This window comes from Kitasatospora indigofera (assembly GCF_014655955.1).
In the GTDB taxonomy this organism is placed as follows: Bacteria; Actinomycetota; Actinomycetes; order Streptomycetales; family Streptomycetaceae; genus Kitasatospora; species Kitasatospora indigofera.
The window spans coordinates 79,160-136,531 of the sequence record NZ_BNBO01000016.1; the positions used below are offsets into that span (position 1 = coordinate 79,160).

The window sequence follows — 57,372 nt, forward strand, 5'->3', positions numbered from 1 at the left end:
CGTGGTGACGCCGGTGGCACCCGCCACGGCCAGCTGGGACTCCCGCAGTTCCAGCGAGCGCCGCCAGGCCGGGGCCGCACCGAGGTCGGTGTGGGTGAAGGTGTGCAGGCCGATCTGGTGGCCCTCGGTGACGATCCGGCGGGCCAGGTCGGGATGGGCCGCGACCTGGGTGCCGACGGTGAAGAAGGTCGCGTGGACGTCGTTGCGGCGCAGCACGTCGAGGATCTCCGGCGTCCAGACCGGGTCGGGCCCGTCGTCGAAGGTCAGGGCGATCGTGCGTTCGGCCGGGCGGGCCGAGCGGGTCGCGACGGCGTCGATCACCGGCCCGCCGGAGGCGATCTGCGCCGGCACCGCGGCGGCCGGGCCCCGCGCGCGCGGGACGCCGTCGGCCCTGCGGTCGAACATGTGCCGGCTGTACCCCTGCAGCAGGAGCGCGGCGGAGAGCATGAGGACGAGCGTGCTGAGCAGCAGCCAGTGGGTGCGCAGCGGGACGTTCCGGACGGAGCTGTGCCGGCCGCGGGGCTTGCGGCGACGGTTCTTGGACACGGGTGGTGGTTCCTGCCTGCAACGGTCTCGGTCGGTCAGGGCTTGGTGGGTTTGCCGCTCCGACCGGGGGCGGAGGTCGGTTTGCCGTGGCCGGCGGCGCCGGTCGGGAGTGAGTCGCTGTTCCCGGGCGCGGTGGTGGCGGGCGCGGGGCTCGCGCCGGCCGGGGCGGTTTCGGGGCCGGTGGCCGCGGGGGCGGGCACCGGCCTGCCGGCGGGCGCGGCGGCCTTGCCCGGGGCCGGCCCGGCACTCGCCCGCGCCTCGGCGGTGGGGGACACCGTCGTGGGGGCGGCGGGGGGCGTACTCACGGGCGGGTGGGGTGCCTGGGCCGAGGGCAGGAAGGGGGACTGCACGGTGGGGCCGCCGAGCAGGGTGCTGACCAGCAGGATCACGTAGCCCACGGCGGGGACGACCAGCAGCCGCCCGAATCGGCGGACCCGGCGCTGCCGGCGTCCCGAGGCGTCCACGAAGACCGGGGCGGGCTCGGCGCCGCCCCTGCGGCCGCGACGCGGCCGGCCGGGGGCGACATCGTCCACGAGGGGCATCGTCACCGTGTCCTCGTGCCCGGCATGGAGTCGGTGCTGTGGCATTGCGGGTGGCCTCTGCGGGTAGCGGGGTGTCGGAACGGACGGGTGGCCTGATCGGCCGGTGCCCGTCCCATGTCCTTCAGCGCCGCGAGCGCCACGGCCGTCACTCCGGTGGCGAAAGATCCCGGCCGGGGCCGTGACGGTTCGCTCCCCGGGGCCTGTCGCCGGCTCGTCCTGTCGATGTCGTGGTGGGAGGGCGTCCCGACCGCGCGCCCTCTCGTGGCGGCCGCCTGCCCCGCGTCCACCGGCCGGCGCCCCACGGGGTGGCGTGACCCCACGGGGCCGCGACGAACGGAAGGCCGGCCGCCGTCGGAGGACGGCGGCCGGCCTGGGCCGGTCTCCCCGGGGGGAGGCGGTTCGTGCGGTCAGACGGTGCTGCGCTGCCACTGCTGGTTGGTGCCGGTGTTGCAGGTCCACTGCTCCAGCGCGGTGCCGTCGGCGGTCGACTGGTTGGTGACGTCCAGGCACTTGCCGCTGTGCCGGGCGAGGAGCTTGACGTACGTGGTGCCGGTGACCTTCTGGACCTTCCACTGCTGCGAGGTCGCGCCGTTGCAGGTGTTCTGGACGGCGGCCGCGCCGTCGGCGGTCGACGCGCCGGCGACGTCGAGGCACTTGCCGCTGTGCCGCGCCATGATCTGGACGTAGCCGGTGCCGAGGTCCTTGAACCAGAAGTTCTGGTTGGCCCCGGCGCCGCAGCCCCACTGGATGAGCGGCGAGGACTGGGCGAAGTCGTAGTTCGCGACGTCGGCGCACTTGCCGCTGTTGCGGGCGGCGAACCGCTCCCACGGCCCGCCCACGCCCGCCACCGTACCGGCGGCGGTGTCGACCGTGACCTGCGGGGAGTAGTCCATGGTCAGGGTGGTGGAGGTCGGGAACTTGAGGGACGACCAGACGTACTGGGAGTCGTTCACCGTGCCGCCCATGGAGTTGCCCCACCGGTCGCCCATGTACAGGTAGCTCGTGCCGGCCGTGCCCTGCACCGGCAGGACGTAGGCGGTCTGGCTGCGGTAGGTGGTGGGGTCGCCGGCGTCCTGGAGACCGCTCCAGGAGCCCGTCAGGCTGGTCGCGGTCTGGTACTGCTGCTGGTTGGGGGCCCAGCCGGTGGCGCTGGAGGTGAGCAGGAAGTAGACGCCGCCCCGCTTGAACAGGGCGGGGGCCTCGCGCCACTGCCCGTTGGACGGGCTCGCGATCAGGGACTCCGCCGAGAGGTAGTCGGCGCTCAGGCGGTAGATGTGCAGGTCGGCGTTGCCGCTGGAGGAGGAGACCAGGTAGGCCGTGCCGTCGTCGTCCTTGTACAGCGTCATGTCGCGCGAGTCGTAGCCGAGCGGGCGGAAGCTGCCCTGGTAGCTGTAGTCGCCGTCGACGGTGCTGGAGGTGGCGACCGCCACCCGGCCCTCGCTGTAGTCGGTGCTGCTGCCCTCCTTGTGCATCCACATCACGAACTGGTTGGTGCTGCTGTTGAAGATCACCTTCGGCCGCTCGATGTTGGCGCCGGCCGCGAGTTCGGCGCCACTGGCCACGGTCAGCACGTGGTTGCGGAACTCCCAGGTCTTCAGGTCGGTCGAGCGGTAAGCCGAGACGTAGTGGAAGGTGTTGTCGGCGTTCCGGTCCTCGCCGAACCAGTAGTAGTACTGGCCGACCTTGATGACGCCGCCGCCGTGGGCCTGCACCGGACTGCCGGTGGTGTCGCTGAACTGCGTCCCGTTGGTGACGGTCACCGGGGCGGCGTGCGCGGCGCCGGCGCCTCCGACGAGGCTGAGGGAGAGGGCGAGGGCGGCGGTGAGGAGGAGGGAGGATCTCTTGTGCGGCATGGGTCCGAATACCTTTGCTCTGTCGTGCCGGCCCGAGGACCCCACGGCATGGCAGCGCGAACACGCCAGGCATGGGGGTGTGAGGTCCTCGGGCCGCGTGAAGTCCGGACCGGCGTCCCCGGCGGCCCCGTGGCGAGCGGGGCCGTGGAGTGGGCGGTCCTTCACGTGCACCTGGTGGGTGGGTGGGGGTGAGCCGGGCCGACGTGGGGCGATTGCGCCGGCCTCGCCCTGCTGGGGCGGCGACTGCGGGTGCGCGCTCGGGTGGCGAGGGCGCGCCGGCATGACGGCGGGATCGGAGTCTGCCCGGTCTCCGCCTGCTCCTTCCCGTGGAGTCGGCGGAACTCGGTGGCTGCTTGGGGCACCGTCGGCGATGAGCCATGTTGGCGCAAACAAGCGGCCGAGTCAGAGTGTCGGAGCGGAGCCCGGGCCTGTCAAGGGTTTCGGCGCGGCCGTGGCGGTCCGGACGCGAACGGTCCGCCGGGGCGGGCGCGGCCCCGGGGACACGATGACGATTCCGCCGGCCGGGTCGCCGGCCTGCGGCGGAGCGGCCGGCGGCTGTTGTTCGCTGACGCCCTGTCGGCGAGGCCGGCGCGAGCGGCCCGCGGGCGGTCAGTCCGCTCCGCCCGGGCCGACCAGCCGGCCGCCCTCCAGCACGGCGGTCCGGCCGGCGATCGTGTCGGCGGCCGCCAGGTCGTGGGTGATCAGCAGCACGGCCAGGTCCGCCTCCCGGAGCCGGCGGGCCAGCGCGTCGAGAACCCGGCCGCGGGTGGGGCCGTCCAGGCCGGAGGTGATCTCGTCGCAGACCAGGACCTTCGGCCGGACCACCATCGCCCGTGCCAGAGCGGCGCGTTGCAGCTCCCCGCCGGACAGTGCGGCGGGCCGGCGGCCGGCCGTCGCGGCGGGCAGTCCGAGCTCGGCCAGGACGCGGGAGGCCGCCGCGTCCGCCTCGGCCCGGCCCAGCCCGCGCAGTCGGCGGGCCGCCCGCGCCACCTGGGCGGCGACCGGCCGGTGTTCGTCGAAGGAGGCCCGGGCGTCCTGGAACACGTACTGAACGGCGGCGAGTTGCGGCCGGGTCCGGGAGCGGAGGCTGCGCGGCAGCGGCTCTCCGTCGAGCAGTACGCGCCCCCGGTAGGTGCTGTGCAGGCCGGCCAGGCAGCGGCCGAGCGTGGTCTTGCCGCTGCCCGACCGGCCCACCAGGGCCAGGCACTCGCCCGCGCCCACCCCGAGGCCGGCCGCGTGCAGCACGGTGGGGCCGTCCCGATGCCGGGCCGTGAGCTGCTCGACGGTCAGGACGTCGGCGGTCAGCAGGCCGGCGGGCGCGGTGCCGGTGGGCGCGGTGCCGGTGGTCAGGACGCCGGCGGGCGCGGTGCCGGACGGCGGCCGGACGGCGGCCGGAGGGGGTACGGGCAGCCCAGGGGGCCGGTCGCCCCCCGCCTGCCCGAGCACCTGGCCGGCCGGGCCGGACTCCACCACCCGCCCGGCCCGCAGCACCACCACCTCGTCGGCGAGTGCACGCACCACGTCGAGGTCGTGACTGAGCAGGAGCAGCCCGACGCCCTGCCGGACGACGGCGGCCAGCCGCTCGACGACGCGGGCCTTGGTCAGCGGGTCCAGCCCGGTGGTCGGCTCGTCCGCCACGATCACCCGCGCTCCGAGCAGCAGGGCCTGGGCGAGGACGACGCGCTGCTGCTGCCCGCCGGACAACTGGTGCGGGAAGCGCCGCAGGACGGCCTCCGGCTCCGGGAGTTGAGCGGCCCGCAGGGCCGCCCGGACCTCGCTCCGGCCCTGCCCCGACCGGCGCGCGAGGTCGCCCAGCAGCGCGCCGGCCCGGCGGGCCGGGTTGAGCACGGACGCGGGGTGCTGCGGGACGTGGCCGAGAGGACCGCCGGGGACGCGGACGCTGCCCGACACCCGCGCGCCCTCCGGGTACTCGCCCAGCAGCGCGAGGCCGGTGGTGGTCTTCCCGCTCCCGGAGGCACCGAGCAGGGCCGTCACCCGGCCCGGGTGGACCCGCAGGCTCACCCCGTCCACCAGGACGCGGCCGCCGGCCTCGATCCGCAGGCCGTCCACCGCCACGATCGGGTTCATCGGCTCGTCCCTTCCTTCCCACGGTGCTGGAGTGCGGCGTCGAACAGCAGGTTGGCGCCCATCGAGAGCCCGGCGATCAGCGCCGCGGGGACGACCACCGCCCACGGCTGGAGGTCCAGGCCGGGCCGGTTGCGGTCCACCATCACGGCCCAGTCGGCGGCGTCCGGCGCCACCCCGACCCCGAGGAAGGCCGCGGTGGAGACCAGGTACAGCGCGCCGACCAGCCGGGTGCCCAGGTCGGCCGCGAAGGTCCGGCGCATCGAGCGGGCCGTGTAGCCGAGGGCGATCCGCGGCCAGGACTCGCCGGACATCCGCATCGCCTCGACCGCCGGGCGCGCGGCGATCTCGACGGCGGCCGCGTGGACCACCCGCGCCGCGTCCGGCACCGCCGCGACCGCCACCAGCACGGTGAGCCCGGGCAGACCCGGGCTCAGCGCCGAGGCGACCAGCATCACCAGGACGAGCGAGGGCACCGCGAGCAGCACGTCCAGCGGCCGCATCAGCAGCTCCTCCAGCCAGCCGCGCCGGGTCAGCGCGGCGGCGAGCGCGAGCGGCAGGGCCACCGCGTGGGCGAGCGCCGTCGCGGCGAGCGACACCAGGACCACCGACCGGCCGCCGAGCAGGACCTGCCGCCAGACGTCCCGGCCGGTGAAGTCGGTACCGAGCCGGTGGCCGTCGGAGAGCGTGAAGGACACCGCCCGGGGCCCGGGCGGCGGAGCCACCTGCGGACCGAGCAGCGCCAGCAGCAGCGGCACCGCGACCAGTGCCGCGCCGAGCAGGTAGCGGTGCCGGCCCGCGCTGCCCCGGCCCGCGCTGCCCCCGCTCACGCCGCTCCGGATCACGCGACCCCATCTCGGACCCCGCATCCCGCGACCTTGCATCCCGCGACCTTGCATCCCGCGACCTTGCATCCCGCGACCTTGCATCCCGCGACCCCGCCTCACGCGGCCACCGCCGACCTGGGTGCGAAGCGGCGCGCCAGCAGATCGGCGCCGAGGTTCAGCACCACGGTGAGCAGGCCGAAGACCACGGCCAGCCCCTGGACCACCGGGACGTCCCGGGCGGCGACCGCGTCCAGCAGCACCGTGCCGAGACCCGGGACGACGAACAGCGTCTCGGTGACGATCACCCCGCACAGCAGCCAGTCGCAGGTCCGGGCCAGCTGCTGGGCGGCCGGGGCCAGCGCGTTCGGCAGCGCGTGCGTCCAGTGGACCCGGGCGGCGGGGACGCCGTACCGGCGGGCCTGGGCCACGTACGGCGAGCCCAGCGCCTCGATCATGCCGGCCCGGACCAGGCGGCTGATCGAGCAGACCGGGCGGGCGAGCAGCACCAGGACCGGCAGCACGAGGACGGCCGGGTCGCGCCAGGCCCCGCCGACGGCGGTCGGTGGCAGCCAGCCGAGGCGCAGCGCGAACACCGAGGTGAGCAGCACCCCGAGGGCGAACTCCGGCACCGCGTACACCGCCAGCGTGGCCGAGCTGATCAGCCGGTCCAGCGGGCCGCCCTCGCGCCGGGCTGCCAGCACACCGAGCGCGACGGAGACCGGCACCAGCAGGGCGAGGGTGCTCGCGGCGAGCAGCAGGGTCGGCCCGAACCCGTCGGCCAGGTACGAGCCCACCGGGCGTCCGGTGACCAGCGAGCTGCCGAGGTCGCCGTGCAGCAGCCCGAACGCCCACTCCAGGAACCGCTCGCCGGCCGGCCGGTCGAGCCGCATGGCGGCCCGGATCGCGGCGATCCGCTGCGGATCGGGACTGTCCCCGGCCAGCGCCACGGCCGCGTCCCCGGGCAGGGCCTCGGTGAGCAGGAACACCAGCGCGGGCACCGCCGCCGCCTGCACCGCCCCGAGGAGCAGCCGGCGGCCGGCCCAGGAGCGCAGCGGCGTCACGCCAGCCAGACCTTGTCGAAGCGGGCCCAGTCGAGGGTGTTCGCCGGCGCCTCCTTCGCCACCCCGCGGACCCCGGGGGCGGTCGCGACGATCCAGTCGGCGAAGCCCCAGACCAGGAAGCCGCCCTCGTCGTGCAGCCGGCGCTGCATCCGCCCGTGGAGCGCGTTCCGGGCGGCCGGGTCGGCGGTGGACTGCGCCTGCGCGTACAGGTCGTCGAAGTCGGGCTGCCGCCAGTGCGTCGCGTTGGTCGTGGACGTGCTGAGCAGGCGCTGTGCGATGTGCGACGCGATCGGCATCGCGCCCGAGCGGTAGGAGGCGAGGACGCCGCCGTCCAGGATGTCCTTCCAGTAGGTGTCCTTGTTGCCGGCCCTGACCTCGACGGTCACCCCGGCCCTGGCGGCCTGCTCCTTGAAGATGCCGGCGGCCTCCAGGAAGCCCGCCGCGACCGGCGAGGTGTCGAGGGTGACCCTGAGGCCCTCCGCCCCGGCCTCGCGGAGCAGCGCCCTGGCCCGCTCCAGGTCCTGGGTCCGTTGGGGCAGGTCGGCGGCGTAGTACCGCGCGCCCTTGCCGAACAGGTCGTTGCCGATCTCGCCCGCGCCGGAGAGCGCGCCGTCCACCAGCTCCTTGCGGTCGGCGATCAGGAAGAACGCCTGGCGCACCCGCCGGTCGTCGAAGGGGGCCCGGTCGGTCTTCATCACGAAGCCCTGCATGGCGCTGTTGCGCAGCCGGATGATCTCGATCCTGCCGCCGCCCTCGTGGGCGCGGGCGGTGGCGGGGTTCAACTCGTGGGCGTAGTCGGCCTGTCCGCCGAGCAGGGCGTTGACCCGGGCCGACTCCTCGTCGGCGGTCAGGATCTCCAGCTCGTCCAGGTGCGGGGCGCCCTCCCAGTGGTCCGGGTTGCGCCTGAGCCGCAGCGAGGTGCCGGGCCTGAAGGAGACGAAGGTGAACGGCCCGGTGCCCACCGGCGTGGTGAAGTCCTCGGTGCCGTCCGGCACGATGTACGCGCCGAACGAGGCCAGCACGTCGGGGAATTCGGCGTGGGGGCGCTTCAGGCGGAACTCGACGGTGTCCGGGGCGAGGGCCCGGCTGGCGGCGAGGTCGATCGGCTCCAGCGAGGCCTTGGCGCGGAAGGCGCGGGCGGGGTCGGCTATCCGGCGGTAGCTGTGGAGCACGTCGCGGGCGGTGACCGGCAGACCGTTGTGGAAGGCCGCCTCGCGGAGCTTGACCGTCCAGGTGTCCAGCGTCTCGTTGGGCGTCCAGCTCTCGGCCAGGCGGGGGACGGCGGCGAGGTCGGCGCCGGCGTCGGCGAGCTTGTCGAACAGGGCCTTCGCGCGGGCGGCGTCGACGAACAGGTTGCTGAGGTGCGGGTCGAGGGTCTCGTTGGTCCCGCCGCCGGCGAAGACCGCGCGGAGTCTGCCGCCGCTCCGCGGGGTGGCGGGGCCGGCCGGGCCGCCCGGTTCCGTCGTGGGGCCGGCCGGCTCCGTGCCGGAGCCGCAGCCGGCGGCGGTGACGGCGAGCGCGGTGGCGCCGCCGGCCAGGAGGAAGTGCCGGCGGCCGAGGTCGGGCCCGAGGAGGTGCTTCATGTGAGGCTCGTTTCAGGGGTGTCGGTGCGTCGGGCGACCAGGTGCAACCGGTCGGAGTCGGCCGTGCCGGCCGGCCGGGCGCCTTCGGTCCAGGGCGGTTCGGTGCGCGGGCCGGGGCGGTCGTAGAGGGCGAGCACCTCGAAGCCGTGGGCGGCGAGGAGGCGGCGCAGCTCCTGCGGGAACAACAGCCGCCACGCGGAGTTCTGCTCGGTGGGCGGGGAGCCGTCGTCGCTGGTCCAGACGCGGGTCCGGCGCAGGAGCTGGGCGCCGTGGTCGATCCACAGCGTGGTGCGGGAGGTGCGGGTGACGCCGTCGTGGGTGACGGTGTCGGTGCGCGGGGCGTCCAGCAGGTCGTGGCGGCCGAGGAAGTAGGCGCCGTTGCGCATCTCGGCGACCAGCAGGCCGCCGGGGGCGAGGTGCCGGCGGCAGGAGCCGAGGAAGGCGTCGAGGTCGTCGTTGGTGTGGCAGTGGAGCAGGGCGCTGTCCAGGCAGAGCGCGGCGTCGAAGGTGCGGCCGAGGTCGAAGCCGCGCATGTCGGCGTGCAGGTAGGCGGGCCCGGGATGCCGGCTGCGGGCGTGCGCCAGCATCGCGGCGGAGGTGTCGATGCCGACGACCCGCCGGCCGGCGGCGTGCAGCCAGGCGGCGTCCCGGCCGGTGCCGCAGCCGATGTCGAGCACGCGCCGCCCGGCGGCGTACCGGCCGAGGACGGACTCGGTCCAGCGGGCGGCGAGGTGTCCGGGGTCGGGGAAGCGCAGCTCGTACAGCTCGGGGTGGTCGGTGAGCAGGTTCCGGCCGGTCATCGGGCCTCGGCCCTTCGCCGGGCGGGCCCGAGGGCGGCGGGCCCGGGCAGCAGCCTTCGCCGGCGGACGGCGGTGACGGCCGCCGCCGAGCCCAGGCCGATCGCGCAGCACAGGGCCCACGGCGCCCGGTCGGAGGCGTCCATGGCCGCGCCGACGGCCGCGTTGCCGGCCGCGGCGGCGAGGCCGGAGATCAGGTAGAACAGCCCGAAGTACGTGCCGGTGAGCCGTTCGCGGCCGAACGCCGGGATCAGCTCCAGGACGAAGGGCTGGGCCGCCATCACGCCCAGGTTCAGCAGCAGGACGGCCAGCAGCAGCGGGGCCGGGCCGGGCAGCAGCAGCGGCGGCAGGAAGGCCAGGCCCATCACGGCCAGCCCGCCGGCGATCCAGCGGGCCCGGTCGCCGCGCGGCTCCAGCAGCCTGGTGATGCGCAGTTGCAGGGCGAGGCTGGCGGCGGTGCCGGTGAGGAGGAGCAGGCTCACCGAGCCGTCCAGGCCGGTGGCGCGGCGGGCGGCGGCGGGCAGCAGCAGGTAGAGCTGGGTCTCCAGGGCGTACAGGCCCACCATGGCGAGGGCGAAGGCCAGGAACCGCCGGTCGGCGAGCACCTCGCGCCAGTCGCCCAGCACCCGGGTGGTCGGTGCCGGCGCCGGGCGGGCCGGCAGGGCGACCGCCTGGGCCACGGTCAGCAGCGCGAAGATGCCCGCCGCGGTGAGCGCGGCCAGCCGGAAGTCGGCCAGCAGCAGCAGGGTGCCGAGCACCGGTCCGAGCAGTGCGCCGGCGGCGGCGAACACGTTGAACAGCGCGAACGCCTCAGCCCGCCGCTCGCCGGACTCCTGTGCGAGGTAGGTCCGGACGGCCGGGTTGAACAGCGCCCCGGCGAGCCCGCTGAGCACCGAGGCGGCCAGCAGGACGGATATGCCGTCGCCGAGGGCGAACAGCGCGAAGCCGGCGGTCCGCAGCCCGCAGCCGGCGATGATCACGCCGCGGGGGCCGAGCCGGTCGGCCGCCGAGCCGCCGAGGAGGAACAGCCCCTGCTGGCTGAGGTTGCGGACCCCGAGCACCAGGCCGACGGCCACCGCCGGGAGGCCGAGGTCCTGCCCGAGGTGGCCGGCCAGGTAGGGGATCAGCAGGTAGAAGCCGGTGTTGACGCCGAGCTGGTTGACCAGCAGCAGCCGTACCGGCAGCGGGAAGGAGCGCACCGCGCGCAGGGTCCTCATGCCGGTGCCCCCGCGGGGGTGACGCCCAGCCCCGGACGGGAGGTGGTCCGGACCCGGCCGTCGGTGCCGCCGATGCCCTGCCACGGGTCGTGGGCGAGCAGCAGATGCCCGTCCAGGTCGACCCAGCGGGCGTGGTCGACCAGGTGCACGGCGGGTGCGATGCCCAGCGAACTGGCCGTCAGGCAGCCCAGCATCACCTCGGTGCCGCTGCCGCGCAGCGCCTCGCAGATCCGCAGTGCGGCGCCGGCCCCGCCGCACTTGGCGAGCTTGATGTTGACGCCGTGCACGTGACCGGCCAGCCGGACCGCGTCCTCGAAGCCGACCGCGTCCTCGTCGGCGATCACCGGCAGCGGTGACCGTCCGGCGATCGCCGCCAGCAGGTCGGGGCGGCCCGGGGCGACGGGCTGTTCCACGGCCTCCACCCCGAGGTCGGCGAACTCGCGGAGCAGGGCGGGGGTCTCCTCGGGTGTCCAGGCGCCGTTGGGGTCGAGCAGCAGGCGTGCACCGGGTGCGGCGGCGCGTACGGCCCCGACCCGGGCGAGGTCCTCGCGGCGGTCGGCCGACCCGGCCTTGACCTTGAGGAGGGCGAACCCGTCGGCGGCGAGCCGGGCGGCCGTGGCGGCCGCCCGGCGGGGGTCGGTGATGCCGATCGTGCGGGCGGTGGCGGCGGCCGGCGGCGTAAGCGCGCCGAGCATCCGGTGCACCGGCGTCCCGCTCCGCAGGCCCGCCAGGTCCAGCAGGGCGGACTCCGCGGCCGCCCGCACGCCGGGCGCCAGGACGGCGAACTCGGCAGCGCCGCGGCGCAGTCCGGCGAGGGCGGGTTCGGGGCCGGGGTACCGGGCGAGCGACGGGCCGAGACGGGCGAGCTGACGGTGGATGAGGTCGGCCGGCAGTTCGAGGTAGGTGCTGGCGACCACTTCGCCGTGGCCGGCCAGCCCCTCGTGCCGGACGGTGACCTGTACGGCGTCCCGGGCGGCCAGCACCGAGCGGGAGATCCGCAGCGGCTCGGCCAGCCGCAGCCGGACGGTGTGTGCTTCGAGCTTCACGGCCGTGCCTCCAGGGGGTCGGTCACGGTGCGGCAGCGGGCCCAGCCGCCGACCTCGACGGCGCCCGGGTGGGGGATCTCGACGGGACGGGTGGCGGCGTGGGCGGCGACCAGCCCGTGGGCGGCGCAGAAGGCGTCGTCGTAGATCGTGCCGAGGTAGCGGTGCGGGCCGTCGGGGAACACCGTGGCCACCACCGCGCCGGGCCGCGCCCGGGCGGCCCAGGCGGCGACCAGGGCCACCGCGCCGGTGCTCCAACCACCGCTGACGAAACCGCCCTTGGCGAGCCGGCGGCAGGCGTCGACCGCCTCGGCCGGGCCCACCCAGTGCACCTCGTCGAAGGCGTGGTGGGCGACGTTGCGCGGGTGGATGCTGCTGCCGAGGCCGCGCATCAGCCGGGCGCGGGCGGGCTGCCCGAAGATCGCCGAACCGACCGAGTCGACGCCGATCACCCGCAGTGCGGGCCAGCGCCGGCGCAGCGGCCCGGCCAGCCCGGCGCTGTGGCCGCCGGTGCCGACACTGCACACCAGGACGTCCAGGTGGTCGAGCTCGGTGATCAGCTCCTGGGCCATCGCGTGGTAACCGGCGGCGTTGTCGGGGTTGTTGTACTGGTCGGGCCAGTACGCGCCCGGCAGCCGGTCGAGCACCTCGCGCAGGCGCGCCAGCCGGGCCGCCTGCCAGCCGCCCTCCGTCGCGGGGCGGCCGACGAGCTCCAGCTCGGCTCCGTACGCCCGGAGCAACTGTCGCATGGACGGCTCCAGTTCGGCGTCCCCGATCAGGACGACCGGGTGGCCGAGCGCCTGCCCGGCGAAGGCCAGGCCCACCCCGAGGGTGCCCGAGGTGGACTCCACCACGGTGGCGCCGGGCCGCAGTTCACCCCTGGCGTGGGCGCCGCGCAGCATCGCCACGGCGGAGCGGGCCTTCATCCCGCCCGCGCCGAGGCATTCGAGCTTCGCCCAGAAGCCCGGGTGCGGGTGGGGGAGCGGGGTGCGGATCCGCGCCAGCGGGGTGCGGCCGAGCAGCGGCAGCAGGTCGGGGTTGGCCGGGTGGACGGCGGGCAGCAGCACGGGCGCGGTCATCGCGCACCACCGTGCTGCCGGGCGCCGCCGAGGTCACCGCGCCGGTGGGCGACGCCCGGGTCACCCTGTCCGCGGGCGGCGCCCGGGTCACCCTGTCCGTGGGCGGCGCCGGGGCCGCCGTACCGGTGGACGACGCCCGGGCCGCCGTCCAGCCAGAAGAACGGGTACGGCTCGGCGCTGACCGCACTGACGCCGGCGCCGAGGAACTGCGGCAGGACGGCGCTGCCGGTCTGCGCGAACATCACCAGCGGCTTGCCCGTCTCACGGGCGTGCGCGAGCAGGGGTTCGAAGCTGCCGTTGCCGAGCGTCATGCCGGACACCAACAGGGCGTCACAGCGGTCGAGTTGCGTGAGCGCGTCGGTACGGACGGGCTCACCCCACTCGGTGCTGCCGCCCTTGAGGTCGCACGGCAGGTAGCCGACGCCGCGCTCCCGCAGCCGCTCCAGCAGGGAGTTGACCACTCCGACCACCAGCACGCGGTGCACCGGGCCCGGTGGCAGCAGGTCCACCACGGCCCGGGCCCGGGCACGGGACTTGTCCAGCGAGCTCCCGGCGGGCAGGCGGTGCGCGCGGGCGCCGTTGGCGGCGGTGTGGGGGCGGGCGTGCATGAGGAAGGCGTCGAGGGCGGCGATCCGCACCGGGCGCAGCGGGTGGTCCAGCAGGTCGTGGACGGTCGCGCCGACGCAGTCGTCCAGGGCGGCGGCGGGCAGTTCGCCCGGTTCGACGGCGCAGGACCCGACGGCCCCTGCCAGGCGCAGGCTGAGCACCTCGTTCCGGTAGCCGCGGGCCCGGCCGGGGTGCCGGACGGCCTGGGTGGTGGTGAAGGCGACGGCGATGCGGTGCTCGGCCGGGTCGGGGCCGTAGCCGCCGGAGCGGGCGCGCCGGACCAGCGCGTCGAGGGTCAGCACGGCTGGTCCGCCCGCTCGTCGTGGAAGCGGGGGGTGAGACGGGCGAGCAGCCGCTCGGCCGCCCGGCGGGCGCCGTCGCCGTCGGTGTCGGTGGTCATCACATGGCCGAGGTACTCGTTGTTGCTGACCGCCCGCCGCACCTCCCGGCCGGGCCCGGCGAGGGTGAGCTCCACGACGGACGGATCGGTGCGGACGGTGTCCGAGCCGTCGATCCGGGCGAGCCGGCCGTCCCGTTCGGGCAGCAGGAAGGCGATGGCGGCGCTGGCGGCACCGGTGGGGGCGGCGGTGAGGTCCGGGCGCCGCCCGAGGGCGACGTCCACGCAGGCGGCGGCGAGGTCGGTGCCGGTGACCCGGCGCACCAGCTCGGTGATCCGGTTGCCGGCCGGGCGGGGGTTGACCTCGACCACCCGGGGGCCGGCCGGGGTCAGCATGATCTCGGTGTGCGCCACCACCTGGTCCAGGCCGAGTGCCCGGACGGCCCGGACGGCGGTGTCGGCGGCCGCCCGGTAGTCGCTCCGTCCGAGGGCGGCCGGGAACATGTGGCCGGTCTCGACGAAGGCCGGGGCGCCCCCGACGGACTTGTCCGTGACACCCACCACGTGCGTGCCGCCGTCGTAGGAGACGGTCTCGACGCTGACCTCCTCCCCGGTCAGCAGTTCCTCCAACAGCACGACGGACCGGCGTTGTTGGCCGCGGGCGTTGACCGGGAAGGCCGCCAGCGCCCGGAACGCCTCGGCGAGCTCCGACGCGTCCGTGACCTGGCGGACCAGCATCCCCGCGCACAGGTCGACCGGCTTGACCACCAGCGGGTAGCCGAGCGCGACGGCCGCCGCGGTGGCCTCGGCCAGGTCGCCGCAGAGCGCGAAGCGCGGCCCGGGCACGTCCGCCACGGCGAGCTTGCGGCGGGTCAGGTCCTTGCGGCAGGCGGCGGTGACGGCCGAGGCCGACGGGCCCGGCAGGCCGAGTCGCGCGGCCACCAGGGCGACGGTCGGCAGGTAGTAGTCGCAGGAGGAGACCACGCCGTCGAAGCCGAGCACCCGGTGCAGCCGCTCGACGTACGGGAGCAGCGTGCCGGGGTCGTTGGTCTCGGCGGTGAGGACGTTGTCGGCCGCCAGCAGCGGGTGCGGCCCGTCGGGGGGAGCGGAGCGGAGGTAGTGGTGCAGGTCGCGGGTGAGGAAGGTGAAGCGGTGCCCGCCCTCCCCGATGGCCCTGGGCAGCAGCCCGCTCATCGAACCGACCCAGCTCTCGATCACCAACAGATGTGCCACGTGGTCTCCCTCTCGGTCCGCCGGTCCGGCCGGCATCGAGAGCGACACTAACGACAAGCGTTTTCATTTGCAATAGGCGCTGATGAAACTGATTTTCAGACAGGCTCGGCCGCCGGCCCGTCGGCCAGGCGGGCCGTCAAGACCTGATCAGTCGTCAATACAGCTGCTGGCACGGCCTTTCCCCACCAGGGCGCCCCTCCGGCGGCCGGGCCGACGGAGCTGCCCGGGCCTATGGCGGCCTGCGTCCCCAGAGCCGGGCGGCGCCGGCCCGGGAGCCGGCGCCGCTGCTGGAGGCTCGGCCCGGTGCCGGTCCGGACCTCGGCAACCCGCCGCTCAGACCGCGAAGTTGCAGAGCGCCATCAGTGCGGCGTGCACCTCCCGTTCGATCTTGGCGTAGTGCCCGGGCGGGCTGTCGTAGTCGGGGTGGAACCCGGACTCCTCCTCGTGCCCGGTCTCGATGGTGAAGGCGAAGACCGGGGCCCTGGCCGGGTCGTCGAACTGCCGGCGGAACGCGTAGTCGTCGGTGGTCCCGGTGACCGGTCCGCCGAACGGGTGGTAGAGCGAGGCGCTCTGGCCGACGTCGTAGGTGGAGTGGGCGCGCTGGGGGCTCGCCGTGCTGACGGCCGGGTCCGCCCCGGCGCTGCGCAGGATGGCGTCGCGCATCTCACCGGCGATGGTGCCCAGCGTCTTGCGCACGAAGTGCGGCGGGGAGTCGGTGACGAACTCCCGGTAGTCCGGGCGGTCCGGCGGCAGGCCCGGACTGCCCGGGCGCAGGCCGTCCCGCCGGCCCGTCCAGGCGGGGGAGGAGAAGGTCATGGACGGGTCGTCGCCGTTGTCCTCGATGCCCCAGCAGAGCAGGACCTTGCGGCCGAACTGGTGGACGTCGACGAAGTACCTGGCCCTGGCCTCGTCGACGAGCCACTGCACATTGGCGGTCTCCGGCTCGGAGGCCGCGGACGGCCCCCGGTAGGTCTCCCTCCGGCTGTCCGTGGAGGCGGGGCCGTTCTGGTAGAAGGACAGGTAGACCTGCATGTCGTAGTAGTCCTCGAACCCCCAGGCGATGTCGTGGTTGCGGTTGATGTCCACCCCGACCCTGGCCGGGTCGGCGTGGGGCCGCCGGTTCTTGCGCCAGCCGGCGCCGATCGGGTCGGACGGCGGGTGCAGCTGGTCGAACAGCCGGCCGTCGGGGTTGATCAGCGGTGCGACGTAGAGGTCGACGCCGTCCAGGACCCGCTCCACCTCGTCGGCCGGGACGGTGAACGGAGGGTAGTTCACCGCCGGCCCGGCCGGGAGCGGCCGGCAGGACGTCGCGGGGAAGACGATGTCGGTGCCGGTGGTGCGGCTCACCAGGAGGTTCTGCGCGAAGTGGACCAGCGCGTCCGGCGGTGCGGACTCGCGGGCGTGGACGCCACCGGTCAGCACCACGGCGGGCCGGCCGTCCTGCGGTGCGTTCGCGATGCGGAGGAAGTGGATCTTCCGGTTCTCGACGCTGCGGTTCGGGAACTCACCGAGCGTGCACAGGGCGGGGAAGGTGGCCGCGAGGTCGGCGAGCGCCGCCTCGATCTGGGCCGGTGTCCCCGGCACGGTGGGCGTGGCGTAGGGCGGGGGCATCGTTCACACCTCCCCGCGTTCGGTGTACCCCTGGCCGATCACGGCCGACATCCGGGTGTGGTGCTCGTCGACGCCCTCCGAGGAGAGCAGCACCTTGACCTGCGCACCCTGCGCGACGGCCGCCTCGACGGCCCGGTCGGACCCGTACGCGGCGACCTTGTACCGGTGGCCGGAACGGGCCTCCAGGCTCGAACGCACCAGGTGGAGCTCCGGAATGCCCTGCACGGAGCGCAGGACGTCCTCGGAGCCTTCGATCTGAACCAGGCTCACGGCACTCACCACCTTGCGGCGGCCCCGCTCGACGGCTGCGGTGCGTGGGCGCGGGACCGCCCGCCGCGTCCGGCGGCAGCCGGGGCCCGGCCGGCCGGGGTCCCGGGCACACAGCGTCACCGCCGGGCCGCGTCGGGCCGGGTGACGGACGGTGACAATTCCGGACCACCGGAGCCGGGATTCCCGCCGTCGGGTGCGGGGAACCCACGCACTCCTTCAGCCTGGCACACCGGGCCGCCGAGGTAAACCGTCGCCGGCGGTCCGCGGGCGCGGCGGTGTCCGGTCCAGCCGTCGGTCCGATGCGCGCCCGGGCCGCCCGGAACGGGTCCGGGCGCGACCCGTCAGGGAGCCGGACGGCGGTGCCCCCGGTCCGGCGGACCTGTGCGGCACCATCGCGTGCGCGCGGCCGACGCTCTCGGGCGCGGGGGAGCGGTCGCCGCCGCGCCTCCGCAGGTGGCGACGGCGCCGCCCCGGGGACGGAATCGGTGACTCCCCGCGAAGGACCCCCGACGCGTGCGCCGGGGGCCTTCACGGCGAAGGACCGTCAGGGTCAGTGGTCGTACACCACCGTGACCGGGGCGTGGTCGCTCCACCGCTCGGCGTGGGTGGCCGCGCGCTCCACGACGGCCGTGGTGGCGCGGGCGGCGAGGCCGGGGGAGGCGATCTGGTAGTCGATCCGCCAGCCCGAGTCGTTGTCGAAGGCCCGGCCGCGGTAGGACCACCAGGTGTAGGGGCCGGTGCGGTCCGGGTGGAGGGCGCGGACGACGTCGACGTAGCCGGCCTCGCCGAGGACCTGGTCGAGCCAGGCGCGCTCCTCGGGGAGGAAGCCGGCGGCCTTCTGGTTGGCCTTCCAGTTCTTGAGGTCCTCCGGGCGGTGCGCGATGTTCCAGTCGCCGCAGACCACCACCTCGCGGCCGGCCGCGGCGGCGCGCTCGCGGAGTTTGCCCAGGTGGACCAGGAACTCGGCCATGAAGCGTTCCTTTTCCTCCTGCCGCTCGGTGCCGACCTCGCCGGACGGGAGATAGAGGCTGGCGACCGTCAGGCCCGGCAGGTCGATTTCGAGGTATCTGCCCGAATTGTCGAATTCCGGCGATTCGAAGCCGACGGCCGTGCGTTCAGGTTCCGACCGCGAGAGCACGGCCACCCCGGCCCGGCCCTTCGCCGCCGCGGGCGCCCACACCGCGTGCCAGCCGGGCAGATCCCTCAGCTCGGGCGGCAGCTGGTCGGCCTCGGCCCGCACCTCCTGAAGACAGACGACGTCCGCCTCGGTGGCGCCCAGCCACTCGACGAAGCCCTTCTTGGCGGCGGCCCGGATCCCGTTCACATTCACACTCGTCACCACGATCACCCCGGCAGCCTACCGAGGCCCCGGGGTGCCCGGTGGCACCGGCCGCGGCGGCCGGTGCCGGGCCCCGTCATGCGCGTTCACTTCATGAACACGGCATGAATCCCTGATTCGTCCCGGGCGAGCCCGTGCATTGGTCTTGACCATCTCCGGACAGACCCCCTAGTGTCACTTACTGCAAAGACCTTTAATAAAGAAGGACGGATAAAGCCCGCTCTCCTACCTGCCGCAACACCGGGCACGGGCTGGCCGACCTTCCTTCGGGCCGGGTGGAGGACATGGTGGCCACGACAGGACAGCTTGAGGCGGTGCCGGAGCCGAAGTACTGGCACCTGCGCACCGTGCTTCTTCGCACCATTGACGCGGAGTTCTCGACCGGGCAGGTGCTCCCGAACGAGCGCGAGCTCTCGGCCCGCTTCGGTGTCGCCCGTGCCACCCTGCGCCAGGCCCTCGACCAGCTGGAGCTGGAGGGCCGGCTGGTCCGCCGCCGCGGCATCGGCACCCTGATCGCCGCCCCCCGGGTCGGTGTCCCGGTCAGCCGCCGCGAGGAGGGCTGGCCCGGCACCGCCCGCAGCCAGGCCTGGCGCACCGTCGACTGCACCAGCGCCCCGGCCGGCGCGCAGCTCGGGAAGAGCCTCGGCATCCCGGAGAGCGAGATCGTCCACACCGTCCGCCGGGTCCGGATGGTGCAGGGCCAGAACGTGGCGGGCGAGTCGCTGCACGTCCCCTCGTCCGCGCTGCCGCACCTGCCCGGCTTCCGCGCCGAGAACGACCGCGCCCGCTCGGTGCTGCGCCACCTGGAGCGTCTGGAGGTCGACGGCGAGTCCCGCTCGGTCGAACTCGGCGTCGCGGAGGCGCAGGAGGCCGCACTGCTGGAGCGCCCGCCGGGCACCCCGGTCCTCGTGGTCACCAGCCAGTACGCGGCCGGCGGCCGGCTGGTCGCGCTGGCCGTCTCCACCTACCGGGCCGACACCTGCAAGCTCACCTTCGGCGAGACCGGCCTGGTCGAGGTCACCCCGGTCACCGGCGGCGCCGTGGTGGCCACCGCCTCCTGAGCCCGAAGGCGTCCTGCGGCGCACCTGCCCGGCGCCGGCCCGCCTACGAAGGGCCCGTTCACCTGATCAGGTGAACGGGCCCCTTCGTGTTGTCCGGCGACGGTTCGCGGCGGCCGGGTGCGGGGTCGAAGGGCCCCGGACGCGGACGCACCTCCCCCACGCGTGAGGCGGCAAGGGGCCGGCGGGGCAAGGGGCCGGCGGGGCAAGGGACGGCAAGGCAGGGCCGGCCGGAGCCGCCCCCGCCCGCCGCCGCTCGGGCGCTACGCCCGGGCGCCGCCGCCGTTCGTCGGCGGGTCGACCGCGAAGAGCTGCTCCTCGACGTGGTCGAGGGCCACCCGCAGCGCCCCCATCGCCACCACCTCGGAGCCCAGGGCGGCGAGCGCGACCTCCGGCGCCCGCAGGGTGTACAGCTCCAGCTGCTTGCGCAGCGGCTCCAGCACGCCGTCGAGACCGGCCGCCCAGCCGCCGACCACCACCAACTGCGGGTCTATCGCCAGGACCAGCGCGGCGACGTCGTGCACCAGCCGGCCGAGGAAGCGGTCCATCGCGACCTGCGCGACCTCGTCGCCCTCGCGGGCCAGTCGCAGCACCCGGGCCACCGCCGCCTCGTCCAGCGGGTCCAGCGGCTTGCCGGAGGTGGAGAGCAGCCGCTCGGGGGTGGCCTCCCGGCCGAGCAGGTGCAGGGCGCCGATCTCGCCGGCCGCGCCGCCGAAGCCGCGGTGCAGCTTCCCGTTGATCAGGGAGCCCGCGCCCGGGCTGAGTCCGGCCATCACGAACACCACGTCGCCCATGCCGACCGCGGAGCCCTGCCAGTGTTCGGCGATGGCGGCCAGATTGGCGTCGTTCTCGATCAGCACCGGACAGCGGAACGAGCGGCGCAGCCGGCCCCCGAGGTCGAGCCCGGTCCAGCCGGGCATCGCGGTGCCGAGCTGCACGGTGCCGTCCCGGTCGACGATGCCGGGGCTGCCGACGCCGACCGCCCACAGGTTGTCACGCGAGATGCCCGCCTTGCGCAGCACCTCGGCGACGGTGGTGCGGACGGCGCTGAGCCGTTCCTCGGCGTCCAGCGCCTCGTCCACCGGCTTGTAGTGCGTGCCGACCACCTCGCCGGCCAGGTCGGCCAGGATCACCCGGATGTCGTGGACGCCGATCTCGATCCCGAGGATGTGCCCGGCCTCGGCCCGGAACCGGAACCAGCGGGCGGGGCGGCCGCGCTGGCGGCCGCCGCCGGGCTGCGCCGCGCCAGCGTCGTGCTCGACCTCGGCGACCAGGCCGGATTCCACCAGGCTCTCGATGACGCCTTCGACGGTGGGCCGGGAGAGGCCGGTGTCTCCGACCAGCTGAGTGAGGGTCACCGACTGACCGGATCGCAGTGCGCGCAGCGTGACGGCGGCGTTGATCCGCCGCAGCAACGAGGAGTCTCCTCCGGTGAGCCGATCCGACAAGGCGCTACCCTTCCGCGTTCGCGCGACAACTCTGGCGCGCGGTGCCGAGTTCGAGTGCGCGGTGGCTTCTGACGCACCGCGGAACACGCCCGCCCGGAGCGCGTGCGACAGTGCGGCGGTAACCGGAGGACGTGAGCCGGATGCTACCGGTGACCCCTGTCGGCGGGCGAGCATTTCCGCAGCTCATAACGGCTTCGGTATCTAAATGGTACGGATCTGTGGGTACCTGCCCCGGGTGTCCGGGCGGCGGCCGGCCGTGCCGCGGTGGCGGCCCTCGCGGGTGCCTCCCGCCGGTGGTGCCCGGCGCCGCCCCCGTACCGCCCTCGTGCCGGCCCCGTGGGGGTGCCGCCCGGTGCTGTCGGGGCGGCAGTGACGGCGGGGTGGACGGCGGGGTGGACGGCGGGGCCGGCTCTGCGGGCCGGATCGGCGGCACGGTGCGCCACCGGCCGGCCGGACCGGGGCGGAGCGCGGCCGGTGAACAGCCGTCGGCCGCCTCCGGGACGGGCCCGGGGACGAGATGGGGGGCCGTCAGCCGGAGCGGGGTGCGGAACGGGGCGCCGCGGCGGCTCGCCACGGGGCCGGCGGGTGGTGATCCGGGGCGCTGGACGGCCTCTATGCTGCGGGCATGCCGAACGAGCTTCGTACTCTTCATCCGGGCACCACCACGCTGTCGGATCCGGCCTTCGTCCGGGAGAAGACCCGGCTGACGCTCGTTCCCTTCGTCCCCGAGATCCGTCTGCACATGGCGGACGACGCCATCACGCTGTGGGAGTCGACCGAGGAGGCGCGCGGCGAGATCGGACTGCCGCCCCCGTTCTGGGCGTTCGCCTGGGCCGGCGGCGTGGCCGTCGCCCGCTACCTGCTCGACCACCCCGGGCTGGTGGCCGGGCACACCGTGCTGGACCTCGCCGCGGGGTCCGGTCTGGTCGGGATCGCGGCCGCGCTGCGCGGGGCGACCTCGGTCCGGGCGGCGGAGATCGACGCCTACGCCGTGGCCGCCATCGGGATCAACGCCGAGGCGAACGGCGTCCGGGTGGACGCGGCGGTCGAGGACCTGCTGGACGGCGACGGTGCCCCCGCCGAGGTGGTGCTCGCCGGGGACGTGTTCTACGAACGGACGATGGCCGCCCGGTTCCTGCCGTTCCTGGAGCGCGCGCAGGCCCGGGGCGCCGTCGTGCTGGTCGGCGACCCGGGCCGGGCGTACCTCCCGCGCGAGCGGTTCACCGCGCTGGCCTCCTACGAGGTGCCGGTGGTCGCGGACCTGGAGGACGCGGCCCTGAAGCGGACCACCGTCTGGCAGCTCGGCTAGGCCCGGCCCAGGGCCTCGCCCGGGGCCGGCCCGGCGGCGGGTGCCCGGCCGGATCCGCCGGTGAGGCCCGGGCCCGGTCCACCGGCGCGGCCGGGCGGGCCGCCCGGAAATCCCTTCGTGGCGGCCCCGGCCGGGCTGGTAGACAGTCGGTATGACCGATCTGATCATTCGTACCGCTCGCCTCGACGAGGTGCCGGACCTGCTGGAGTTCTGGGCGCGGGCGGCCGAGGGGACGAGCATCACCGACGACGCCGACGGCCTGGCCCGGCTGCTCGCCAGGGACCCGGAGGCGCTGATCGTCGCCGAACTCGACGGCACGGTGGCCGGTACGGTGATCGCGGGCTGGGACGGCTGGCGCTGCCACCTGTACCGGCTCGCGGTCGACCCGGGGCGCCGCCGGCAGGGGATCGGCGCGGCGCTGCTGGCCGCCGCCGAGCAGCGCTTCGAGGCGCTGGGCGGACGCCGGGCGGATGCGATGGTGCTCGACCACAACGAGCTGGGGCAGCGCACCTGGCAGCGGGCCGGCTACGGTCCCCAGCCGCAGTGGACCCGCTGGGTCAAGCCGCTCGGCGGCTGACCGCGCCGCCGCGGGCCCGCCCGGGGCCCGCGACCGGAGCTCCGGGACGTCCCCGCCCGGCCACGTTGCCGCCCGGGCACGTCCCGCCCGGCCACGCTGCCGCCCGGGTACGTCCTGCCGGGGCACGTCCCGCCGGGTCACGCTCCCGTCGGCGTCGCGAACGCGTCGAGCAGCGCGTCGACCTCGCGGGTGACCGCGGCCAGCGCGGCCGTGGGGTCGGCGTGCCGGGCGAGCAGCATGCCCGCCTCGCAGAGGGCGCCCAGCAGCAGGTGGGTGCGGATGCCGAGATCGCCGGGGCGCAGCCGCCCCTCGTCGACGGCCGCGCCGAGGCCGCGGCGCAGCAGGGCGACGCTGTGCTCCGCCTCGATCTCCCGGACCTCCTGCCAGCCGAGCACGGCGGGCCCGTCCAGCAGCAGGATCTGCCGGACCGCCGGGTCCAGGCAGCTGTGCAGGAAGGCCGCGCACCCGGCCCGGACCGCCGCGAGGGCGTCGGGCGAGCCGGCCGCGGCCTCGCGGAGCAGCAGGGCCCGGCGCTGCTCCTGGTGCAGGAAGGCGGCCCGCAGCAGGGCGGTCTTGCCGTCGAAGTGGTGGTAGACGGCGCCCTTGGTGACACCTGCCGCGCGGGCGATCCCGTCGATCGACACGGCCGGGTAGCCGTCCCGGCCGAACAGGGTGATCGCGGCGTCCACGATCTCACCGGTGGTGCTCTCCGAGCGGTCCGCCTGGGTCCTTCTGGCCATTGCTGCCTCCTCTTGACATCACATACTAACGGTACGTAAGTTGCGTACCGCTAGTACGTACTGTTGGTACGTAACATTGGCGGGACCTGGCTCCCGCGGGGGAGAGGACAACTCGTGACAGACACCCGACCCGGTACCCGACCCGGTACCCGTCCGGTAACGGACGACGTGCACCGCGCCTACCACGCGGGCGACTTCGCCGACCGGTGGGCCGCCTTCTGGGCGGCGCCCGACCCGGCCCGACTGGGCACCCTGAGCCACCCGGGGATCGTGCTGCACTGGCCCGGCCGTCCGGAGCCGATCGTGGGCCTGGACCAGTGGACGGCCCAGGTGGCCGGCACCCTGCAGCGCTTCCCCGACCTGCGGCTGGCCGTGCTCGCCCACGCCCTGAACGAGGACGTCGCCTTCATCGGCTGGCGGGCCACCGCCACGGTCGACGGCACCGCCGTCGCCTGGGAGGGGGCCGACCGGATGCGGCTGGTGGACGGCCTGGTGCGGGAGTCCACCGTGGTCTTCGACACCGCGGGCCTGCGCGGCCGCTCCGCCTGAGTACGCCGGCCGGGCACGCCCGATCCACCGCGGTACCCGACCACCGCTCGGCGGCCCGGCCACGGGGCGGGCCGCCGAGCGGTGATGCCGGGGCGTGTCCGTCAGGTCGGCGGGTCACGCCGGTGGCCGATCCGCCGGGCCGTCAGCCGGCCGGGCCGTCAGGGCAGCAAGGGCGGCGGCACCTGGTGGGCGGCCGTGAACGCGTCCGCGTCCCAGTGCCCGCCCAGCCGGGGGGCCAGTGCCGCGTGCGCGACCCCGGCGAAGCCGGCGGCCTCCCGTCCCGCGCCCTCGGGCAGCACGCCGAGCAGCGGGGCCCCGGCCGCGACCGGCAGGTCGGCCAGGTTGCAGCGCTCGGCCAGGCCGGGCTCCCGCGGCCAGGAGCCGACCAGCACGCCGAGCGGCGCCAGGCCCCGGGCGCGCAGCGCCTCCGCCGTCAGGGTGGCGATGTTGAGCGTGCCGAGGGCCGCCGCCGCGACCACCAGCACCTCGGGCTTCAGCCCGAGACCGGCGCTCGCCCGGGCCATGTCGGCCAGCGTGCGGCCCTGTTCGTCGTAGCGGACCAGCAGTCCGCCGGCGCCCTCGACCAGCACCAGGTCGTGCGCGGCGGCGAGTTCGGCCACCGCCTCAGCCACCTGCTCGGGGCCGACGGCCGGCAGCCCGCACCGCCGGGCGGCGGTGTCGGGGGCCAACGGCTCCGGGTAGCGGGCGAGTTCACGGGTGGTCAGCGGCCCGGCGAGGCGGACCACCTCGGCGGCGTCCCCGGGCTCGCCCGGCGCGACACCGGTCTGCCCCGGCTTGAGCACGGCCACCCGGCGTCCGGCGGCCAGCGCGGCCGCGGCGATCGCCGCCGTGGCGACGGTCTTGCCGACGTCCGTGTTGGTGCCGGTCACGAAGAGCACCTCGGCGGTCATCCGGCCACCGCCGCCGCCGTGACCGCCGCGCCGATCCGGGCCAGGTCCTCGTCCCCGGTGACGTACGGCGGCATGGTGTAGATCAGGTCCCGGAACGGCCGCAGCCAGACGCCCTCGCGGGCGGCCGCGGCGGTCGCGGCGGCCATGTCCACCGGGTGGTCGAGCTGGACGACGCCGATCCCGCCGAGGACCCGGACGTCCGCGACGCCCGGCACCTCGGCGGCGGGTGCCAGACCCGCCGTCAGGCCGGCCTCCACCCGCTTCACCCCGACCTGCCAGTCCTGGCCGAGCAGCAGCCCGATCGAGGCGTTGGCGACCGCGGCCGCGAGCGGGTTGCCCATGAAGGTCGGGCCGTGCGCCAGCACCGGCACCTCGCCCCTGCTGATCCCGTCCGCGATCTCGCCGGTGCACAGCGTCGCGGCCATCGTCAGGTAGCCGCCGGTCAGCGCCTTGCCCAGGCACATCACGTCCGGCGAGACGCCGGCGTGGCCGGCGGCGAACAGTTCGCCGGTCCGGCCGAAGCCGGTGGCGATCTCGTCGAAGACCAGCAGGACGCCGTGCTCGTCGCAGAGCCGGCGCAGCAGCCGCAGGTAGCCGGGGGAGTGGAAGCGCATCCCGCCGGCGCCCTGGACGACCGGCTCGACGATGACCGCGGCCAGCTCGTCGGCGTGCCGCTCGATCAGGTCGGCCAGCTCCGTGGCGTAGGCCTCGTCCACCGGCGCGTCGAAGCCGGCCGGCGGCTCGCCCGCGAACAGCTGGCGCGGCAGCACGCCGCCCCAGAGCTGGTGCATCCCGCCCTCGGGGTCGCAGACCGACATCGGGTGGAAGGTGTCGCCGTGGTACCCGCCGCGCCAGGTGAGCAGGCGCCGCTTGGCCGGCCGCCCCACCGACTGCCAGTACTGCAGGCACATCTTCATCGCGACCTCGACGGCCACCGAGCCGGAGTCGGCGAGGAAGACGTGCCGCAGCGGCTCCGGCGTGATCTCCACCAGGGTCGCCGCCAGCCGGACGGCGGGCTCGTGGGTGAGCCCGCCGAACATCACGTGGCTCATCCGGCCGAGCTGGTCGCGGACCGCCTCGTCCAGCACCGGGTGGCCGTAGCCGTGGATCGCCGCCCACCAGGACGACATCCCGTCGACCAGTTCGCGGTGCCCGGCGACCGGTTCGGCCAGCCGGAGCCGGACCCCGGACGCGGACTCCACCACGTACGGGGTCGCGGTGCCGGGCATGGGCCCGTACGGGTGCCAGACGTGCGCCCGGTCGAGCGCCAGCAGGGACTGCGGGGACAGCTGTGCCACGGTGGTCGGTTCCTCGGTCGTCACGGTGTTCCGGCGCCGGGCCCTCGTGGGGCGGCCGGCGCCGGTTCGGTCCGGGTCGGGGGCCGGGTCAGGCGTTCGGGGCCAGCTCGGTCCCGGCGCCGCGCCGCCGCACCCGGACCAGGTCGCTGCGCAGCTCGTCGTTGGGCCCGGAGTCCGCACCGGCTTCCTGGTCGTCCGCCGCGACGGGCGCCGACCCGGCGGCCGCGGCCGCCTCGCCGTGACCGCCGCAGGGGCCGCAGCCGCCGCCCGAACCGCAGGCGCCGCCGGCCGGGGCGCAGGCGTGCCCGGCCGCCTCGGCGGCGTCCACGCGGTGGCGCGGGAGGGTCACCTGGCCGGCGCCCTCGACCTCGAAGCCGGCGTCCGCGATCATGTCCAGGTCGGCCTGGCCGGCCTGGCCCTCGCTGGTCAGGTAGTCGCCGAGGAAGATCGAGTTGGCGATGTGCAGGCCCAGCGGCTGCATCGAGCGCAGGTGCACCTCGCGGCCGCCGGCGATCCGCACCTCGACGTCCGGGCAGACGAACCGGACCATCGCCAGGATCCGCAGGCAGCGCTGCGGGGTGAGGTTCCACTCCTTGGCGAGCGGGGTGCCCTCGAACGGGATCAGGAAGTTGACCGGCACCGAGTCGGAGTCCAGCTCGCGCAGTGCGAAGACCACGTCGACCAGGTCCTCGTCGCTCTCGCCCATGCCCGCGATCAGGCCGGAGCAGGCGGAGAGGCCCGCGCCGTGCGCCTTGTTCACGGTGTCCACCCGGTCCGCGTAGGTGTGGGTGGTGGTGATGTCCCCGTAGGTGCCCTCGGAGGTGTTCAGGTTGTGGTTGTAGGCGTCGGCGCCGGCCGCCTTCAGGCGCTCGGCCTGGTTGTCGGAGAGCAGGCCGAGGCAGGCGCACACCTCGACGGCCTCGTTGGCGTCCTTGATCGCGGCGATGGTGTCCGCGACCCGGTCGATGTCACGGTCCGTCGGACCGCGCCCGCTGGCGACCAGGCAGACGCGCTTCGCGCCGCCGGCCAGGCCCGCGGCGGCGGCCTCGGCGGCCTGCTCCGGCTTCAGCCAGGTGTACTTGAGGATCTCCGCCTTGGAACCGAGCCGCTGCGAACAGTACGAGCAGTCCTCCGGGCAGAGCCCGCTCTTGAGGTTCACCAGGTAGTTGAGCTTGACCCGGCGGCCGAACCACTGCCGGCGCACCCGTCCGGCGGCCGCGACCACGTCGAGGATTTCGTCGTCGGTGGTGGCGAGGACGGCAAGGGCTTCCTCGCGGGTCGGAATTTCCCGGCGCAGGCCCTTGGCGGTGAGGGTGTCGAGCAGATCCATGCGCCTGATCCTGCCCGCTCGCCGGGCGCCCGCGCCAGAGGGAACCCGCCAGAAGATCCCCCGGCGGATGTGCGAGTTGTCACAGTGTCGCCGCTCACAGTAGTGGTGCAGGTCACCCGCGCTCCGCCGGCCGCCCCCCGGACGGCGGAGCCCGGCCCCGGGGCCGACCCGTTGATCAGCGGTGCGGACCCACCACCTAGAATCTGCGCCATGACCACGCAGGGGCAACGCGACCCGCAACCGGAAGACCGGACACCCGAAGGGCGCGCCGCGCGGGCGCGCCACGCGACCCGCGGCCTCCCGGCCAGGGCGCTGGGGTGGTGCGTCGTCGTCGCGGTGGTCGCGGGCGGCGGATGGATAGTCAGCCGGCCGCACCCGGGGGACTGGATACCCGGGCTCGGCCCGTCCAGCGCGGACGCCGCCAAGACCCCGCCGGTGGTCGGCAATCCGCTGCCGCCGAGCGGCACGGACCAGGAAGGCCTCACCGCCGACCGGTACTTTCCCGCCCAGCGCGCCGTCGAGATGGGCGCCTACAAGGGCCGCCGCAACGGCGCCCGGCAGGGCCAGGACTGCGCGGAGACCCTGCAGACCCGCGAGCCGGACCCGCTGCAGGGCAGTGGCTGCCAGGGCTACGTGACCGTCAGCTTCAGCGCCGTCGACCAGCCCGCGCTGCTGTCCAGCGTCACCGTGCTGCGCTTCCCCGACGACGCCTCCGCGGCGAAGGCCGCGCAGGCCCTGCGGGCCGGGCACGGGCCCGCCGAGGCACTGGTCTTCATCCTGCCGGACGCCTCCGCGGCGGCCGTCCCGGTCTCGGCCACCGGCAGGCCCGTCGATCCCGCCAAGCCCGCGGACCCCGGCAAGGTGGAGGCGGTCGGCCACTTCCTGACCGTCACGGTCTCGCGGTTCGCGGAGTCCCGGACCGCGGCGCCGAGCCCCAGCCCCAGCCCGACGGCGTCCGGCACCACCGGCACGCCGGAGACGCCACCGGCCCCCGCCACGACCGGGGCCACGGCGTCCGGCACCCCGAGCGCCCCGGCCGGGCCGAGCCAGGCGCAGCTGCTGGACCTGGCCACCCGGGCGGTCTCCTTCGCGGCCGGCGCCCAGTTCATCTGGACCTGATCCGGACTGCCGCGACCTGACCCGGCCAGCGTCGGCTGATCCGGTCTGCCGTGGCCTGACCCGGGCCGCGTCGGCTGACCCGGGCCGCCGCGACCTGTCCCGGGCCGGGGGAGCGCCCGGGCGGGGCGCGGCACACCGTCAGGGCCCCGTCCAGGTACCGCGCCCGCCGGCCTGCCCGGCGGCGGGGCGCTACTTGCTGCGCAGCTTCCCGAGCGGGTGGGGGTCGCTCTCCAGAGCGGCGGCCGCCGTCCGCCAGCCGGTGTCCCCGGGGTGGAGGGCGCTGCGGAGGAAGGCGGTGGTGAGCCGCTGGACCAGGGCGACGCGGGCGGGGCTCTCGTCGGTGGTCTCGGCGACCTCGTACCCGGGGATGCCGCCGAGCGAGTGCTCCGCGCCGAACAGGGTGAGCAGGCTCTTGGCGCCCGGGCTGTGGGTGTAGGGGTCGGTGAACCAGTCCGGACCGCGGGTGGACAGGTGGGACCGGTCCTGGTCGCCGGCGACGACGAGGGCCGGGGTGGTCATGCCGTCGAAGGAGGGCCTCAGGAAGGGCAGGTGCTCGGCGGCGAACGGGGTCAGGTCGTCGCCCAGTCCGGTCAGGGCGAGCAGCACACCGGCCTTGACGCGCGGGTCGGACATGTCCTCGCCGGGCACGCCGTCCGGGTCCAGGACGCGCGCGCCCAGCAGCACGCTCGCGCTCTGGGCGCCCCAGGAGTGGCCGGCCACCGCGATCCGGCCGTGGTCGACGCGCCCGGCGAGGCCAGGGACGGCTTCCTCCAGGACGTCGAGGCGGTCCAGCACGAGCGTGAGGTCCTCGATCCGGTGCCGCCAGATCCGCGGGGTGCGGGGGTCCTCGGCCGGGACGGCGAGGGTGCGGGAGTCGAGGTGGGTGGGCTGGACGACCAGGAAGCCCTGGGCGGCCCAGTGGTCCGCCAGCGGGGCGTAGCCGTTCATCGACCAGCCGAAGCCGTGCGAGAAGACGATGACGGGCAGCTCGCCGCCGGTCGCCGGGGCGGACACCCGGACCTGGAGGTCCTCGCCCCGGCCGGCCGGGGCGGGCAGGACGACCGGCTTCACGGAGATCACGCGGCGGGGCGCGCCGGCGAGCTGGTGCGCGTACGTGCTGTTCGGGTCGGGCATGGCGCTGCTGTCCGTTCGGTCTGCTCCGTGCGAGGGGCCCGGCGGTTCGCGGAGGCGGCTGCCGGGGTGCGCGGAGATGGCGGGGGGTGAGGGTGCGCGGCTTGGTCGCGTCGCCCCCGTTCTGGCATCATGGCCAAAACGGAACCTTGTTCCGTCGACGATACGGAACCTTGTTCCGTTTTGTAAACCCGTCCCGGGAGGAGTGGCAGATTTGATCGAGGGCAGCGGGAGCGGCCAGGGTGCGCAGGGCGCGCCCGGGGCCGTGCGCAAGGACGTCCGCCGCAATCAGCAGGCCCTGCTGGACGCGGCCGCCGAGGTCTTCGTCGCCTCGGGCGTGGAGGCGCCGGTGCGGGACATCGCGGCCCGGGCCGGCGTCGGGACGGGCACGGTCTACCGGCACTTCCCCACCCGGGCGGACCTCGTCGTCGCCGTCTACCGCCACCAGGTCGACGCCTGTGCCGACGCCGGCCCGGCCCTGCTGGCGAGCGGTCCGACGCCCGGCGCCGCGCTCGGGCGGTGGGTCGACCTCTTCGTCGACTTCCTCGTCACCAAGCACGGACTGGCCGCCGCGATGCACGCCGACAACACCGGCTTCGAGACGCTGCACGCCTACTTCCTCGACCGCCTGCTGCCGGTCTGCACCCGGCTCCTCGACGAGGCCGCCACCGCCGGCGAGATCCGCCCGGACGTCACCGCGTACCAGCTGATGCGCGGGATCGGAAACCTCTGCATCGGCGCGGAGAATGACCCGGAGTACGACGCGCGCCGCATGGTGGCGCTGCTCGTCGGGGGGCTGCGCCGGTCGGTCTGAGCGCCCTGGGCGCCCTGAGTGCACGGAGCGCGTGGGCCGCGTGGGCCGTGTCCGGCCGCCCGCGGTTCAACGGCACTCCGGCCCGGACCGGCCCGTCCTGGCCCTGCCGGGGCCGGCCCGGCCCGGTGCGTGCTCAGCGTTCGCGCGGCAGTCCCAGCTCGCCCGCGCGCAGCCCGGCCTGGAAGCGTGAGCCGGCTTCGAGCTCGGCCATCAGCGCCGCCACCCGCCGCCGGTAGGTGCGCAGCGAGAGGCCGAGCCGACCGGCCGCCGATTCGTCGGTGAGCCCCGAGGCGAGGGCGTCGAGGATCCTGCGGCCGTCGGCGTCGAGGTGCGGGACGCCGGCGCCGCGCAGGCAGGTGTCGAGATCGACGGCGGAGTCCCAGAGCGCCAGGAACAGCGAGTGGACGCCCTCGACCAGGGCCGGCGAGGTCGTGACCGTGTACTCGCGGCCGGCGGGGGTCTCCCGCCCGGCCAGGATCATCACCCGCCGGTCGATCAGGATCGTCTCGTGCGGCAGCGGCGAACCGCTGATCCGGACCAGCGCGCCCTGGCTCCGTACCAGCCGCAGGTGCGCGCGGGCCGCCTCGTCGGCGAGGGCGACCGGGCTGAGCAGCTTCCGGGCGGTGAAGTCCGGGGCGTCGGCGGTGCGCATCCTGGCCCGGATCGCGGCCCGGGCCTCCGGCTGGGACCAGGTGGCGAGGTCCCGGGCGGCGCACAGGAACTCGCTCCGGGCCGACTCGAAGAGATGGCCCGCGCGCGTCATCAGCTCCACGTCCCCGTGGACCGAGAACACCGGTTCGTTCCGCATGCCACCAGTCTGGCAGCAACTGGCCACGAGCTTGCCGGGCCCGGTGGCCGCGGACAGCATGGACGACATGGCGATCAAGACTTTCTCCCTCGGCGGGGACCTGACCGTCAACCGGCTCGGCTTCGGCGCGATGCGGTTGGCGATGAGCACTTTTGACGGTCCGTCACGGGATCCGGAGAGCGGCGTGGCGGTGCTCCGGCGCGCCGTGGAGCTCGGGGTGGACCACATCGACACGGCCGGCTTCTACGGCCGGGGCGAGGTGCGGGCCAACGAGCTGATCCGGACGGCGCTGGCCCCCTACCGCGAGGGGCTGGTGATCGCGACGAAGGTCGGGCCGCTGCCCGGGCCGGACGGCGTGCCGAGCCGGCAGGCGGCGCCGGACGAGCTGCGCGGCCTGGTCGAGGCCGATCTGCGCTCGCTCGGGCTGGACCGGCTCGACCTGGTGTACCTGCGGGTCGGCGGCATGGGCGGGCCCGGCGGCGAGTCGATCGCCGAACGGTTCGCCGTGCTGGCCGGGCTCCGGGCCGAGGGGCTGATCCGGCACCTCGGGGTCAGCAACGTCGACGCCGCGCAGTTCGCCGAGGCCCGGGCGGTCGCGCCGGTGGCCGCGGTGCAGAACCGGCACAGCGGCGACGCGGGGCTGCTGGCGGAGTGCGAGGCGGCCGGCATCGCGTACGTGCCGTACTTCCCGCTCGGCGGGGGCGGCGACTCCTTCGAGGCCGAGCGGCTCGGCAAGGTCGCGGCGGGCCTGGGCGCCACCCCCGCGCAGGTGGCGATCGCCTCGCTGCTGGCGGCCTCGCCGGCGGTGCTGGCGATCCCGGGCACCGGTTCGCCCGACCACCTGGAGGAGAACCTCGCGGCGGACCGGTTGGTGCTCAGCGACCAGGACCTGTCCTACCTGCGGGGCTGACGGGCCGGCGGCGGCCCCCGTCGGCGGCCGCCGGGCGCACAGGCTCGTTGTCACGCCGCCGTTGTCGCGCGGACCGCTGCCACGCGGGCCGCTGTCACGCGGGCCGCTGTCACGCCGGCCGCCCCGGAGGGCGGCCGGCGCGGACCGGCCGGGGTCAGCCGTCCATCCGGTCGACGGCGGTGACGCGCAGCACCGCGCGGCCCTCCTCGTTCGAGCCGTGCAGGTCCACCTCGGCGCTGATGCCCCAGTCGTGGTGGCCCGCCGGGTCGTCGAAGATCTGCCGGACCTGCCAGGCGTCCTCCTCCTGCTCGATCAGCAGCATCTTCGGGCCGCGTGCGTCCGGGCCGGTGGAGAGGTCGTCGTGCTCCTCCCAGTACGGGTCCATCGCGTCCGCCCAGCGGTCGGCGTCCCAGCCGTACTCGCCGTCCAGTTCGCCGAGCGCGTGGTAGTTCTCCAGCGCGGCCAGCTCCACCCGGCGGAACATCTCGTTGCGGACCAGCACCCGGAACGCCCGCTCGTTCGCGGTGACCGGCGCGGGCCGGTCGTCCAGCGTCACCTCGGGGGCCAACGGGTCGGTGGGGTTGGCCAGTTGCTCCCACTCGTCGAGCAGGCTGGAGTCGACCTGGCGGACCAGCTCGCCCAGCCAGGCGATCACGTCCTTGAGGTCGTCGGTCTTGATGTCCTCCGGCACGGTCTGCTCCAGCGCCTTGAACGCGCCCGCCAGGTAGCGCAGCACGATGCCCTCGGTGCGGGCCAGGTCGTAGTGGCCGACGTAGTCGCTGAAGGTCATCGCCCGCTCGTACAGGTCACGGACGACCGACTTGGGCTGCAGCGGGTGGTCGCCGATCCACGGGTGCGCCCGCCGGTAGACGTCGTACGCGTGGCTGAGCAGCTCCTCCAGCGGCTTCGGGTACGTGATGTCCTGGAGCCGCTCCATCCGCTCCTCGTACTCGACGCCGTCGCGCTTCATCTCGCCGATCGCCTCGCCGCGCGCCTTGTTCTGCTGCGAGGCGAGGATCTGGCGCGGGTCGTCGAGGGTCGCCTCGACCACCGAGACCACGTCCATCGCGTAGGAGGGCGAGGCCGGGTCGAGCAGTTCGAAGGCGGCCAGCGCGAAGGTGGAGAGCGGCTGGTTGAGCGCGAAGTTCTCCTGGAGGTCGACGGTCAGCCGGACGATCCGGCCGTCGGCGTCCGGCTCCGGCAGCCGCTCGACCACGCCGCCGTCCAGCAGCGAGCGGTAGATGGCGATGGCGCTGCGGATGTGCCGGCGCTGGGCGGAGCGCTCCTCGTGGTTGTCGGTCAGCAGGTGGCGCATCGCCTCGAAGGCGTTGCCGGGGCGGCCGATCACCGAGAGCAGCATCGCGTGGCTGACCTTGAAGCGGGAGACCAGCGGCTCCGGATCGGCGGCGATGAGCTTCTCGAAGCCCTCCTCCGTCCAGCCGACGAAGCCCTCGGGTGCCTTCTTACGGACGACCTTGCGGCGCTTCTTCGGGTCGTCGCCGGCCTTGGAGAGCGCCTTGTCGTTCTCCACCACGTGCTCCGGCGCCTGCGCCGCGACCTGCCCGACGGTGTCGAAGCCGGCCCGGCCGGCCCGGCCCGCGATCTGGTGGAACTCCCGGGCCCGCAGCGTGCGCACCCGGATGCCGTCGTACTTGGAGAGGGCGGTGAACAGCACCGTGCGGATCGGCACGTTGACGCCGACGCCGAGCGTGTCCGTGCCGCAGATGACCTTCAACAGGCCCGCCTGCGCCAGGCGTTCGACCAGCCGGCGGTACTTGGGCAGCATGCCGGCGTGGTGCACGCCGATGCCGTGCCGGACGAACCGGGAGAGGTTGCGGCCGAACTTGGTGGTGAAGCGGAAGTTGCCGATCAGGTCGGCGATGGCGTCCTTCTCCGCCTTCGAGCACATGTTGATGCTCATCAGCGACTGCGCCCGCTCCACCGCCTCCTTCTGGGTGAAGTGCACGACGTACACCGGCGCCTGACCGGTCGTCAGCAGCTCTTCCAGGGTGTCGTGCATGGTGGTGCGGCGGTACTCGTAGAACAGCGGGACGGGCCGGGTCGCCGAGCGGACCACCGTGGTCGGGCGGCCGGTGCGGCGGGCCAGGTCCTCCTCGAAGCGGCGGACGTCGCCGAGGGTGGCCGACATCAGCAGGAACTGCGCGTGCGGCAGCTCCAGGATCGGGATCTGCCAGGCCCAGCCGCGGTCCGGCTCGGCGTAGAAGTGGAACTCGTCCATCACCACCTGGCCGACGTCGGCCTGGGCCCCGTCGCGCAGCGCGATGTTCGCCAGCACCTCGGCCGTGCAGCAGATGATCGGCGCGGTCGGGTTCACGCTCGCGTCGCCGGTCATCATGCCGACCTGCTCGGTGCCGAACATCTTGCACAGGTCGAAGAACTTCTCCGACACCAGCGCCTTGATCGGGGCGGTGTAGAAGGTCCGCTTGCCCTCGGCCAGCGCCGCGAAGTGCGCACCCGCCGCGACCAGGCTCTTTCCCGAGCCGGTCGGGGTCGCCAGGATCACGTTGTTCCCCGAGACCAGCTCGATCAGCGCCTCCTCCTGGGCGGGGTACAGCGTGATGCCGCGCTCCTCCGCCCAGGCGGCGAAGGTCTCGTACAGCGCGTCGGGGGTGGCGGGGCTCGGCATCAGGTCAAGGAGGGTCACCCGGCTATCTTGCCTGCTCGCGGCGCCCCCGGGCAAAGGCCGGGACGGCGGGGCCGCCCGGGGCGGCGTCCGGCCCCGCGACGGGTGCCCCGCCGGGCCGGTCGGTCGCCTCCAGCGAGAGCAGCAGCCGCAGCGCCGCCTCGCTCGGGCTGCCCGGCTCCACGGTGTACGCCACCAGCGCCTGGTCCGGGTCGTCGGGCAGCCGGAAGGTCTCGAAGGCCAGCTCCAGCGGGCCGACCACGGGGTGCCGGAACCCGTACGAGCCGCGGGTCTTGTCGCGGACCTCCTGGCCGGCCCAGAGCCGGGCGAAATCACGGCTGCCCATGCTCAGTTCACCGATCAGGGCGGACAGGCCCGGGTCGTGCGGGTGGCGGCCGGCCCCCAGGCGCAGGTACGCCACCACGTCGGCGGCCTTCTGCTCCCAGTCCGCGTACAGCTCCCGGGAGGCCTCGTCCAGGAAGACCATCCGGGCCTTCTGCCGCCGCCCGGGCTCCAGCGCCCCGAAGTCGGTGATCAGCGCCGCCGCCGGACGGTTCCAGGCCAGCACCTCGGTGTCCGGCCCCAGCACGTACGCGGGGACGTCGCTCATCGAGTCCAGCAGCCGCTGGAGGCCCGGCAGCACCCGCCGAACCGGCCGGGGCTCCCGGGCCGCCGGCCGCGGGCGGGCCAGATTGCCCAGGTGGCGGCGCTCGTCGGGGCCGAGCCGCAGGGCCCGCGCCACCGCGTCCAGCACCGCCTGCGAGACGTGGTCGGTGCGGCCCTGCTCCAGCCGCACGTAGTAGTCGACGCTCACCCCGGCCAGCTGCGCCAGCTCCTCGCGCCGCAGCCCGGGTACCCGGCGCCGCCCGCCGTAGTCGGGCAGGCCGGTCTCCTCCGGCTTCAGGCGCGCGCGGCGCGACCGGAGGAACTGCCCCAGCTCGGCTCGTCTGTCCATACCCAGGATCATCGCGCACCGGCCGGGGCCCGAGCCTGGTCCTGTCGGACCCAGGGTGGGGCGGAGCCCTGCCGGGGACGGCGCGGCGGGCGAAGGATCGGGTCCGGCAGCAGACCGCACCCCCTCCGGAGGACCCGCATGACCGACGTACCCACCGTGCCGCTCGGCGGCACCGACCTGATGATCAGCCGGATCGGCTTCGGCGCCTGGGCGATCGGCGGCGCCGGCTGGCGCTACAGCTGGGGCGCCCAGGACGACCGCGACTCGATCGCCGCCGTCCACCGCGCCGTCGAGCTGGGCGTCAACTGGATCGACACCGCCGCCGTCTACGGCCTCGGCCACTCCGAGGAGGTGGTCGGACGGGCCCTGGCCGGGCTGCCGGCCTCCCGGCGCCCGTACGTATTCACCAAGTGCGGCCTGGTCTGGGACGACCGCGACCCGCTCGGCGCACCCCGCAAGGTGATGGAGCCCGCCAGTGTCCGCCGCGAGCTGGAGGCCTCGCTGCGCCGGCTCGGGGTCGAGCAGATCGACCTCTACCAGGTGCACTGGCCCGGCGACGGCCGGCCGCTGGAGTGGGGCGCCGAGGCGCCGGCCGAGGCCCAGGGCACCCCGCTGGAGGAGTACTGGCAGCTGATGGCCGACCTGCGGACCGAGGGCAAGGTCCGGGCCATCGGACTCTCCAACCACGGCCCCGAGCAGCTGGCAGCGGCCGCGAAGGTCGCCCGGGTGGACGCGATCCAGCCGCAGTTCTCGCTGCTCAGCCGGTCCGCCGCGGCGGACCTGGCCTGGGCCGCGGCCAACGACGCGGCCGCCGTGGTCTACCAGCCGCTCGCCTCCGGCCTGCTCACCGGCGCCTTCACGGCCGAGCGGGTGGCCGGCCTGGACCCGGAGGACTGGCGGCGCGGATTCCCGGACTTCACCACCGGACTCGCGCGCAACCTCGCCCTGGTGGACGCCCTGCGTCCGGTCGCCGAACGCCACGGCAGCACGGTGCCGGCGGTGGCCGTCGCCTGGACCCTCGCCTGGCCCGGGGTGAGCGGGGCCATCGTCGGCGCCCGCCGGCCCGGCCAGATCGACGACTGGGCCGGCGCCGTCCGGCTGGAGCTGGACGCCGCCGACCTCGACGCGATCACCGCGGCGCTGGCCCGCACCGGGGCCGGGTCCGGACCGCTGCGCCCGTGAGCGGCCGCCGGTGCCCGCGGGGGAGGGCGGCCGGCCCGGGGGCACCGGCCCGCCCGTCCGTCGGGCGAAGTCCTCGGCGAAGTGCCGTCCGTACCGCCGCAGTTGCGCCGGCCGACCGAGCGGATCGGCCGACCGAGCGGATCGCCCGCACCACCCCGTACCGCGCCGCCCGCCCCGACGGCCCGTTCGCGCCGCCTGAGTACGCGTACTCAGGCGTCATGATCGACAACGCGCTAGGGTGATCGCCGCCGCGGGGCGGGAGCGCCCCGGACACCGACTCGGGGGAGCTCATGAACCACACACCTGCGCACGTCACCGGCCCGCGGGCCGGGTGCTGAGCGGATGGACATCGCCGCTCTGCGCGACGCCAGGCCGGGCGAACTGTACGGCGCCGCCGACGCCTACGACCGGCTGCACACCGCCTTCCAGGAGCACACCTCCAACTGGAAGCGCGGCACCGCCGACCGGGTGCACCAGTCCCAGTGGACCGGGGAGGCGGCCACCGGCGCCACCGCCTCCATCGACGGCACCACCGGCAAGCTGCAGGCCGCCGGGATCGAACTCGGCCTGATCGGCGCGGTGCTGCGCGACGGCGCCGAAGCCTTCGAACTCGCCCGGGCCAAACTGCTGCAGGCCCTCGCCGACGCCCGGGCCAAGGACCTCGGCGTCAACGACCGCGGCGACGTCGGCTGGGAGCCGCTGGACCCGCGCAGCAGGCACGACCCCGACGCGGCCGGCTACGAGCGCACGCAGAAGGCGGCCGCCCAGGACATCGGCGACCGCATCACCCTCGCCCTGCGGGAGGCCGCCGAGGCCGACCGGACGACCGCCGAGCGGCTGCGCCGCTGCACCGGCAACGCCACCTCGCAGGCCGGGCTCGACCTCGCCACCGCGGGCGGCGACAGCGCGGCGGCCGTCCTCGGCGGCCGCGACCCGCTCTACACCAAGGGCCTGCCGCCCGACGGCGCCACCCCGACCCAGGTGAACGCCTGGTGGCGGGGCCTGACCGCCGACGAGCAGCAGCGCCTGATCACCGCGCACCCGGAGCAGCTCGGCAATCGGGACGGCCTCCCCGCCGCCGTCCGCGACCAGGCCAACCGCAAGGTCCTGGACGACGCCTTCGACCGGCTCGGCGCGAAGAGCCCCCGCACCGGGACGAGGAGAAGCGCTACCAGCGGGCCCGCACCCTCAAGCTGCGCCTCCAGCAGGACGACGCCCTCGCCGCCGACCCGGGCGCCGACCACCCGCGGGACTACCTGCTGGGCTACGGGGACGAGGGCCAGGGCCGCGCCGTGCTCTCCTTCGGCGACCCGGACAGCGCCACCGACGTCTCGGTCTACGTCCCCGGCATGACCACGACCGTCTCGTCCGTCGGCGCCGGCAACCGCGCCGACGTGGGCGCCAACGAGGGCGACAACGCGCTGAACGTCTGGCGCGCCACCCGCGCGCAGCAGGGCCCCGGCGGCTCGGCCGCCTCGATCGTCTGGCTGGGCTACGACGCCCCGCCCGGGGTCCCGGACGCGGCCTCCGGCGAACGCGGCCAGGCCGGCGCGCCCGCGTACGCGACGTTCCTGACCGGGATCCGGGCCGCCCACCAGGGTGACCGGCCGCCGCACGTCACCTCGATCGGCCACAGCTACGGCTCCTACCTGGTGGGCCAGGCCACCATGCTCTCCACCCGGCACCGCGACGGCTACCTGCCGCCGGACGACGTGATCGTCGTCGGCAGCCCGGGCACCGGCGCCGGCAAGGCCGCCGACCTCGGGCTGCCGGGCCGGGTCTGGGTGGGCGCCGCGACCTACGACGGCGTCACCAGCCTGCCCTCCAAGAACGAGGTGACGGGCGGCCTGGTCGGCAGCATCTTCGGACCGGTCGGCACCGTGGTCGGCGCGGGCATCGGCCACGCCACCGACCCGGACGAGCTCTGGCTGGGCAGCGACCCCGCCGACGCGGACTTCGGCGGCAAGCGCTTCTCGGTCGCCGACGGCAGCGTTGCCCACCCGCAGGACACCCATCTGGAGTACCTGACGCCGCAGAACGGCGGGCCCTCCCTCGCCAACATCGGCGCCGTCGTGGCCGGCCACGGCGACCGCGCGCAGCTGGTGGCGGGCCGGTGAGCCGCCGTGCGCCGCGGACCTGCGCGGCGGTGGCCGCCGGCCTCCTGGTGCTGCTCCTCGCGCTCGGCGGGTACGTCCGGGCGACCGGCGGGTGGCTGCCGCGCCTCGACGAGCCGGTGATGACGGCGGGGCAGGCCCGGGACCGGATCGACGGTGCGCTGCACGGCAGCCTGGACGGCCTGGCCCCGGCCGTCCCGTACCTGGACGACTGGTACGACGTGGCGCGGGGCGACGCCCACTGGGACGGCGAGGCGAGCCGCTACTCGCTGGTGGGCCGCAGCTGGCGGGTCCGGGTACGGCTGGCGCCCGGCCGGCGGGACGAGTTCCTGGCGGCGGTGACGGCCTCCTGGCAGCAGCGGGGCTACCGGGCCGGGCCGGCGCTCGACCCGGCCGGGAGGCCCTACGACGGGAGCCAGGACCACATCACCCGGTCGGCGACCACCCCCGACGGCGTCTTCGTCACGGTCACCCTGGACGGCCGCCGCCAGGACCCGACGGCGGGGCAGGGCGGCCCGGCCCCGTTCGTCACGGTGGTGGTCGCCGCGACGGTGGCCGACGCCGAGTACGGCGGGGCGTCGGTCTACGGGAAGCCCCCGCCGCTCCCGGCGGACCTGCCGCGGCGGGCGGACGGCGGCCCGGACCGCACCCCGGGCGTCGACGACCCCTACTGGTCGCACTGAGGACCGGTCGCACCGAGGACCGGTCGCACCGAGGGCATCTGACGGGGCGACGGGCGGCCGGCCCGGGCCGTGTGCGCAGGCGCACATTGCCCGGGCCGCGTCCGTCGTGCCAGAGTGCGGCCCATGGCCCACCGCACCGCGCCCGAGCAGCAGACCCTCACCCCGGCCGCCGTCTTCGACTGGCTCGACGAGGCCGCCGAGCTGCGGGCCCGGGCCGGCCTCACCCGGACCCTGCGCAGCCGTCCCGCCGACGACCCGGTGCTGGACCTCGCGAGCAACGACTACCTCGGGCTGGTCCACCACCCCGCCGTGACCGGCGCCGCCGCCGAGGCGGCGCTGCGCTGGGGCGGCGGCTCCACCGGCTCGCGGCTGGTCACCGGCACCACCGCGCTGCACACCGAGCTGGAGGAGGAGCTGGCCGCGTTCTGCGGGGTCGAGGCGGCGCTGGTCTTCTCCTCCGGCTACACCGCGAACCTGGCGGCGCTCACCGCGCTCACCGACCCGGACACCCTGATCGTCTCGGACGCCAACAACCACGCCTCGCTGATCGACGGGTGCCGGCTGTCGCGCAGCGACGTCCACCGGGCGCCGCACAGCGACCCCGCCGCCGTGGCCGCCGCGCTGGCCGCGCGCACGCACCGGCGCGCCCTGGTCGTCACCGACTCCGTCTTCTCCGTGGACGGCAACGCCGCCCGCCTCCCGGAGCTGTCCGCCGCCGCCCGCGCCCACGGCGCCGCCCTGCTGGTGGACGACGCGCACGGGCTCGGCGTGCTCGGCCCCGGCGGCGCGGGCGCGCTGGCCGCCGCCGGGCTGGCCGGGCAGCCGGACACGGTCGCCACCGTGACGCTCTCCAAGTCGCTCGGCTCGCAGGGCGGCGCCGTCCTCGGCCCGCGCCGGGTCGTCCGGCACCTCACCGAGACCGCCCGCACCTTCATCTTCGACACCGGCCTGGCCCCGGCCGCGGCGGGCGCCGCGCTCGGCGCGCTGCGGCTGCTGCGGGCCGAGCCGCACCGCGCCGAGCGCGCCCGCGAGGTGGCCCGGACGCTGTCCGCCCGGCTCGTCGCGGCCGGCCTGGTGGCGAGTGCGCCGGACGCCGCCGTGGTCTCGGTCCGGGCTCCCGGCCCGGAGGCCGCGGTGGCCTGGGCGGCGGACTGCCGGACGGCCGGCCTCGCAGTGGGGTGCTTCCGTCCGCCGTCCGTGCCCGACGGCGTCTCCCGGCTCCGGCTGACCGCCCGCGGGGACCTCACGGACCGCCAGATCGCCGACGCCGTCCGGATCATCAGCGCGACCGCGCCGGCGGGCGCCGCCGGCTGACCCTGCCCAGAGGGACCCGACGGGCCCCTCAGTGCTTGCGGGCCCGGCTGGGCTGGACCCGGGTCGGCTCGCCGGCCACCTTGGGGTGGTCCGGCGGGTACGGCAGCTCGCCCAGCCCCTCGTCCTTCGCCTGCCGCTCGTACAGCTCCAGCAGCGGCTCCAGCCCGAAGGCCTGGCCGTCCATCCCGGCCTGGAGGTCGCCGACCTCGGCGAACCGGGCCGGCACCGTCTTCAGGTCGAAGTCCTCGGGCGAGGCGTCGTCCAGCTCCTCCCAGCGCAACGGCGTGGAGGCGGTGGCGCCGGGGCGGGCGCGCAGCGAGTAGGCCGAGGCGATGGTGCGGTCGCGGGCCATCTGGTTGTAGTCGACGAAGATCTTCTCGCCGCGCTCCTCCTTCCACCAGGCGGTGGTGACCTGCCCGGGCATCCGCTGCTCCAGGGCCCGGCCGAGCGCGATCACGGCGTGCCGGCAGTCGGTGAAGGTCCAGCGCGGCTCCACCGGGACGTAGACGTGCAGGCCGCGCCCGCCGGAGGTCTTGGGCCAGCCCCGCATCCCGTACCCCTCCAGCAGTCCGCGCAGCTCGTGGGCGGCCCGGACGGCGTCGTGGAAGTCGGTGCCCGGCTGCGGGTCGAGGTCGATCCGCAGCTCGTCGGGGTGCTCGGTGTCGGCCCGGCGCACCGGCCAGGGGTGGAAGGTCAGGCAGCCCAGGTTGGCGGCCCACAGCACGGCGGCCGGCTCGGTCGGGCAGATCTCGTCCGCCGAACGGCCGCTGGGGAAGTTGATCGTCGCGGTCGGCAGCCAGTCGGGCAGGCCCTTGGGCGCCCGCTTCTGGTAGAAGAACTCGCCGTCCACCCCGTCCGGGAACCGCTGCAGCGTGGTCGGCCGTTCGCGCAGGCCCCGCAGCACCCCTTCGGCGACCGCCAGGTAGTACTGCGCCACGTCCAGCTTGGTGTACCCGCGCTCGGGGAAGTACACCTTGTCCGGGTTCGACAGCCGTACGGTGCGACCGGCGACGTCCAGCTCCACAGCTCCAGCCATACCGACCACGCTAGGCGGAGCGGCCGGGGTGCGCGCCCGGAGCGCGGCCGTCCCCGCGCGGACGGGGGCGGGCGGCGGCACCATCGGAGACATGGACCTGCCTGTGATGCCGCCGGTCGCGCCGATGCTCGCCAAGTCGGTGCCCGAGATCCCGCCGGGGATGCAGTACGAGGCCAAGTGGGACGGCTTCCGCGCGATCGTCTTCCGGGACGGTGACGAGGTGGAGATCGGCAGCCGCACGGGCAAGCCGCTGACCCGGTACTTCCCCGAGCTGGTGGCCGCCTTCCTGGACGCGCTGCCGCCGCGCTGCGTGGTGGACGGCGAGATCGTGATCGCCCGCGAGGGACGGCTGCGGTTCGAGGAGCTGCTGGAGCGGATCCACCCGGCCGCCTCCCGGGTGCGGACCCTCGCCGAGCGGACCCCGGCCTCCTTCGTCGGCTTCGACCTGCTGGCACTGGGGGACCGCTCGCTGCTGGACGAGCCGCTGTCGGAACGCCGTCCGGCCCTGGTGGAGGCGCTGCGGCCGGCCGCCGGCCCGGTCTTCACCGCCCCGGCCACCACCGACCGCGAGCTGGCCGGCACCTGGTTCGCCCAGTTCGAGGGGGCCGGACTGGACGGCGTGGTGGCCAAGCCGCTGGACCAGCCCTACCGGCCCGGCGACCGGACGATGTTCAAGGTCAAGCACGGGCGGACGGCCGACTGCGTGGTGGCGGGCTACCGCGAGCACAAGAGCGGTCCGGTGGTCGGCTCGCTGCTGCTCGGCCTGCACGACGCCGACGGGCGGCTGCAGCACGTGGGTGTCTGCGCCGCCTTCACCGCGGCCCGCCGCCGCGAGCTGGTCGAGGAGCTGGCCCCGCTGCGGACGGACGTCTCGGCCGGGCACCCCTGGGGCGCCTGGGCCGACGAGGAGGCCCAGGCGAGCGGGCGGCTGCCCGGCGCGCAGAGCCGCTGGACGGGCGGCAAGGACCTCTCCTGGGTGGCGCTGCGCCCGGAGCGGGTCTGCGAGGTGGCGTACGACCACATGGAGGGCACCCGGTTCCGGCACACCGCGCAGTTCCGCCGCTGGCGCCCGGACCGGACCCCGGAGAGCTGCACGTACGAGCAGTTGGAGGAGCCGGTCTCGTACGACCTGGCGCGGGTGCTGGGGACGTAGCGCGCCGGGCCCGCCGGGCGGCCCGGTCGCGGACTCCCGCGGGCGGCCCCCGGCGCGACGACGCCTCCGTCCGGGGGCCGCCCGCAGGGGACGGCCACCGGACGGAGGGGCTGCTCCGGGCGGGATCAGCCGGCGTAGGTCCGCAGGTACTCGAACCGGGCGGTGGCGCCGGACTTGTTCATCGAGACCAGGCCGATCTTCAGCGCGCCCCCGACCGGCAGGGTCCAGACACCGGCGTACGACCAGGTGACGCCGTCGCGACTGGTGACGGCCCGCACCTCGTGCTCGTTGTGCGCGGTGTCGGTGTGGTGGACCAGCCGCAGCCAGAGGGTGTCGGCGGCGGGCCCGCCGAACATCGGGGCGTTGGCGACGGCGGTCGGCGGGGTGGTGGTCGGACGCTCGCCCTCCTTGCCGAACTCGGTGACCTGCAGCAGGGCGCCGTTGCCGTTGTTCAGCGGCAGCACGGAGTGGACGAGCTTGAACCACCGGTCGTCGTTCTCGTACAGCACCAGGCCGGCCTGCTGCGCGCTCTGCCCCGGCGCGAAGAGCATCTTCGTCTCGACGGTGAAGTCGCCCGAGGGCGCCGGGCGTTGCAGGACCGAGGCGGTGTTGGTGCCCAGGTAGAGCTCGGCGTCCTGGGTGGGCCAGCTGAGGGAGCCGGAGCCGGCCGTGACACCGGCGGCCGGGCCGCGGACCCAGCTCCATGGGGAGCCCGCGGTCGTGCCGGGCACCGTCGTGGTGTCGAACTCGTCGCTGTACGCGGGCAACAGGGCGCCGGGCGTCGGGTCGGCGACCCGCGTGGTGACGGGGGTGTACAGCGCGGTGGCGGTGACGTTGTCGCCGCCCGCGCCGGCGCCCTTGGCGGACAGGCCGACCGAGCCGCCGTGGGCCGCGCCGGTGGGGAGCGTCCGGGCCTGGACGGCGACCGGGTCGTGGAGGCGGTCGTGGGTGACCTCCACCGTCAGTGCGGTGCCGCGGAGTTCGGCCGTGACGCTGTGCCAGGTGTTCCAGGTGAAGCCGCTCGGCAGGGCGGTGACCTGCTCACCCGAGGAGACACCGCCGACGAACGCCTCGGTGACGAGGGCGTTGCGCGCGCGGTCGATCCAGGCGGTGACCCGGTCGCCGGGCCCGGTGTACGCGAGGGTCAGGCCCGCGGCGCCGCCGGCGGCGGTGACCCGCAGGTCCGCCTCGGCGCGGACGTCCGCCGGTGCGGTCGCGTTGCTGACCAGGTGGGCGGCGGCGGTACCGCTGTCGGTGTGCACGGCGTAGCCGCCGGAGTCGGTCAGGGCGGGGGTGGACCAGCCGCCCGTCCCGGCGCCTTCGGCGTGCCAGCCGTTCAGTGTCGCGTCGTTGAAGGTGCCGCCGGCCGACCAGCCGGTGACGGGCGCGGTCTGCGCGGTGTCGGACGGCCCGGCGCCCGCCCGGACGACCGGCCAGCCGTCGATCCAGTCGAGCCGGTCGACCAGCAGCGGGCGCCGGCTCAGCTTGAGGCTGCCGCCCGCGGCGGGGGCGAGATCGGGGGCGTCGGACGGGATGCCGTGGTAGACCAGCCAGTCCTGTCCGGCGAGGTCGGTCTGGACGGCGTTGTGGCCGGGGCCGATCCAGCGGTTCCCGTTGGCGCCGACGACGAAACCGGCCTTGCTGGTCAGGGCGCCCAGGTCGGTGCCCTGGTCGTCGGTGAACGGGCCGAGCGGGCTGGTGGCCCGGCCGGCCTTCACCTGGTAGCCGCTGAACGCGCCGTCGCAGCAGCCCGCGTCGGAGTAGAACAGGTAGTAGAAGGCGCCGCGGTGGACGACGAAGCCGCCCTCCATCCGCCGGCCGCGGGCGACCTGGGTGACGGTGCCCTGGGTGCGGGTGCGGTCGGGGCTGAGCCGGGCGACGCAGATGGTGTCGTAACTGCCCCAGTAGAGGTAGGGGGTTCCGTCGGTGTCGGTGAACTGCGACTGGTCGATGTTGCCGCTGGGGCAGCCGCTCGGGGAGGGCAGGACGGCGCCGCCGTCGGTCCACGGGCCGGTGGGGGTCGGGGCGGTGGCGATGGCCACGGTGTTCCTGCCGGGCACCGAGTAGTACAGGCTGTAGTGGCCGTCGAAGTACCGGATGTCGGGGGCCCAGAGGCGTGAGCCGCCCTGCCAGGCGGGCTGGGTGGCCGGCGTGAAGACCTCACCGGCGTAGTCCCAGTGCACCAGGTCGGCGGAGCGCAGGATCGGCAGGATGCGCTCGCCGTCCTCGCCCTTGCTCTGGAGCACGGGGTTCTGGGTGCCGTAGGCGTACCAGTAGCCGTCCTTGCCGCGGATCGAGGTCGGGTCGGGGAAGGTGTCGACGGTACCGGTGCTCACCGGGTTGGTGTAGGTCGCGGCCTGGGCGCCCGGGGCCCGGACGGTGGCGGCCTCCTGGACCGGCGCGGTGTCCGCGCCGTGCGCGGCCGGCAGGGTGCCCGCGGCCAGGCCGAAGGCGAGCGCACAGGCGCCGGCCAGCCGGAACAGCCGCTCTCTGCCGGTGCGTTGCGTGCGTGTCATGCCGTCTCCCTGGTGGGTGCTGCGGTAGGTGTGCCCGCGCCGCCGCGGGCGGTGGCGTCGGTGTCGTCGGGCTCGAAAGCACTGAGGGTGGGGTCGTGGTCCAGTGCGCCGACCTCGTACATCGGCGCCATCCAGTGATGGAAGTTGTCGCCGCGCTCGCGCAGCAGGTCGTACAGCCGCCGGGTGAGGCGGGCGCGGACGTCCGCGTACGCCGGGTCCCCGTGGCGGTTGGTGAGTTCGTGCGGGTCCCGGCCGAGGTCGTACAGCTCGTTGACCGACTCGGGGTTGACGATGAGCTTGTACCGGTCGTCGCGGATCATCCGCTGCGGGTAAGGGAAGTGATGGCCGTGGAACTCGGCGACCAACTCCGGTGGCCAGTCGGGCTGTTCGCCGCGGATCAGCGGCAGCAGGCTGCGGCTGTCGACGGCGGGGGAGGGGTCGGCGCCGGCCAGTTCGAGGATGGTCGCGGTGCAGTCGGTGAGCGAGACCAGCTCGTCGCGGACCTGCGGCGGCGCGCCCGGCACCCGGACGATGCCGGGGATCCGGTAGATGTCCTCGTACATCGCCGGGCCCTTGTCGTGCAGCCGGTGGGCGCCGGTGAACTCCCCGTGGTCGGCGGTGAAGAACACCGACGTGCCGCCGGTCAGGCCGAGTTCGTCCAGCCGGGTGAGGATGCGTCCGATCTGCTGGTCGATCAGGGTCACGTACCCCCAGTACACCGCGATCAGCTTGCGGCTGGTCTCCTCCGTCAGGGTGTCGTACGTCCAGTGGTCGCAGTAGTTCCGCTGGACGGGCGGCTTGCCCTCGAAGGTCTCCGCGACGGACGCGGGGAGTTCGACCAGCGCCGGGTCGTACATGTCGTAGTAGGCGTCGGGCAGCAGGTACGGCAGGTGCGGGCCGAAGAAGTGGGTGGCGAGGAAGAACGGCCGGCCGTCCGCCGCGTACCGCTCCAACTGCTCGATCGCGCGGGTCGCGAGGTAGTGCTCGAAGGTCGCCTCGGCGGGCTGGTGGAGGCGGGCCGCGAGCAGGTTGCCGGGGTTGCCGTTGGGGGTGGTGCCGCGGACCGGCTCGGAGATCCGGTACGGCGGCAGGCCGCGTTCGGCGAGGTAGGCCAGGTAGTCCGGGTGGTCGACGGGGTTGTGCCAGCCGGGCAGGTCGGGGCCCTCGAACCCGTAGGAGGCGGCGTTGCGTTCGGTGCCGCCGTGCCACTTGCCGATCAGCCCGAGCTGGTAGTCGCGAGCCTTCAGCGCCTGGGGGAAGGTGAAGACGTCCTCCCGGAGGTCCTCCAGGTAGCCGACGTTGCGCTCCTGGTTGGCCAGCAGCCGGTGCCGGAACGGGTTCTGCCCGGTGAGCAGGCTGGCGCGGGCCGGGGTGCAGATCGCGGTCGGGGTGTAGAAGCGGTCGAAGCGGGTGCCGGTCGCCGCCAGCCGGTCCAGGTGGGGGGTCGCCACGTGCGGATTGCCGTAGGCGCCGAGGGTGTCGACCCGGTGCTGGTCGGTCATCAGGAACAGCAGGTTCACTTCGCGGCGGCCTTCACATAGGCGTCGCCGGCGTAGAAGTCGGCCGGGTCCGGGGAGGTCTTGAGCTGGCCGGTGGAGACGAAGAAGTCGCCGAGGCCCTTGAACCAGCCGTTCACCGTGCCGTCCTCGGTCTTGGCGACCAGGTCGGCGGTGGTCATGGTCCGCACGTTGGCCGCGTCGGCCTTCACCTTCGCCGGTTCGAGCTTGAGCAGGGCGGCGGCCTCCTCGACGGCTTCGTCCGGGTGGGCGGCGCGCCAGTCGTTGGCCTCCTGGAGCAGCTTGACGACCTTGCCGGACAGCGCGGCGTCCGTCTTCGTGCCGGAGACGAACGCGGTGGGGAACGCGCGGTCGGTGAAGTTCTTCGTGCTGGCGACCTCCACCAGGTCCGGCTTCCTGGCCTTGATGGTGTCGATCAGCGGGTACCAGATGCCGGCGGCGTCGATCTGCCCCGACACGAACGCGGAGACCACGGTGGACGGATCCATCGGCACCTTCTGGACGTCCTGCGGGGACAGTCCGGCCTGCTGGAGCGCCAGGTTGAGGACCATCTCGCCGGAGGTCCCGGCCGGGACGCCGACCTTCTTGCCCTTGAGGTCCTGCACGGAGCCGATGCCGGGCTGGGCGATCACCCGGTCCGCGTAGGCCAGCGTGTTGACCGCGACGATTCTCGCCTTGCCGGAGGCGGGCAGCCAGACCGCGCCGGGGCCGATGTAGCCGAAGTCGAGGTCGCCGGCGCCGAGCGCCGTGATCTGCAGCGGGCCGTTGGTGAAGACTTTCAGCTCCGGGGCGAGGCCGTACTTCTTCCACAGGCCCTGCTTGTCCGCGACGGCCAGCAGGCTGGCGCCGTTGTAGTCGCTGATGTAGCCGAACCGCACCTTGGTGGTGCCGCCGGCCGCGTCCTGCACGGAGCCGGAGGAGCAGGCGGTCGCGCAGAGTGACAGGACGGTCACGGCCGAGGCGGTGAAAAGGGCGCGACGGAGTATCGGCATGGCGTGGGATTCCTTGTCGGGGAGAGGAGTTGCCGGAACGGGGGCGGAGTCGCCGGAACGGGTGTGGATCAGGGGGTGGCGGGGGTCAGGTCGCTCGGGTGGCCGGGGTGGCCGGGGGCTGGTGGTAGACGGCGTGCCAGACCTCGTTGCGGATCCGGCCGAAGTCCGCGGAGAGCCGGATCTCCTCGGTGCGCGGGTAGGGCAGGTCGACGTCCACGATCCGGTCGATCCGGCCCGGCCGGGCGGCCATCACCACGACCCGCCGGGCGAGGTACACGGCCTCGTCCACGTCGTGCGTGATGAACAGGACGGTGCGCCGCTCCCGGCTCCAGGTGTCCAGCAGCTGGTTCTGCAGCTGGACCCTCGTCAGCGCGTCGAGCGCGCCGAACGGTTCGTCCATCAGCAGCACCTGCGGGTCGACGGCGTAGGCGCGGGCGATCGCGCAGCGCTGCCGCATGCCGCCGGACAGCGTCTTGGGGAGGGCGTCCGCGAAGTCGGTCAGGCCCACCAGGTCGATGGCGTACTGCGCCCGGCGACGGCGCTCCGCGGCGGGGACCGCCGCGAGCCGCAGGCCGAACTCGACGTTGCGGCGGACGGTCAGCCACGGGAAGAGCGCGTACTGCTGGAAGATCACCCCGCGGTCCGGGCCCGGCCCGGTGACCGGCACGCCGTCCAGCAGCACCCGGCCGGAGGTCGGCTCGACCAGCCCGGCGGCCATCCCGAGCAGCGTGCTCTTGCCGCAGCCGGACGGGCCGACGACGGTGACGAACTCACCGTCCGCGATGTCGAGGGAGACGTTGCCGAGGGCGGTGAACAGGCCGTCCCCGACCGGGTAGGTCCGGCCGACGGCCCGGAAGGACAGCTTGCTGGTGCTGCTGGTGCTGCTGGTGGTGCTGGTGGGATCGGTGGGGTTGCTCTGCGCGGTGCTCATCGGCGCTCCTGCCATCGGGTGAGGCGCCGCTCCGCGAGCTGGAGCAGGCGGTCCATCGCCAGGCCGAGCACGCCGATCGTGATCAGCCCCACGAAGATCGTCGGGAGGTCGTAGTAGAGCTGCGCCTGCTGCATCCGGAAGCCCAGCCCCTCCTGGGCGGCGATCAGCTCGGCGGCGACCAGGGTGCCCCAGGCCGAGCCCAGCCCGATCCGCATGCCGACCAGGATGAACGGCGCCGCCGCCGGGATCACCACCCGGAGGAAGATCGCGCGGTCGCCCGCGCCCAGCACCCGGGCCGCGTCGACCAGCGTCACGTCCACGTCGACCACGCCCTGGAAGGCCGCCACCACGCTCGACAGGAACGCCGCGAGGAAGATCACGAAGACCTTGGGCACCTCGCCGATGCCCATCAGCACGATCGCCAGTGGGATCAGCGCCAGCGGCGGGATCGTCCGGAAGAACTGCACGTACGGCTCCAGCAGGGCCCGCGCCGTCGGGTACCAGCCCATCAGGAACCCGACCGGTACGGCGGTCAGGGTGCCCAGCGCGAACCCGGTCAGCACCCGCCGCAGGCTCGCCAGGGTGTCGTCGAGCAGGGTGCCGTCGGCGAGCAGCTCACCGGCCCGGCCGGCGACCTCGGCCGGTCCCGGCAGGCCCTGCAGCCCGGTGCCGGCGAGCAGCGCCCAGCCGGCCAGGCCGGCGGCGACGGCGGCGAGATTGAGGGCGAGGGTCCGGGCCAGGCGGCGCGCGGCCGGGCGCGCGGGCCGGGCCGGGCCGGTCGTCACGGCTGCCATCGCCGCCGCCTCGGGTCGGTTCGGGTCACGGGGATTCCTCGGGTTCGGTCCGGTCGTGGGGCTGGTGGTCCTGGAGCCGGGCTCCGGGCCGCTCCTGGGGCCTTGGCCCGGGTTCGGGCCGGGCCGGGTAGTGGGCGAGCAACGGCGAGGCGTGCAGGACGAGCGCGATGCCGCCGAGCGCACCGCCGTACTCGCCGAGCGCGGCCCGTCGCAGGTCCAGCAGGCTGCGGGCGAGCGGCAGCACCCGCGCCGAGAGGGTCTCCCGGACGGGCCCCAGCAGCAGGTCCCCGGCCTCGGCCAGCTCCCCGCCGACCACCACGACCCCCGGGCCCACCGCGTTGCACACCGCGGCGAGGACCCCGCCGACCTGCGAGCCGACCGCGCGCAGCACGCCGGCCGCCACCGCGTCCCCGTCCCGTGCCGCCGCGGTGAACCCCGCGATGTCGGCCGCCCGGCCGCCCGCCGCCCGGTACGCGTCCAGCACCGCGCCGACCGACGCCACGGTCTCCAGGCAGCCCCGGCCCCCGCAGTCGCACGGGCCGCCCGCCGGGTCGACGGTGATGTGGCCGAGCTCGCCCGACAGGCCGTGGGCGCCGCCGTGCAGCGCGCCGCCGACCACCAGGCCGCCGCCGACGCCGTGCGACAGCCGCAGGTACAGCACGTCCCGCGAGCCGGTCGCCGCGCCCCACACCGACTCGGCGAGCGCGGCCAGCCGGGTGTTGTTGTCGACGTGCACCGGCACGCCGAAGGCCTCGGCCAGTCGGTCGCGCACCGCCTCGGCGGTGCCGGCCGCCTCCCACGGGCCCGGGTCGGCCGCCGGGCCGGGGCCGCCGAGGGCGGGGAGCCCGACCGGGCCGACCAGGCCCGCGCCGATGCCGGTCACCGGGTCGAGCCTGAGCGAGCCGCCCGCGAGCGTGCCGACCAGCCGGCGTGCCAGCGCGATCCGCCGGTCCCACGAGAGGCCGGCCGGGTGCTGCTCGCTCGCCGAGCCGACCACTTCGTGCGCCACGTTGACGGCCGCGACATGGACGGCCCGGCGGGCGAAGTCGATCCCGATCGCCAGCCCCGCGGCCGGGTTGAGGCTCAGGGTCTCCACCGGGCGGCCGCGCCGGCGGGCCGTCGCCTCAGGCGGTGCGGTGACCACGGCGCCTGCGGTGACCAGCCCGCCGACGATGTCGTACAGCGTCGTGCGGGAGAGGCCGGTGTGCGTGCCGAGGCCGGCCCGGGTGAGCGGGCCGTGCCGCCGCAGCAGGTCGAGGACCAGTGTTTCGTGGCCCTGCCTCAGGCGGGCCAGGGGGCCGTCGTGTTGGTGCATGCCAGTCAGAATGGCGACCGCGCCGAATTAACGTCAACAGTCCGGATTAAATGTCATGCCGCCGCAATGTGCGGCAATGATCGGCAGCGGGGGCCACCTCGGGGGCGGTCCGCGTGACGGCGCCGGCGGTGGCCGGGGGCCGCGGGCCCGAAGGCGTGACCGGGTCCGTCCGCCGGGGATCGGGCGGAGACCTCCCTGCACGCCGGCCGGCGCTCCGGCAGGACCGCGCTCGGCCTGCCGTCCTGCCGGTCGACTCTTCGTCGCACAGGTCGCCGGGCTGGTTCCGGCTGGTTCCGGCCGCTCCCGGGGCTGCGGAGGGTGGGTGTGCGGGCGGTGGACGGCCGGTGCGCGGGCCGTGGGCGCGCCGTGCGCGGGGCGGGCGACGACCGGTGCGGGCCTTCGCGGAGGGTTTGCCGTGGGCCCGTCGGCGGATGTTCCTCCGGTGCGTCGCGGAGCGGTCCGGTCCGGGGGTGTTCGGGGGCGATCCATCGCCCGGGCGGCCGGCCGTGTGGCCTGGAGTCATTGTTGCTGTACAGCAAAGTGAATGACGTGTCGTCAAGAGATGACGGACAGTCCTTGACGGGCCATTTGGTCTATGCCAATCTCTCGGAAGGTCTGGACCAGAGGTCTTCCACGGAAGGAGCCCAAGTCCGTCGGGGGCTCAGCAGTGGGGGTGTGCCGCAACGGCGCCGCTCCGGGCCGCCGGGCCGACGGCCACCCCTGTGGGCCGTGCGGACCTCGTCCGATCGCCCTCTTCAACGCCCCGGACCCGGCCCGAACCGTCATCGGGCACGCGCTCCCGCAGCCCGACCGTCAAAGTGAGTCGCTCATGCCCGAACAGCTCCCTGACCGCAGCCCGATCCCGGCCGGCCCGGCCCAGCAGGGCGTCTGGCTGACCGAGCGGCTGCTCGCCACCCACGAGGCCTACCGCCTGCCGGTGCGGATCGCCTTCGACGCGGTCGACCCGGACGCCCTGGAGCACGCCGTCGCGGCGCTGGTCGACCGGCACCCGATGCTCGCCACGGCCCTGGTGGAGCGGGAGGGTGACGTGCTGCTGGTGCCCGCCGGGCAGCGGCCCGCGCTGCTGCGGGTCGACGCCGGACAGGACTCCGCCGCCGACTTCGAGAAGCGGGTGGAGCAGGACGCCGCGCGTCCGTTCACCCTCGGCACCGGCCCGGCGGCCCGGTTCACGCTCTACCGGCGGCCGGACGGAGGGGCCGAACTGCTGACCGTGGCCCACCACGCGGTGTTCGACGGCGCCTCGAAGGAGATCCTGGTCAACGACCTGGCCACCGGCTACGCCGCCGCGCTGCCCGGTGCGGTCCAGCAGCGCCCCCAGGCCCCGGCCGGCCCCCCGGCCCCCGCCGCACCCGCCCCCGACGCCGGGACGGTCCGCCGGGCGGCGGAGTGGTTCGGCCCCCGCTGGGCGGCCGCCACCGAGCCCGTCCTGCCCGGCGGCGCCCGCGCCACCACCGTCGCCGGCCCCGGCGAGAGCGTCGGCTGGACGCTGGACGCGGCCGGCCGGGAGGCCCTGGCCGACGCGGCGGGGCGGAGCGGCGTGACGGTGTTCGAGTTCCTGCTCGCCACCCTGCACGGACTGCTGCGCCGCTACGGCGGCGAGGCCGTCCCGGTCTCCGTCCCGCTGTCGACCCGGACGGCCGAGCAGGCCGGCGAAATCGGCCTGTTCGTCAACGAGTTGCCGGTCCACGCCCCTGTCCTCGACGGCAGTGACACCGACCCCGCCGCAAGCACCGGCTTCGACCACTGGGCCCGGGCCGTCCGGGCCGAGCTGCGCGGCGGGTACCCCTTCCGCGGGGTGCCGTTCGGCGCGGCCGTGGGCGCGCTGAGCCCGCGGGTCGGGCTGGCCCCGGTCTCCTTCGGCTACCGCCGGCGCGGGCCGCAGGCGCACTTCGCCGGGACGACGGCCCGGGTCGACTGGGCGGTGTTCAACGGCACCGCCCGCAACACCCTGAACCTCCAGGTGGTCGACGCGCCCGACGGCACCGTCTTCGCCCTCCAGCACGACCCCGCGGTGCTCGCCCCGGACGCCGCCCGGCGGATCGCCCGGCACTACGCCACCCTGCTGGCCGGCGCGATCGCCGCCCCGGAGACCTCGCTCGGCGACCTGCCCCTGCTGGACGCCGAGGAACACCGCCTGGTCACCGAGGCGTTCAACGCCACCGAGCAGCCGTACCCCGCCGACCGCACCGTGCTGGACCTGGTCCGCGAGCAGGCCGCCGCCACCCCCGACGCCGTCGCGCTCAGCGCCGGCCCCGACCGGGTCGGCTACCGCGAGCTGATCAGCCGCGCCGACCGGCTGGCCGCGGGCCTGCGCGCCGCCGGGGCCGGCCCCGGCACCCTGGTCGCGCTCCACCTGCACCGCACCGCCGACCTGCCCGTGGCCCTGCTCGCGGTGCTCGCCACCGGCGCCGCCTACCTGCCGCTGGACCCGGGCTACCCGCGGCCGCGGCTGGCCGCGATCCTGGCGGACTCCGGCGCCGCGCTGCTGCTAGCCGACCAGGACCCTGCGCCCGAACTCGCCGCCGTCGCACCCGCCGTGCTCCGGCTGGACGCCGCCCTGGCGGCCGGTGCCGCCGCCGCGGCGACCACCGGCCCGGCCGCCCCCGCGGCGGGCCCGGCGGACACCGCGTACGTGCTGTACACCTCCGGCTCCACCGGCCGGCCCAAGGGCGTCGCGGTCGGGCACCGGGCGCTGGTCAACCTGCTCCACTCCTTCGCGGGCCGGCTCGGATCCGGGCCGCAGGACGTCTGGCTCGGCCTGACCTCGCTCTCCTTCGACATCTCCGCGCTGGAGATCTACCTCCCCCTGATCACCGGCGGCCGGCTCGTGCTGGCCCCCGACGGGCTGGCGGTGGACGGCGCCGGCCTGCTCGACCTGATCCGCCGCGAGGGCGTCACCCACGCGCAGGCCACCCCGTCCGGCTGGCGGGTCCTGCTGTCGGCCGGTCCGGGCCGCACCGGACTGGTCGCGCTGGCGGGCGGCGAGGCCCTGCCGCTGCCGCTGGCCAGGGAGCTGCGGGCGGTGGTCGGCCGGCTGTTCAACGTCTACGGCCCGACCGAGACCACCATCTGGTCCACCTGCGCGGAGATCCCGGCCGGCCCGACCGCCGTCACCATCGGCCGCCCGATCGCCAACACCCGTGCCCAGGTGGTGGATTCCGCCCTGCGGCCGGTGCCGGTCGGGGTGCCCGGCGAGCTGCTGCTCGGTGGCGACGGCGTCGCCGAGGGCTATCTGGGCCGCCCGGAGCTGACCGCCGAGCGCTTCGTCGAGGACCCGTACGGCCCGCCCGGCGCCCGCCGGTACCGCACCGGCGACCTCGCGGCCTGGACCGCCGACGGCGAGCTGGACTTCCTCGGCCGCGCCGACAACCAGGTGAAGATCCGCGGCCACCGGATCGAACTCGGCGAGATCGAGGCCCGGTTGCTGGAGCACCCGGCCGTCGCCGAGGCCGCGGTCGCGGTCCGGCCGGACCCGGCGGGCGAACCCCGGCTGGCCGGCTACCTGGTGACCACCGGCGCCCCCGGCCCGACCGCCGCCGAACTGCGCGAGCACCTGCTGGGCACCCTGCCCGCCGCGATGGTGCCGCAGGTGTTCGTGCCGCTGCCCGCCATGCCGCTCACCCCGAACGGCAAGCTCGACCGCCGGGCCCTGCCCGAGCCGCCCCCGGAGGCGCCGGCCGCCCCGCAGGGCCGGCCGGCCCCGGCGGACGAGCTCCAGGAGCAGCTGTGCGGGATCTGGGCCGAGGTGCTGGGCCTGCCCGAAGTCGGCCCGGAGGACGACCTGTTCGACCTCGGCGGGCACTCCTTGACGATCATCCAGATCAGCGCCCGGATCCGGCAGGCCCTCGGTGTCGAGGTCGACTTCGACCTCTTCTTCGACACCCCCACGGTGGCCGGGATCGCCGACGCCGTCCGCGAGCGGCTCTGACCGGACCGCCGGTCCGCCGCCGGGCCCGGCCCACCCCCGGCCGGCCCGGCGGCCCCGGCCCCTGACCATCCGGCCCCCGACCGCCCGGGCCCACGGCCCGCCGGGCCCGGCGCCGGCCGTACCGTCCGCACCCGCCGGCGCCGAGCGCCCCTCTCCGCGCACCCCATCCGCCTCCCCCTTCGCGCGTCCCGAACAGGAAACCGATGAGTGATACGCAGGACCTCCCGGCAGACTGGTCCGCCACCAAGCGGGCCCTGCTCGCCCAGCGACTGAAGGGCGCGGCCGCACCGGCGCGGACCGTCGGACGCCGCCCGGCCGGCGCCACGCCACCGCTCTCCAGCGGGCAGGAACGGCTCTGGTTCATGGAGCAGTTCGCGCCCGGCAGCACGGCGTACGCGCTGGCCCCGGCCCGCCGGCTGCGGGGGCCGCTGGACCGGGCCGCGCTGGACGCCGCGCTGGCCGACCTGGTGGCCCGGCACGAGGGCCTGCGGATGGCCTTCCCCACCAACGACGACGGCATCGCCGAGGTCACCGTCGCCGAGCCGGGCCCGTCCCCGGCCCGCTTCCTGGACGTCTCCCGGCCCGAGGCCGGCGACCCGGAGCCGGACCCGGAGCGCCGGGCCGCCGCCGCCGTCCAGCGCGCCGTCGCCGAGCCCTTCGACCTCGCCACCGGCCCGCTGCTGCGCGCCCTGCTGGTCCGGATCGCCGACGAGGACCACGTGCTCGCCCTGGTGATGCACCACATCGCCTGCGACGGCTGGTCGGTGGACATCCTCAACCGCGAGCTGTCCGCCCTCTACGCCCGCCACGCGGACGGCACCGGCGAGGCCCTCCCCGAGCCGGAGGTCCAGTTCGGCGACTACGCCCGCTGGCAGCGGGCCCGGCTGGCCGACGGCTCGCTGACCGCCTCCCGCGCGTACTGGCGGGAGGAACTGGAGGGCGTCCCGGCACTGGAGCTGCCCGCCGACCGGCCCCGCCCGCCGGTGCTCACCTTCGAGGGCGCCGTGCACCGCTTCCGCTGGAGCGCCGGGATGTCGGACCGGATCGGGGAGTTGGCGCGCGCCTACGGCGCCTCCCGGTACATGGTGGTGATGGCGGCCTTCCAGGCGCTGCTCTCCCGGCACAGCGGGCAGTCGGACTTCGCGATCGGCTCGCCGGTGGCCGGCCGGCTGCACCGCGAACTGGAGGACGTGGTCGGCCCGTTCGTCAACATGCTGCCGATCCGCGCCGAACTCGACCCGGAGCTGACCTTCGGCCGGCTGGTCAGCCGGGTCCGCGAGACCACCCTGGACGCGTACTCCCACCAGGAGGTGCCGTTCGAGCAGATGGTCACCGACCTGGCCGTGGAGCGCGACGTCAGCCGCTCCGCCGTCTTCCAGGCCACCTTCGCCTTCCAGAACTACGGTGACCGCGCCGCCCCCGGCAGCCCCGCCATGCCGCTCGGCAACGAGGGCTTCGGCTACGAGAGCACCACCACCCACTTCGACCTCGCGCTCTACATGAACGAGCTGGAGGACGGCCTGCTCGGCGTCCTCACCTACCGCACCGACCTCTTCGACGCGGACACCGTCGCCCGGCTGGCCGACCGCTTCGAGGTGCTGGTGGCGGCCGCGCTGGCCGATCCCGACCTGCCGGTCTCCCGCCTGCCGCTGCTGACCGGGGCCGAGTCCGCCGCCGTCCTCGGCAGCTGGGCCGCCGGCCCCGAGCTGCCCGCCGGCGGCCCCGCCACCCTCACCGCACTGATCGCCCGCAGCGTGGCCGCCGCCCCGGACGCCCCGGCGCTGGTCTTCGAGGACCGCACCCTCTCCTACGGCGAACTCGACCTGCGGGCCAACCGGCTGGCCCGCCGGCTGCGCGGGCTCGGGGTCGGCCCCGACACCCGGGTCGCGGTCTGCCTGGAGCAGTCGCCCGAGCTGGCGGCCGCCCTGGTGGCGGTGCTCAAGGCCGGCGGGTGCTACCTGCCGCTCGACCCGGAGGCCCCGGCCGCCCGGCTGGACGCCCTGGTGGCCGACGCCGGCGCGCCGGTGCTGGTCACCGACACCGGCCTGCGCGGCCGGCTGCCCCGGTTCGCCGGCGCCGCGGTGCTGGTGGACACCGAGCCCGAGGACGGCGACGGCTCACCCCTGCCGGAGCTCTCCGGGCCGGACGACCTCGCGTACGTGATCTACACCTCCGGCTCGACCGGCACCCCGAAGGGCGTCGCCGTCCAGCACCGCGAGATCCTCAACTACCTCGCGGGCGCCGGG

General features: G+C 75.3%; 47 protein-coding genes (1 of these 47 running past the window's edge). 15 read left to right on the forward strand and 32 right to left on the reverse strand.

Annotation, left to right across the window (positions count from 1 at the left end; genetic code table 11):
- The 16 genes from IE329_RS16520 to IE329_RS16595 all read right to left on the reverse strand — a co-directional run.
- On the reverse strand, positions 1-546 hold a 546-nt coding region (locus IE329_RS16520; protein ID WP_229927499.1), incomplete at its 3' end, for a polysaccharide deacetylase family protein.
- A gap of 35 nt (positions 547-581) precedes the next feature.
- Positions 582-1,079 (reverse strand): hypothetical protein, encoded by a 498-nt coding sequence (locus tag IE329_RS16525; protein WP_190211635.1) that lies wholly within the window; start codon positions 1,077-1,079, stop codon positions 582-584.
- 416 nt (positions 1,080-1,495) lie between these two features.
- The gene (locus IE329_RS16530) at positions 1,496-2,941 is read right to left on the reverse strand and encodes an RICIN domain-containing protein (protein WP_190211636.1); all 1,446 of its coding nucleotides are present in this window, start codon (positions 2,939-2,941) and stop codon (positions 1,496-1,498) included.
- Positions 2,942-3,550: 609 nt separating this feature from the next.
- Positions 3,551-5,029, reverse strand: a complete 1,479-nt coding sequence (locus IE329_RS16535) for an ABC transporter ATP-binding protein (protein ID WP_190211637.1) — start codon at positions 5,027-5,029, stop codon at positions 3,551-3,553.
- Positions 5,026-5,856: an ABC transporter permease subunit gene (locus tag IE329_RS16540; RefSeq protein WP_229927500.1), complete on the reverse strand. Its 831-nt coding sequence runs from the start codon at positions 5,854-5,856 to the stop codon at positions 5,026-5,028. The genes IE329_RS16535 and IE329_RS16540 overlap by 4 nt, the downstream gene beginning before the upstream one ends.
- Before the next feature lie 113 nt (positions 5,857-5,969).
- A complete protein-coding gene (locus IE329_RS16545; protein ID WP_190211639.1) occupies positions 5,970-6,914 on the reverse strand; it encodes an ABC transporter permease in 945 nt (314 codons plus the stop codon).
- Complete coding sequence (locus IE329_RS16550) at positions 6,911-8,497, reverse strand: ABC transporter substrate-binding protein (protein WP_190211640.1); 1,587 nt, start codon at positions 8,495-8,497, stop codon at positions 6,911-6,913. The genes IE329_RS16545 and IE329_RS16550 overlap by 4 nt, the downstream gene beginning before the upstream one ends.
- Positions 8,494-9,297: a class I SAM-dependent methyltransferase gene (locus tag IE329_RS16555; protein WP_190211641.1), complete on the reverse strand. Its 804-nt coding sequence runs from the start codon at positions 9,295-9,297 to the stop codon at positions 8,494-8,496. Before IE329_RS16555 ends, IE329_RS16550 begins: the two co-directional genes overlap by 4 nt.
- A complete protein-coding gene (locus tag IE329_RS16560) occupies positions 9,294-10,511 on the reverse strand; it encodes an MFS transporter (protein WP_190211642.1) in 1,218 nt (405 codons plus the stop codon). The genes IE329_RS16555 and IE329_RS16560 overlap by 4 nt, the downstream gene beginning before the upstream one ends.
- The gene (locus IE329_RS16565) at positions 10,508-11,557 is read right to left on the reverse strand and encodes an enolase C-terminal domain-like protein (protein ID WP_190211643.1); all 1,050 of its coding nucleotides are present in this window, start codon (positions 11,555-11,557) and stop codon (positions 10,508-10,510) included. Before IE329_RS16565 ends, IE329_RS16560 begins: the two co-directional genes overlap by 4 nt.
- Positions 11,554-12,633, reverse strand: coding sequence for a PLP-dependent cysteine synthase family protein (locus IE329_RS16570; RefSeq protein WP_190211644.1), 1,080 nt, complete (start codon positions 12,631-12,633; stop codon positions 11,554-11,556). The genes IE329_RS16565 and IE329_RS16570 overlap by 4 nt, the downstream gene beginning before the upstream one ends.
- A complete protein-coding gene (locus IE329_RS16575; RefSeq protein WP_190211645.1) occupies positions 12,630-13,541 on the reverse strand; it encodes a Rossmann-like domain-containing protein in 912 nt (303 codons plus the stop codon). Before IE329_RS16575 ends, IE329_RS16570 begins: the two co-directional genes overlap by 4 nt.
- Complete coding sequence (locus IE329_RS16580; protein ID WP_190211646.1) at positions 13,535-14,809, reverse strand: ATP-grasp domain-containing protein; 1,275 nt, start codon at positions 14,807-14,809, stop codon at positions 13,535-13,537. Before IE329_RS16580 ends, IE329_RS16575 begins: the two co-directional genes overlap by 7 nt.
- A 333-nt stretch (positions 14,810-15,142) precedes the next feature.
- Positions 15,143-16,420, reverse strand: coding sequence for a M14 family zinc carboxypeptidase (locus IE329_RS16585; protein ID WP_190211647.1), 1,278 nt, complete (start codon positions 16,418-16,420; stop codon positions 15,143-15,145).
- A 3-nt stretch (positions 16,421-16,423) separates the two neighbouring features.
- Complete coding sequence (locus IE329_RS16590) at positions 16,424-16,690, reverse strand: hypothetical protein (RefSeq protein WP_190211648.1); 267 nt, start codon at positions 16,688-16,690, stop codon at positions 16,424-16,426.
- Between the two features lie 550 nt (positions 16,691-17,240).
- Entirely contained in the window at positions 17,241-18,038 is a 798-nt protein-coding gene (locus IE329_RS16595) for an exodeoxyribonuclease III (protein WP_190211649.1), read from the reverse strand.
- A gap of 275 nt (positions 18,039-18,313) precedes the next feature.
- Here IE329_RS16595 and IE329_RS16600 point away from each other — a divergent pair, with 275 nt between their 5' ends.
- Positions 18,314-19,090 carry a GntR family transcriptional regulator gene (locus IE329_RS16600; RefSeq protein ID WP_190211650.1) on the forward strand — a complete coding sequence of 259 codons (777 nt, stop codon included), beginning with the start codon at positions 18,314-18,316 and terminating at the stop codon, positions 19,088-19,090.
- A 260-nt stretch (positions 19,091-19,350) separates the two neighbouring features.
- Here the strand turns inward: IE329_RS16600 and IE329_RS16605 are convergent, their stop codons facing one another.
- Positions 19,351-20,535 carry an ROK family protein gene (locus IE329_RS16605; protein ID WP_190211651.1) on the reverse strand — a complete coding sequence of 395 codons (1,185 nt, stop codon included), beginning with the start codon at positions 20,533-20,535 and terminating at the stop codon, positions 19,351-19,353.
- Between the two features lie 625 nt (positions 20,536-21,160).
- Between IE329_RS16605 and IE329_RS16610 the strand changes: the two genes are divergently transcribed.
- Complete coding sequence (locus IE329_RS16610; protein WP_229927501.1) at positions 21,161-21,844, forward strand: class I SAM-dependent methyltransferase; 684 nt, start codon at positions 21,161-21,163, stop codon at positions 21,842-21,844.
- Positions 21,845-21,995: 151 nt separating this feature from the next.
- Positions 21,996-22,421, forward strand: coding sequence for a GNAT family N-acetyltransferase (locus IE329_RS16615; protein ID WP_190211652.1), 426 nt, complete (start codon positions 21,996-21,998; stop codon positions 22,419-22,421).
- 137 nt (positions 22,422-22,558) lie between these two features.
- Here IE329_RS16615 and IE329_RS16620 read toward each other — a convergent pair whose 3' ends face one another.
- Positions 22,559-23,161: a TetR/AcrR family transcriptional regulator gene (locus tag IE329_RS16620; protein WP_190211653.1), complete on the reverse strand. Its 603-nt coding sequence runs from the start codon at positions 23,159-23,161 to the stop codon at positions 22,559-22,561.
- Positions 23,162-23,275: 114 nt separating this feature from the next.
- On the opposite strand from IE329_RS16620, the gene IE329_RS16625 reads away from it, so the two are divergent.
- Positions 23,276-23,710 carry a nuclear transport factor 2 family protein gene (locus IE329_RS16625; protein WP_190211654.1) on the forward strand — a complete coding sequence of 145 codons (435 nt, stop codon included), beginning with the start codon at positions 23,276-23,278 and terminating at the stop codon, positions 23,708-23,710.
- Between the two features lie 158 nt (positions 23,711-23,868).
- On the opposite strand, the gene bioD is transcribed toward IE329_RS16625, so the two are convergent.
- The 3 genes from bioD to bioB form a co-directional block, all read right to left on the reverse strand.
- The gene (gene bioD, locus IE329_RS16630; RefSeq protein WP_190211655.1) at positions 23,869-24,621 is read right to left on the reverse strand and encodes a dethiobiotin synthase; all 753 of its coding nucleotides are present in this window, start codon (positions 24,619-24,621) and stop codon (positions 23,869-23,871) included.
- Positions 24,618-25,919: an adenosylmethionine--8-amino-7-oxononanoate transaminase gene (locus IE329_RS16635; protein WP_229927502.1), complete on the reverse strand. Its 1,302-nt coding sequence runs from the start codon at positions 25,917-25,919 to the stop codon at positions 24,618-24,620. The genes bioD and IE329_RS16635 overlap by 4 nt, the downstream gene beginning before the upstream one ends.
- An 88-nt stretch (positions 25,920-26,007) precedes the next feature.
- Entirely contained in the window at positions 26,008-27,249 is a 1,242-nt protein-coding gene (gene bioB, locus IE329_RS16640) for a biotin synthase BioB (RefSeq protein ID WP_190211656.1), read from the reverse strand.
- Between the two features lie 210 nt (positions 27,250-27,459).
- Here bioB and IE329_RS16645 point away from each other — a divergent pair, with 210 nt between their 5' ends.
- A complete protein-coding gene (locus IE329_RS16645; RefSeq protein ID WP_190211657.1) occupies positions 27,460-28,368 on the forward strand; it encodes a hypothetical protein in 909 nt (302 codons plus the stop codon).
- A 189-nt stretch (positions 28,369-28,557) separates the two neighbouring features.
- Here the strand turns inward: IE329_RS16645 and IE329_RS16650 are convergent, their stop codons facing one another.
- Positions 28,558-29,502, reverse strand: a complete 945-nt coding sequence (locus IE329_RS16650; RefSeq protein ID WP_190211658.1) for an alpha/beta hydrolase family protein — start codon at positions 29,500-29,502, stop codon at positions 28,558-28,560.
- Positions 29,503-29,713: 211 nt separating this feature from the next.
- On the opposite strand from IE329_RS16650, the gene IE329_RS16655 reads away from it, so the two are divergent.
- Positions 29,714-30,313 carry a TetR/AcrR family transcriptional regulator gene (locus IE329_RS16655; RefSeq protein ID WP_373311215.1) on the forward strand — a complete coding sequence of 200 codons (600 nt, stop codon included), beginning with the start codon at positions 29,714-29,716 and terminating at the stop codon, positions 30,311-30,313.
- 133 nt (positions 30,314-30,446) lie between these two features.
- On the opposite strand, the gene IE329_RS16660 is transcribed toward IE329_RS16655, so the two are convergent.
- Entirely contained in the window at positions 30,447-31,121 is a 675-nt protein-coding gene (locus IE329_RS16660; RefSeq protein WP_190211660.1) for a helix-turn-helix domain-containing protein, read from the reverse strand.
- A 67-nt stretch (positions 31,122-31,188) separates the two neighbouring features.
- Between IE329_RS16660 and IE329_RS16665 the strand changes: the two genes are divergently transcribed.
- Positions 31,189-32,031, forward strand: a complete 843-nt coding sequence (locus IE329_RS16665) for an oxidoreductase (RefSeq protein ID WP_190211661.1) — start codon at positions 31,189-31,191, stop codon at positions 32,029-32,031.
- Between the two features lie 154 nt (positions 32,032-32,185).
- Here IE329_RS16665 and IE329_RS16670 read toward each other — a convergent pair whose 3' ends face one another.
- A complete protein-coding gene (locus tag IE329_RS16670; RefSeq protein WP_373311217.1) occupies positions 32,186-34,678 on the reverse strand; it encodes a DEAD/DEAH box helicase in 2,493 nt (830 codons plus the stop codon).
- 22 nt (positions 34,679-34,700) lie between these two features.
- Positions 34,701-35,630: a helix-turn-helix transcriptional regulator gene (locus IE329_RS16675; protein WP_190211663.1), complete on the reverse strand. Its 930-nt coding sequence runs from the start codon at positions 35,628-35,630 to the stop codon at positions 34,701-34,703.
- 138 nt (positions 35,631-35,768) lie between these two features.
- Between IE329_RS16675 and IE329_RS16680 the strand changes: the two genes are divergently transcribed.
- The 5 genes from IE329_RS16680 to IE329_RS16700 all read left to right on the forward strand — a co-directional run bounded on the left by IE329_RS16680 (position 35,769) and on the right by IE329_RS16700 (position 40,923).
- Positions 35,769-36,812, forward strand: coding sequence for an aldo/keto reductase (locus tag IE329_RS16680; protein ID WP_190211664.1), 1,044 nt, complete (start codon positions 35,769-35,771; stop codon positions 36,810-36,812).
- A gap of 342 nt (positions 36,813-37,154) precedes the next feature.
- Positions 37,155-38,165, forward strand: coding sequence for a hypothetical protein (locus IE329_RS16685; RefSeq protein WP_190211665.1), 1,011 nt, complete (start codon positions 37,155-37,157; stop codon positions 38,163-38,165).
- Positions 38,105-38,929 carry an alpha/beta hydrolase gene (locus IE329_RS16690; protein ID WP_190211666.1) on the forward strand — a complete coding sequence of 275 codons (825 nt, stop codon included), beginning with the start codon at positions 38,105-38,107 and terminating at the stop codon, positions 38,927-38,929. The genes IE329_RS16685 and IE329_RS16690 overlap by 61 nt, the downstream gene beginning before the upstream one ends.
- Complete coding sequence (locus IE329_RS41525; protein ID WP_190211667.1) at positions 38,926-39,609, forward strand: hypothetical protein; 684 nt, start codon at positions 38,926-38,928, stop codon at positions 39,607-39,609. Before IE329_RS16690 ends, IE329_RS41525 begins: the two co-directional genes overlap by 4 nt.
- A gap of 123 nt (positions 39,610-39,732) precedes the next feature.
- The gene (locus tag IE329_RS16700) at positions 39,733-40,923 is read left to right on the forward strand and encodes an 8-amino-7-oxononanoate synthase (RefSeq protein ID WP_190211668.1); all 1,191 of its coding nucleotides are present in this window, start codon (positions 39,733-39,735) and stop codon (positions 40,921-40,923) included.
- A 28-nt stretch (positions 40,924-40,951) separates the two neighbouring features.
- On the opposite strand, the gene ligD is transcribed toward IE329_RS16700, so the two are convergent.
- Positions 40,952-41,959 (reverse strand): non-homologous end-joining DNA ligase, encoded by a 1,008-nt coding sequence (gene ligD, locus IE329_RS16705; protein WP_190211669.1) that lies wholly within the window; start codon positions 41,957-41,959, stop codon positions 40,952-40,954.
- A 91-nt stretch (positions 41,960-42,050) separates the two neighbouring features.
- Here ligD and IE329_RS16710 point away from each other — a divergent pair, with 91 nt between their 5' ends.
- Entirely contained in the window at positions 42,051-43,112 is a 1,062-nt protein-coding gene (locus IE329_RS16710; RefSeq protein WP_190211670.1) for an ATP-dependent DNA ligase, read from the forward strand.
- 125 nt (positions 43,113-43,237) lie between these two features.
- On the opposite strand, the gene IE329_RS16715 is transcribed toward IE329_RS16710, so the two are convergent.
- The 6 genes from IE329_RS16715 to IE329_RS16740 form a co-directional block, all read right to left on the reverse strand.
- Positions 43,238-45,628: a family 43 glycosylhydrolase gene (locus tag IE329_RS16715; protein ID WP_190211671.1), complete on the reverse strand. Its 2,391-nt coding sequence runs from the start codon at positions 45,626-45,628 to the stop codon at positions 43,238-43,240.
- Positions 45,625-47,148 carry a sulfatase-like hydrolase/transferase gene (locus IE329_RS16720; protein ID WP_190211672.1) on the reverse strand — a complete coding sequence of 508 codons (1,524 nt, stop codon included), beginning with the start codon at positions 47,146-47,148 and terminating at the stop codon, positions 45,625-45,627. The genes IE329_RS16715 and IE329_RS16720 overlap by 4 nt, the downstream gene beginning before the upstream one ends.
- On the reverse strand, positions 47,145-48,137 hold the full coding sequence (locus tag IE329_RS16725) for an aliphatic sulfonate ABC transporter substrate-binding protein (RefSeq protein WP_190211673.1): 993 nt from the start codon (positions 48,135-48,137) through the stop codon (positions 47,145-47,147). Before IE329_RS16725 ends, IE329_RS16720 begins: the two co-directional genes overlap by 4 nt.
- Before the next feature lie 85 nt (positions 48,138-48,222).
- Positions 48,223-49,068: an ABC transporter ATP-binding protein gene (locus IE329_RS16730; RefSeq protein WP_190211674.1), complete on the reverse strand. Its 846-nt coding sequence runs from the start codon at positions 49,066-49,068 to the stop codon at positions 48,223-48,225.
- Positions 49,065-49,862, reverse strand: a complete 798-nt coding sequence (locus IE329_RS16735) for an ABC transporter permease (RefSeq protein ID WP_190211675.1) — start codon at positions 49,860-49,862, stop codon at positions 49,065-49,067. Before IE329_RS16735 ends, IE329_RS16730 begins: the two co-directional genes overlap by 4 nt.
- A 25-nt stretch (positions 49,863-49,887) precedes the next feature.
- Positions 49,888-51,177 (reverse strand): ROK family transcriptional regulator, encoded by a 1,290-nt coding sequence (locus IE329_RS16740; protein WP_229927503.1) that lies wholly within the window; start codon positions 51,175-51,177, stop codon positions 49,888-49,890.
- Between the two features lie 829 nt (positions 51,178-52,006).
- On the opposite strand from IE329_RS16740, the gene IE329_RS16745 reads away from it, so the two are divergent.
- Together IE329_RS16745 and IE329_RS16750 are read left to right on the forward strand one after the other, a co-directional pair.
- Positions 52,007-55,126 (forward strand): non-ribosomal peptide synthetase, encoded by a 3,120-nt coding sequence (locus IE329_RS16745; protein WP_190211676.1) that lies wholly within the window; start codon positions 52,007-52,009, stop codon positions 55,124-55,126.
- Positions 55,127-55,329: 203 nt separating this feature from the next.
- Positions 55,330-57,372: the 5' end (the start) of a non-ribosomal peptide synthetase/MFS transporter gene (locus IE329_RS16750; RefSeq protein ID WP_190211677.1), read on the forward strand. Its footprint extends 3,525 nt past the window's final position; 2,043 of the gene's 5,568 nt are visible here — the first part of the coding sequence; its start codon is at positions 55,330-55,332; its stop codon lies off the right edge, out of view.

Excerpts from the sequence above, each read along its gene's own strand:
- IE329_RS16530 (WP_190211636.1), bottom strand. The coding sequence starts at position 2,941 with ATGCCGCACAAGAGATCCTCCCTCCTCCTCACCGCCGCCCTCGCCCTC.
- IE329_RS16535 (WP_190211637.1), bottom strand. The coding sequence starts at position 5,029 with ATGAACCCGATCGTGGCGGTGGACGGCCTGCGGATCGAGGCCGGCGGC.
- IE329_RS16550 (WP_190211640.1), bottom strand. The coding sequence starts at position 8,497 with ATGAAGCACCTCCTCGGGCCCGACCTCGGCCGCCGGCACTTCCTCCTG.
- IE329_RS16555 (WP_190211641.1), bottom strand. The coding sequence starts at position 9,297 with ATGACCGGCCGGAACCTGCTCACCGACCACCCCGAGCTGTACGAGCTG.
- IE329_RS16560 (WP_190211642.1), bottom strand. The coding sequence starts at position 10,511 with ATGAGGACCCTGCGCGCGGTGCGCTCCTTCCCGCTGCCGGTACGGCTG.
- IE329_RS16570 (WP_190211644.1), bottom strand. The coding sequence starts at position 12,633 with ATGACCGCGCCCGTGCTGCTGCCCGCCGTCCACCCGGCCAACCCCGAC.
- IE329_RS16585 (WP_190211647.1), bottom strand. The coding sequence starts at position 16,420 with ATGCCCCCGCCCTACGCCACGCCCACCGTGCCGGGGACACCGGCCCAG.
- IE329_RS16600 (WP_190211650.1), top strand. The coding sequence starts at position 18,314 with ATGGTGGCCACGACAGGACAGCTTGAGGCGGTGCCGGAGCCGAAGTAC.
- IE329_RS16610 (WP_229927501.1), top strand. The coding sequence starts at position 21,161 with ATGCCGAACGAGCTTCGTACTCTTCATCCGGGCACCACCACGCTGTCG.
- IE329_RS16615 (WP_190211652.1), top strand. The coding sequence starts at position 21,996 with ATGACCGATCTGATCATTCGTACCGCTCGCCTCGACGAGGTGCCGGAC.
- IE329_RS16620 (WP_190211653.1), bottom strand. The coding sequence starts at position 23,161 with ATGGCCAGAAGGACCCAGGCGGACCGCTCGGAGAGCACCACCGGTGAG.
- bioD (WP_190211655.1), bottom strand. The coding sequence starts at position 24,621 with ATGACCGCCGAGGTGCTCTTCGTGACCGGCACCAACACGGACGTCGGC.
- bioB (WP_190211656.1), bottom strand. The coding sequence starts at position 27,249 with ATGGATCTGCTCGACACCCTCACCGCCAAGGGCCTGCGCCGGGAAATT.
- IE329_RS16645 (WP_190211657.1), top strand. The coding sequence starts at position 27,460 with ATGACCACGCAGGGGCAACGCGACCCGCAACCGGAAGACCGGACACCC.
- IE329_RS16650 (WP_190211658.1), bottom strand. The coding sequence starts at position 29,502 with ATGCCCGACCCGAACAGCACGTACGCGCACCAGCTCGCCGGCGCGCCC.
- IE329_RS16660 (WP_190211660.1), bottom strand. The coding sequence starts at position 31,121 with ATGCGGAACGAACCGGTGTTCTCGGTCCACGGGGACGTGGAGCTGATG.
- IE329_RS16665 (WP_190211661.1), top strand. The coding sequence starts at position 31,189 with ATGGCGATCAAGACTTTCTCCCTCGGCGGGGACCTGACCGTCAACCGG.
- IE329_RS16670 (WP_373311217.1), bottom strand. The coding sequence starts at position 34,678 with ATGCCGAGCCCCGCCACCCCCGACGCGCTGTACGAGACCTTCGCCGCC.
- IE329_RS16675 (WP_190211663.1), bottom strand. The coding sequence starts at position 35,630 with ATGGACAGACGAGCCGAGCTGGGGCAGTTCCTCCGGTCGCGCCGCGCG.
- IE329_RS16680 (WP_190211664.1), top strand. The coding sequence starts at position 35,769 with ATGACCGACGTACCCACCGTGCCGCTCGGCGGCACCGACCTGATGATC.
- IE329_RS16685 (WP_190211665.1), top strand. The coding sequence starts at position 37,155 with ATGGACATCGCCGCTCTGCGCGACGCCAGGCCGGGCGAACTGTACGGC.
- IE329_RS16700 (WP_190211668.1), top strand. The coding sequence starts at position 39,733 with ATGGCCCACCGCACCGCGCCCGAGCAGCAGACCCTCACCCCGGCCGCC.
- ligD (WP_190211669.1), bottom strand. The coding sequence starts at position 41,959 with ATGGCTGGAGCTGTGGAGCTGGACGTCGCCGGTCGCACCGTACGGCTG.
- IE329_RS16710 (WP_190211670.1), top strand. The coding sequence starts at position 42,051 with ATGGACCTGCCTGTGATGCCGCCGGTCGCGCCGATGCTCGCCAAGTCG.
- IE329_RS16715 (WP_190211671.1), bottom strand. The coding sequence starts at position 45,628 with ATGACACGCACGCAACGCACCGGCAGAGAGCGGCTGTTCCGGCTGGCC.
- IE329_RS16725 (WP_190211673.1), bottom strand. The coding sequence starts at position 48,137 with ATGCCGATACTCCGTCGCGCCCTTTTCACCGCCTCGGCCGTGACCGTC.
- IE329_RS16730 (WP_190211674.1), bottom strand. The coding sequence starts at position 49,068 with ATGAGCACCGCGCAGAGCAACCCCACCGATCCCACCAGCACCACCAGC.
- IE329_RS16735 (WP_190211675.1), bottom strand. The coding sequence starts at position 49,862 with ATGGCAGCCGTGACGACCGGCCCGGCCCGGCCCGCGCGCCCGGCCGCG.
- IE329_RS16740 (WP_229927503.1), bottom strand. The coding sequence starts at position 51,177 with ATGCACCAACACGACGGCCCCCTGGCCCGCCTGAGGCAGGGCCACGAA.
- IE329_RS16745 (WP_190211676.1), top strand. The coding sequence starts at position 52,007 with ATGCCCGAACAGCTCCCTGACCGCAGCCCGATCCCGGCCGGCCCGGCC.